This window comes from Dictyobacter alpinus, from assembly GCF_003967575.1.
GTDB lineage: Bacteria > Chloroflexota > Ktedonobacteria > Ktedonobacterales > Ktedonobacteraceae > Dictyobacter > Dictyobacter alpinus.
The window spans coordinates 1,095,757-1,153,427 of the sequence record NZ_BIFT01000001.1 but is presented as its reverse complement, the minus strand read 5'-3'; the positions used below and the strand labels follow the sequence as shown (position 1 = coordinate 1,153,427).

Annotated in this window: 46 protein-coding genes and 4 tRNA genes (1 of these 50 running past the window's edge); 26 read left to right on the top strand and 24 right to left on the bottom strand. The window is 47.4% G+C overall.

Translation table 11 applies throughout. From position 1 onward, the window contains the following. A protein-coding gene (locus EL633_RS04580) for an N-acetylmuramoyl-L-alanine amidase (protein WP_126626059.1) crosses the window boundary here: on the bottom strand, nt 1-502 show its 5' portion. 32 nt of this gene lie to the left of the window's left edge; only the first 502 of its 534 coding nucleotides appear in the window; the start codon lies at nt 500-502; its stop codon lies off the left edge, out of view. Nucleotides 503-795: 293 nt separating this feature from the next. On the opposite strand from EL633_RS04580, the gene EL633_RS04575 reads away from it, so the two are divergent. From EL633_RS04575 to EL633_RS04560, 4 genes are all read left to right on the top strand, one after another. Further along, nucleotides 796-1,161, top strand: a complete 366-nt coding sequence (locus EL633_RS04575; RefSeq protein ID WP_126626058.1) for a roadblock/LC7 domain-containing protein — start codon at nt 796-798, stop codon at nt 1,159-1,161. 61 nt (nt 1,162-1,222) lie between these two features. Further along, nucleotides 1,223-1,717 (top strand): roadblock/LC7 domain-containing protein, encoded by a 495-nt coding sequence (locus tag EL633_RS04570; RefSeq protein ID WP_126626057.1) that lies wholly within the window; start codon nt 1,223-1,225, stop codon nt 1,715-1,717. 15 nt (nt 1,718-1,732) lie between these two features. Beyond that, complete coding sequence (locus EL633_RS04565) at nt 1,733-2,308, top strand: GTP-binding protein (RefSeq protein ID WP_126626056.1); 576 nt, start codon at nt 1,733-1,735, stop codon at nt 2,306-2,308. Between the two features lie 60 nt (nt 2,309-2,368). Then, entirely contained in the window at nt 2,369-3,232 is an 864-nt protein-coding gene (locus EL633_RS04560; RefSeq protein WP_161981944.1) for a DUF429 domain-containing protein, read from the top strand. A gap of 9 nt (nt 3,233-3,241) precedes the next feature. Here the strand turns inward: EL633_RS04560 and EL633_RS04555 are convergent, their stop codons facing one another. The 8 genes from EL633_RS04555 to EL633_RS04520 all read right to left on the bottom strand — a co-directional run bounded on the left by EL633_RS04555 (nt 3,242) and on the right by EL633_RS04520 (nt 11,861). Then, complete coding sequence (locus EL633_RS04555; protein ID WP_161981943.1) at nt 3,242-5,719, bottom strand: AMP-binding protein; 2,478 nt, start codon at nt 5,717-5,719, stop codon at nt 3,242-3,244. 223 nt (nt 5,720-5,942) lie between these two features. Then, complete coding sequence (locus EL633_RS04550) at nt 5,943-6,887, bottom strand: DMT family transporter (protein WP_126626053.1); 945 nt, start codon at nt 6,885-6,887, stop codon at nt 5,943-5,945. Nucleotides 6,888-6,901: 14 nt separating this feature from the next. After that, nucleotides 6,902-7,366, bottom strand: a complete 465-nt coding sequence (locus EL633_RS04545; protein ID WP_126626052.1) for an HAD family hydrolase — start codon at nt 7,364-7,366, stop codon at nt 6,902-6,904. Nucleotides 7,367-7,680: 314 nt separating this feature from the next. Then, on the bottom strand, nt 7,681-8,034 hold the full coding sequence (locus EL633_RS04540) for a GlsB/YeaQ/YmgE family stress response membrane protein (protein WP_126626051.1): 354 nt from the start codon (nt 8,032-8,034) through the stop codon (nt 7,681-7,683). A 175-nt stretch (nt 8,035-8,209) separates the two neighbouring features. Further along, a complete protein-coding gene (locus tag EL633_RS04535) occupies nt 8,210-8,641 on the bottom strand; it encodes a HEAT repeat domain-containing protein (protein WP_126626050.1) in 432 nt (143 codons plus the stop codon). Between the two features lie 40 nt (nt 8,642-8,681). After that, nucleotides 8,682-9,155, bottom strand: a complete 474-nt coding sequence (locus EL633_RS04530) for a ribonuclease FAU-1 family protein (protein WP_126626049.1) — start codon at nt 9,153-9,155, stop codon at nt 8,682-8,684. Nucleotides 9,156-9,298: 143 nt separating this feature from the next. Further along, on the bottom strand, nt 9,299-9,976 hold the full coding sequence (locus EL633_RS04525) for a hypothetical protein (RefSeq protein ID WP_126626048.1): 678 nt from the start codon (nt 9,974-9,976) through the stop codon (nt 9,299-9,301). A 247-nt stretch (nt 9,977-10,223) separates the two neighbouring features. Further along, complete coding sequence (locus tag EL633_RS04520) at nt 10,224-11,861, bottom strand: ABC-F family ATP-binding cassette domain-containing protein (protein ID WP_161981942.1); 1,638 nt, start codon at nt 11,859-11,861, stop codon at nt 10,224-10,226. Nucleotides 11,862-12,615: 754 nt separating this feature from the next. Between EL633_RS04520 and gad the strand changes: the two genes are divergently transcribed. Further along, a complete protein-coding gene (gene gad, locus EL633_RS04515) occupies nt 12,616-14,013 on the top strand; it encodes a glutamate decarboxylase (RefSeq protein WP_126626046.1) in 1,398 nt (465 codons plus the stop codon). A gap of 19 nt (nt 14,014-14,032) precedes the next feature. Further along, nucleotides 14,033-14,758 carry a type 1 glutamine amidotransferase gene (locus tag EL633_RS04510; RefSeq protein ID WP_126626045.1) on the top strand — a complete coding sequence of 242 codons (726 nt, stop codon included), beginning with the start codon at nt 14,033-14,035 and terminating at the stop codon, nt 14,756-14,758. A 165-nt stretch (nt 14,759-14,923) separates the two neighbouring features. Here the strand turns inward: EL633_RS04510 and EL633_RS04505 are convergent, their stop codons facing one another. Continuing rightward, nucleotides 14,924-15,748 carry a sugar phosphate isomerase/epimerase family protein gene (locus tag EL633_RS04505; RefSeq protein ID WP_161981941.1) on the bottom strand — a complete coding sequence of 275 codons (825 nt, stop codon included), beginning with the start codon at nt 15,746-15,748 and terminating at the stop codon, nt 14,924-14,926. Nucleotides 15,749-16,148: 400 nt separating this feature from the next. Here EL633_RS04505 and serS point away from each other — a divergent pair, with 400 nt between their 5' ends. The 4 genes from serS (at nt 16,149) to EL633_RS04485 (ending at nt 20,685) form a co-directional block, all read left to right on the top strand. After that, nucleotides 16,149-17,429, top strand: a complete 1,281-nt coding sequence (gene serS, locus EL633_RS04500; RefSeq protein ID WP_126629338.1) for a serine--tRNA ligase — start codon at nt 16,149-16,151, stop codon at nt 17,427-17,429. Nucleotides 17,430-17,643: 214 nt separating this feature from the next. Beyond that, nucleotides 17,644-17,727 (top strand) — tRNA-Ser (locus tag EL633_RS04495). A 297-nt stretch (nt 17,728-18,024) separates the two neighbouring features. Next, the gene (locus tag EL633_RS04490) at nt 18,025-19,545 is read left to right on the top strand and encodes a DUF4388 domain-containing protein (protein ID WP_161981940.1); all 1,521 of its coding nucleotides are present in this window, start codon (nt 18,025-18,027) and stop codon (nt 19,543-19,545) included. Between the two features lie 54 nt (nt 19,546-19,599). After that, nucleotides 19,600-20,685, top strand: a complete 1,086-nt coding sequence (locus EL633_RS04485; protein ID WP_126626042.1) for a sigma-54 interaction domain-containing protein — start codon at nt 19,600-19,602, stop codon at nt 20,683-20,685. Nucleotides 20,686-20,739: 54 nt separating this feature from the next. Here EL633_RS04485 and EL633_RS04480 read toward each other — a convergent pair whose 3' ends face one another. From EL633_RS04480 to EL633_RS04470, 3 genes are all read right to left on the bottom strand, one after another. Continuing rightward, nucleotides 20,740-21,969, bottom strand: coding sequence for a molybdopterin molybdotransferase MoeA (locus EL633_RS04480; RefSeq protein WP_126626041.1), 1,230 nt, complete (start codon nt 21,967-21,969; stop codon nt 20,740-20,742). Between the two features lie 97 nt (nt 21,970-22,066). Next, nucleotides 22,067-22,140: transfer RNA gene (locus tag EL633_RS04475), tRNA-Glu, on the bottom strand. A gap of 158 nt (nt 22,141-22,298) precedes the next feature. Continuing rightward, the gene (locus EL633_RS04470) at nt 22,299-22,715 is read right to left on the bottom strand and encodes a VOC family protein (RefSeq protein WP_161981939.1); all 417 of its coding nucleotides are present in this window, start codon (nt 22,713-22,715) and stop codon (nt 22,299-22,301) included. Nucleotides 22,716-23,078: 363 nt separating this feature from the next. Here EL633_RS04470 and EL633_RS04465 point away from each other — a divergent pair, with 363 nt between their 5' ends. The 5 genes from EL633_RS04465 to EL633_RS04445 all read left to right on the top strand — a co-directional run bounded on the left by EL633_RS04465 (nt 23,079) and on the right by EL633_RS04445 (nt 28,614). Next, entirely contained in the window at nt 23,079-24,098 is a 1,020-nt protein-coding gene (locus tag EL633_RS04465) for a DUF929 family protein (protein WP_126626039.1), read from the top strand. A 437-nt stretch (nt 24,099-24,535) separates the two neighbouring features. Beyond that, nucleotides 24,536-25,228: a histidine phosphatase family protein gene (locus EL633_RS04460; RefSeq protein WP_161981938.1), complete on the top strand. Its 693-nt coding sequence runs from the start codon at nt 24,536-24,538 to the stop codon at nt 25,226-25,228. 73 nt (nt 25,229-25,301) lie between these two features. Beyond that, nucleotides 25,302-26,138, top strand: a complete 837-nt coding sequence (locus EL633_RS04455; RefSeq protein ID WP_126626037.1) for a hypothetical protein — start codon at nt 25,302-25,304, stop codon at nt 26,136-26,138. A 178-nt stretch (nt 26,139-26,316) separates the two neighbouring features. Then, nucleotides 26,317-27,540 (top strand): glycosyltransferase, encoded by a 1,224-nt coding sequence (locus tag EL633_RS04450; protein WP_161981937.1) that lies wholly within the window; start codon nt 26,317-26,319, stop codon nt 27,538-27,540. Nucleotides 27,541-28,332: 792 nt separating this feature from the next. Next, complete coding sequence (locus EL633_RS04445) at nt 28,333-28,614, top strand: hypothetical protein (protein ID WP_126595032.1); 282 nt, start codon at nt 28,333-28,335, stop codon at nt 28,612-28,614. Nucleotides 28,615-28,746: 132 nt separating this feature from the next. On the opposite strand, the gene EL633_RS04440 is transcribed toward EL633_RS04445, so the two are convergent. After that, a complete protein-coding gene (locus tag EL633_RS04440) occupies nt 28,747-29,181 on the bottom strand; it encodes a hypothetical protein (protein WP_126626035.1) in 435 nt (144 codons plus the stop codon). Between the two features lie 449 nt (nt 29,182-29,630). Between EL633_RS04440 and mnmA the strand changes: the two genes are divergently transcribed. Beyond that, the gene (gene mnmA / locus EL633_RS04435) at nt 29,631-30,809 is read left to right on the top strand and encodes a tRNA 2-thiouridine(34) synthase MnmA (RefSeq protein ID WP_126626034.1); all 1,179 of its coding nucleotides are present in this window, start codon (nt 29,631-29,633) and stop codon (nt 30,807-30,809) included. Next, nucleotides 30,806-32,614, top strand: a complete 1,809-nt coding sequence (gene lepA / locus EL633_RS04430) for a translation elongation factor 4 (protein ID WP_126626033.1) — start codon at nt 30,806-30,808, stop codon at nt 32,612-32,614. Before mnmA ends, lepA begins: the two co-directional genes overlap by 4 nt. Nucleotides 32,615-33,447: 833 nt before the next feature. On the opposite strand, the gene EL633_RS04425 is transcribed toward lepA, so the two are convergent. Next, nucleotides 33,448-34,050, bottom strand: a complete 603-nt coding sequence (locus EL633_RS04425; RefSeq protein ID WP_126626032.1) for a DUF1003 domain-containing protein — start codon at nt 34,048-34,050, stop codon at nt 33,448-33,450. A gap of 191 nt (nt 34,051-34,241) precedes the next feature. Further along, a complete protein-coding gene (locus EL633_RS04420) occupies nt 34,242-34,955 on the bottom strand; it encodes an SRPBCC family protein (protein WP_161981936.1) in 714 nt (237 codons plus the stop codon). Nucleotides 34,956-35,747: 792 nt separating this feature from the next. On the opposite strand from EL633_RS04420, the gene EL633_RS04415 reads away from it, so the two are divergent. Beyond that, nucleotides 35,748-35,948: a hypothetical protein gene (locus EL633_RS04415; protein ID WP_126626030.1), complete on the top strand. Its 201-nt coding sequence runs from the start codon at nt 35,748-35,750 to the stop codon at nt 35,946-35,948. A gap of 262 nt (nt 35,949-36,210) precedes the next feature. Here the strand turns inward: EL633_RS04415 and EL633_RS04410 are convergent, their stop codons facing one another. Continuing rightward, complete coding sequence (locus tag EL633_RS04410) at nt 36,211-37,422, bottom strand: tRNA dihydrouridine synthase (RefSeq protein ID WP_161981935.1); 1,212 nt, start codon at nt 37,420-37,422, stop codon at nt 36,211-36,213. A 575-nt stretch (nt 37,423-37,997) separates the two neighbouring features. Between EL633_RS04410 and EL633_RS04405 the strand changes: the two genes are divergently transcribed. Continuing rightward, nucleotides 37,998-38,876 carry a CHRD domain-containing protein gene (locus tag EL633_RS04405; protein WP_126626028.1) on the top strand — a complete coding sequence of 293 codons (879 nt, stop codon included), beginning with the start codon at nt 37,998-38,000 and terminating at the stop codon, nt 38,874-38,876. Nucleotides 38,877-38,946: 70 nt separating this feature from the next. Here EL633_RS04405 and EL633_RS04400 read toward each other — a convergent pair whose 3' ends face one another. Then, the gene (locus EL633_RS04400; RefSeq protein ID WP_126626027.1) at nt 38,947-39,579 is read right to left on the bottom strand and encodes a glucosaminidase domain-containing protein; all 633 of its coding nucleotides are present in this window, start codon (nt 39,577-39,579) and stop codon (nt 38,947-38,949) included. A 215-nt stretch (nt 39,580-39,794) separates the two neighbouring features. On the opposite strand from EL633_RS04400, the gene EL633_RS04395 reads away from it, so the two are divergent. Then, the gene (locus tag EL633_RS04395; RefSeq protein WP_126626026.1) at nt 39,795-41,006 is read left to right on the top strand and encodes an acyl-CoA dehydrogenase family protein; all 1,212 of its coding nucleotides are present in this window, start codon (nt 39,795-39,797) and stop codon (nt 41,004-41,006) included. Nucleotides 41,007-41,142: 136 nt separating this feature from the next. Here EL633_RS04395 and EL633_RS04390 read toward each other — a convergent pair whose 3' ends face one another. From EL633_RS04390 to EL633_RS04370, 5 genes are all read right to left on the bottom strand, one after another. Next, entirely contained in the window at nt 41,143-41,883 is a 741-nt protein-coding gene (locus EL633_RS04390) for a hypothetical protein (protein WP_126626025.1), read from the bottom strand. Nucleotides 41,884-42,292: 409 nt separating this feature from the next. Then, entirely contained in the window at nt 42,293-43,429 is a 1,137-nt protein-coding gene (locus tag EL633_RS04385; RefSeq protein ID WP_126626024.1) for a glycosyltransferase, read from the bottom strand. A 3-nt stretch (nt 43,430-43,432) separates the two neighbouring features. Beyond that, nucleotides 43,433-45,034 (bottom strand): sugar transferase, encoded by a 1,602-nt coding sequence (locus EL633_RS04380; RefSeq protein WP_161981934.1) that lies wholly within the window; start codon nt 45,032-45,034, stop codon nt 43,433-43,435. Nucleotides 45,035-45,064: 30 nt separating this feature from the next. Continuing rightward, complete coding sequence (locus EL633_RS04375; protein ID WP_161981933.1) at nt 45,065-46,243, bottom strand: glycosyltransferase family 4 protein; 1,179 nt, start codon at nt 46,241-46,243, stop codon at nt 45,065-45,067. A gap of 586 nt (nt 46,244-46,829) precedes the next feature. Next, on the bottom strand, nt 46,830-48,116 hold the full coding sequence (locus tag EL633_RS04370) for a zinc-binding metallopeptidase family protein (protein ID WP_126626021.1): 1,287 nt from the start codon (nt 48,114-48,116) through the stop codon (nt 46,830-46,832). Between the two features lie 252 nt (nt 48,117-48,368). On the opposite strand from EL633_RS04370, the gene EL633_RS04365 reads away from it, so the two are divergent. The 6 genes from EL633_RS04365 (at nt 48,369) to EL633_RS04340 (ending at nt 57,098) form a co-directional block, all read left to right on the top strand. Next, nucleotides 48,369-50,825, top strand: a complete 2,457-nt coding sequence (locus EL633_RS04365) for a Stp1/IreP family PP2C-type Ser/Thr phosphatase (RefSeq protein WP_126626020.1) — start codon at nt 48,369-48,371, stop codon at nt 50,823-50,825. Nucleotides 50,826-51,126: 301 nt separating this feature from the next. After that, complete coding sequence (gene aspS / locus EL633_RS04360; RefSeq protein WP_126626019.1) at nt 51,127-52,917, top strand: aspartate--tRNA ligase; 1,791 nt, start codon at nt 51,127-51,129, stop codon at nt 52,915-52,917. 321 nt (nt 52,918-53,238) lie between these two features. Further along, a complete protein-coding gene (locus tag EL633_RS04355; protein WP_218027418.1) occupies nt 53,239-53,658 on the top strand; it encodes an ArsR/SmtB family transcription factor in 420 nt (139 codons plus the stop codon). A gap of 456 nt (nt 53,659-54,114) precedes the next feature. After that, nucleotides 54,115-54,190, top strand: a tRNA-Arg gene (locus EL633_RS04350). A gap of 131 nt (nt 54,191-54,321) precedes the next feature. Next, nucleotides 54,322-54,394, top strand: a tRNA-Arg gene (locus EL633_RS04345). 202 nt (nt 54,395-54,596) lie between these two features. After that, entirely contained in the window at nt 54,597-57,098 is a 2,502-nt protein-coding gene (locus tag EL633_RS04340; RefSeq protein WP_126626018.1) for an ATP-dependent Clp protease ATP-binding subunit, read from the top strand. A gap of 28 nt (nt 57,099-57,126) precedes the next feature. Here the strand turns inward: EL633_RS04340 and EL633_RS04335 are convergent, their stop codons facing one another. Then, nucleotides 57,127-57,612, bottom strand: coding sequence for a BsuBI/PstI family type II restriction endonuclease (locus EL633_RS04335; RefSeq protein WP_126626017.1), 486 nt, complete (start codon nt 57,610-57,612; stop codon nt 57,127-57,129). Between the last annotated feature and the right edge of the window lie 59 nt (nt 57,613-57,671).

Below are 57,671 nucleotides of genomic sequence, written 5' to 3'. Positions count from 1 at the left end.
CAAAGAGTTCATCCCAGGGATACGGGCCAGGGCAAAAACTGCGGTGTACAGGATCCATTGAAGAGTGTCCTGTGATCCCACCAGAGGCGTCGGCCTTCCGCTTAGGAATCTGGTGACGATCACAAATACGCTGGATAAGTTGGAAACTCACTAGTTTTTGGATGTCTGTGAGTTCATCCGAGTTATCCCGATGTGGTTTGACATGTTCGATTGAGATCGTCACATTATTTGGATTGAGACTGCGCGACCACCAGTGATCATGACCTTCAGTGACACCGCCATTTCCCCAGGCACCATCGTGTTCACGTACCGATTGCACAATGACACCATCGCGACCAATTGTGTAATGGGTGCTGACATCAGCTTGTTGGAAATAATTCCCAACCTCTTCAGCGCTTGTAAAACCAGCGGTACCATGCACGATTATCCAGCGGGGACGATGTCCAACGCGCTTCGGAAAGTAGTTGTTTGAAGGAATCCATAATGCCTGTTGTTCATCCATAAATGCTCCTTGGACTACTAGTGCTTGTTATCATAGCCGCCTGTATGCGGCGTGCACGCTTGTCTGCCATTGTATCTTTATTGTACAGCAAAGATGGTTTGGTATGTCTGGCACGTGAGAAAAAAGAATCGCGGGCAGGACGAGATAAAGCCTTTTCCACAGGGTCAGCATGATTGATGGACATTAGCCAAGATGTCCCAAAGCATTGCGCTCGCATAGGACATCAGTTAGAATAACAAGGGTCCCAGACTCACTACCAGGAACAAGATCGCAACCACAACGTGGAGGGAAGAATGGTTGATCTAAAACAGATGCTGAGCCGCTTCTTAGCAATACCAGGTGTCCGACAAGCAATTCTCGTTGGCCGTGATGGTCTTATGATCGAGGGTATGACGAGAGATGGCAAAGAGGACATGGATGCGGTAGGTGCAGTGACAACGACAAGCTTTAGTACCGCTGAAGCATTGGGACAAGAGATAGGGCGGGGAAGTGCGGTGGGGTTGCTCTTGGAATATGAAAATGGTTTAGTGAGTGTTGATCCCCTGGGAGATTTTGCTTTAATGGTCACACTCTCAGATAATGCCTCGAATATTGGTCGCGTACGCCATCTGGTTAAAGCGAGCCGTAACGAAATTCTTGAGGCTCTAGATATAGCTTAGCGCAACATAAAATGGTGTATTATACCTTATGCCAGACGTGTACACGGAGGGCGGCGCGTCCATGGAACAATTAACAAATCTTATCATTTCTGATCGCGAACTTGCTACAATTTCAGCTGTCTTGTTGAAGTTGATGAATGATACCAATGCCACATCGGCCATGCTGCTCGATAAAAGTGGCCAGGTTGTTGCCGTGCAAGGAACAGGTACACGTCGCAATGCAACAACACTAGGAGCACTGCTCGCAGGTGTTTTTTCATCATCACGAGAGGTTGCTAAACTTCTTGACGAAAAAGACTTTCGCAATATCTTTCAGCAGGGGGTGCAGGAAAACATCTACACCACCATGGTCGAAGAGCAATGGCTTCTGGTAATTATTTTTGACAAGCTAACGCATATCGGCCTGGTTAAAGTTCTTTCGAAAAAAGCTTCTGATGAACTTGGACGCACCCTGGAGCGTGTGCGTAGCGATACAACGCGTACAAAATCTTCGGTGCTCAATCTTCAGTTTCGCTCGTCTGTTGAAGATACCATCGATCTGCTTTTCCGCGATTAGAGGAACCTATCTCTTATGGCTCTCATCAACATTGCTACCCATGAGATCCACTGTAAGATTGTGTATTACGGCATTGGATATTGTGGGAAGACAACGAATTTGCAGCATGTGCATAAGAGCATTAATCCCAATGCCAGGGGTGACATGCTCTCTATTGCCACGGAGACAGAGCGTACTCTGTTCTTCGATTTCCTGCCTCTGGACCTTGGGACCGTGCACGGCTTCCGTACACGTTTCCATCTCTATACTGTACCAGGGCAAGTTTTATATGAACGCACCCGTCTCGCTGTTCTGAATGGCGCAGACGGAATTGTATTTGTCGTCGATTCTCAGGCTGAGAAGTTCGAGGAAAACGTTCAAAGTATAGCTGAGCTAGAAATGAACATGCGCCGCATCGGGAAGAATATGGCGAACTTCCCGCTGGTCATCCAGTGGAACAAGCGTGATATGCCGAATGCCCTGCCGGTAAATGCTCTGGAACATTACCTGAATCGCCGTCGTTTTCCAAGCTTTGAAGCCGTGGCTTCTGATGGGCGTGGAGTGTTTGCCACGTTACGCGCAATCAGTAAGAATGTGATGGCTCAATTGTAATATTTATTTCTTTAGCTCTTTATGCTATTTGCGTGTGGTAGGGAAAGGGGTATAGCGCCGTTGAGCACAGATGTGCAAGCGATTCCTATTTTTGGTCTGGATTTTACCAGTGCCCCCTCCCGCCGCAAGCCGATTACCTGTATGCACTGTCAACTAAAGGCTACTACACTCATTGTAGAAGATTGCCTGCTCTTCTCCCAATTTAGCGCGTTTGAAGACTTCCTCCAGCAGCCTGGACCCTGGTTACTCGCCTGTGATTTTCCTTTCGGTCAACCCCGCCAGTTGATCACAAACTTACACTGGCCCACCGACTGGTCTGGCTATGTCGATGTTGTTAGCAACATGGATAAAGCCACTTTCAATCAGCTTTTGATTTCTTATAGCAAGGAAAGACCAGCTGGAGACAAGCTTCATCAACGTCTGGCTGACAGACTGGCACATGCAATCAGTCCAATGATGATGTATCGTATCCCGGTCGGCAAAATGTTTTATGAAGGTGCCCCAAGACTTTTGCGGTCCGGTGCCAGTATTCTCCCATGTTATCCTCGGTCCGACAGTCGCTTGATCATCGAAGGTTATCCGGCTCTGGTAGCGCGTCGCTGGCTTGGGAAGCGCAGTTATAAAAGTGATGAGCGAGCCCGTCAAACGGCCGAGCTTCAGCAAGCTCGCACCGAGCTGTTACAGAGCCTTCGTTCTCCCGCTTTACAAGACACCTATGGCATCCAGCTTGAGATCAGTAGCCAACTATGCCAGCAGCTCATTGTTGATCCTATGGCCGATCAGCTTGATGCCCTTCTCTGTGCCATCCAGGCTGCATGGTCATATACTCAGCGTCATCAGGATTATGGCATTCCCCGCGGCTTTGACATAGACGGTTGGATCGTTGATCCTTTGACGCTCCAACTTTTCAGCAAAGATAGCTGAAAAGAATGGCTATAGCATTATCATTGCTTGTTGGATTTCCTTTGTTGCTAATTCTACGGGAACTTGTTTGGAGAAGCGTAGCGGCTTGCCAATTTTTACCCAGATAGTTTTTCTGCATTTGGGAAGATTTTCGAGTAGCGCTTCATCCATTGGGGGGAATATGTCGCGATAGGCAGGATCAATTTTAATTGGCACTACTGGAACATGCATGTGGGTGGCGATAAATCCGATGCCGGATTTAAATGGTTGCAGTGTCCCATCCTGAGAAATACCACCTTCTGGCGCGATCAAGATGGAGAAGCCATTATCCAGAAATTCGCCTGTCTGCTCAAGGGAAGCTTTGATATTCTGTTTGGCATCAAAAGGAAATCCACTACCCCAAAATTCGACAAAAAATTGTCTCCAATCGCTCCATAAAGCGCGAGTGGCGGCTATCACCAGCTTCTGACGAATAGCTATTGGTAATGCACGTACCGCGCACACCGCATCCATTACCCCCATATGGTTAAAATAAAAAACGGCTGGTAGGTCTAAACCAGGCAGATTTTCTTTTCCGCTAATTTCCAGAGGAACAAAAAGCGCGTGGAGTGGAAATACCAGTATATTTTGCAGAAAGACTCGTGCTTTTACAATCAGTGGATGGTAATTGAATGCATGAAATGGCAGAGCCTCAGAAACAGTTTCCGCATTTTTAATCAGATCCCTTAATTGTGTGACCGTGGTCTGTTCAGTAATGCCTGTTTCTTTAATCGCCACTCCTAATTCTTGCTCGATTAAAGAGAAAAGTTCCACCCGCTGTAATGAATCTAAGGCCAGATCGGTTGCCAAAAGATCTGTGTCTTTAATCCGTGAAATTGGGATTTTCTTGACCTGTGCTATGAGTGAGCGGAGAGTAACATTTTTGGCTACCTCGACCACTACAATCTTCTCTGCATGTCCTGCAAGGATCGCAGCAACTTTGGCTCGATCAATCTTTAAAATCGGCGTGCGCGGAAAATCATCATGTTCCCAGGCAGTCCATGCCAGTATTTGTTCATGCGAAGAAAGCTGCTGATTCACTTGACGTATAATCTCATTGAGCTTCTGGGGATATTTTGTGAGTACAGCTGCATGCACCCTTTCTCCTTCCTCTTTTTTTATCCCAACCACACAGGCTTCGCGTACAAGTGGATGCGCATTCAATTTATTCTCGATATCTTCCGGATAGACCTTCTCACCTCCAGGCAAAACAATTCTCAATGCCTCTCGGCCAGTGATATACAGATATCCCTCGGCATCGAACCTGCCAATATCTCCTGTCCTGTACCAACTGTTACAGAAGGCTTGCTGCGTCTTTGCCATATCTTGAAAATAGCCACTGGAAATATTGGGACCGCTGGCGATAATTTCATGTGTGATAGGATCGAGCTGTATGTGTATGCCTGGTAACGGCTTTCCCACTGATCCCAAACGCCTGGCTGTGGGAGTATTAATGGTCAAAATCGCCGTGGTTTCTGTGGCTCCATAGCCTTCGTAAATCTCGATGCCAGTATGTTCCCACTTTTGAGCCAGTTTGTTGTTCAGAGGAGCAGAACCACAGCCGAAGAATTGGAGATGTTTTCCTATGCGCTGGCGCATTTGATAAAAGATCCTTCTTCTCATCCAGCGAGGAAGAAACGCAGCAATAGCCTGGAGCTTCGACCAGATATATTTTCGTCCTTTTTTCTCTATCTCGCGTTCTATTCCCGTCATCAGTAGTTGTAGTAATTGAGGGACAATGGCTACCGAGGTAATCCTATGTTTGCGCAGCGCATCGATAATGGTCACCTGATTGATGCGTTCCAGATAGGTCACCGTATCTCCTCTTTGAAACACAGCCAAAAAATCAACCACCTGCTCAAAGGCATGCGAAAGTGGTAATAGCGACAACATTCTGTATTCTGCTTTAAATGGAAATGTCTGGCACAGCGCGTTCACATTAGCTAAAAAATTCTCGTGGCTTAGCAATACTCCCTTTGGAGTGCCCGTAGTACCAGAGGTAAAGGAGATTTCTGCAAGATCAGCGGGACAAATTTCAGGAAACTCGTCAAGTTCAGGTAATGGCTGGACGTGTTCAAGGAGATCTTCAAGATCGTAACTCTGTGTAACTGTATCAGGAAAACTGCCTGCCAGGAGCTTGCTTTTAAAACCCAGTTTACAGCGTGAGGTAGTGACAAAAAGCTGGAGTGTTTCTTCTGTTGTGCGCATATCAATGGGGACAGCTACAATTCCCAGGAGCCAGCAGGCGAAATAGAGGATTGGATATTCAGGCATGTTTACTGACCAGATCGCTACTGTATCGCCTTTTTTGAGCTTATGTGCTTGCAAGAAAGTCGCAGTTTTTAAGGACAGGGAGTAGATATCCGCGAAGCTGAATTTTTTTGTGCGAAAGTCGCGTTTCACTTCATAGGCAATGCGTGCGTTATGTTGGTGAGCATATTCCTTGAGAAATTGGCCTAAATTATTCATCAATCCATCCCCTCTATAACGCATTGCCATGAAGAAATAATAGTGTGGAGAGCTGGTGGTATTTATGTAGCTACTCTTTCCCACATTTATGAGAGAAAGAGTAGTTTACAAAAAGGATAGTTAGCTGCTATCACAATAGTGTCACAGCCGCTATATACTGATTACCGAAGCTGTCACAGCAAAAAATCTAGCCTGACTTGCGCTTTAGATCAGCCGATGGCTATCAGAGTAGCACGCTGATAATGCCACCTAATGTTATCAGGACGCCGATTATTGTGCTTAGAGAGGGAATATCGTGCAGAAATATGACGCTCAAGGCAATGCCCATTGTTACCTCCTGTGTGGCAATCAGGTTGGCATAGGTAGCATGGACTTTACGCAGGGCTGCATTATATAAAGTGTGTCCAAGCCCTAGCGGGAAGATGCCTAGGGCCGCAATCGCTCCAAGCGCAGGGAGTGGGTAAGGATGTTTGAAGGCAAAGAATAGGGTGATGGGCAGTAGCCAGAGAGCAGCCAGACCATAAACATGGCTGGTATAGCGAAATAAAGGATGGCGTGCGCGTTCACTGCGGCCCATGATTGAGTAGATACCGTAGCACAGCCCTGATAGCAGAGCCAGACCATCCCCTAGAATCATGCACTGTCCATTGAGCGTACAACTGGTATAGTGTGGCTCAAAGCCTGCCATAATCGCTACACCAACGACTGCTATTAGTATGCCAAACAGCTTGCGTACAGGTAGCGTTTCTCGCAAGAATAACCAGGAGAAGAGCGTAACAAAGATGGGTGAGGTATACGTTAGCGCCAGGCTATGGGCTGTGGTTGTATAGTTTAGCGACGCGATATAGAAAAAGAAATGCAGTGCTGTCACCAGTCCATAGCCGATAAAGCGTGGAAGCTGCTGGCGATTGATGCGCATACTTTGATGGGTCAGCCATCCCAGGACTGTTACCAGTAGCGCCGCAATCGCCAGTCGCCAGAAAGCAATCTCAACCGCATGAAATGGTTGTGACCAGCGGATAAATACCGGGCTGGTCGCGAAAAATAGTACAGCAACAACTACATAGAGCAGGCCAGTGCGTTGGGTAGAAGCGTTGGTAAGATCCTGTCCAGACGAGCCTGAGGTGTTTTCATGCTCGGTAGTGTTGTCGGTTGAGCGCGCTTTCATAAACGCATTCTATTCTAGCCACGTAAAGTAGCAATCAGACGATTTGGCTTCAGCAGCAGATCAATTGCATTTAATGGTCCATAGGCAATGACATCCGCCCCCTGCATTGTGCGGGTCGCCACACCTTCGGGCGTAATAACAGCGATACCAATCACAGCCAGGCGTAACATGCTCGCATCATTGACACCATTGCCAAACGCAACCACCGTTGCTGGTACTAAATTTTGCACATAGCGCATCTTCTCATCGCCATGATGAATTTCACGCACAGGAAAGCCCAGTGTATGCTCAAGTTCAGCCAGCTTGCCATGGGTTCCTGAAGTGATAAGATGAATCGAGAGGTGTTCTGATAACGTCTTGAGCCGATCGCTAGCTCCAGGTATTGCTGCACCATCGACAGCGAGGGTCCCATTTACATCGAAGACTGCATGCTGCAGTTCAATGACACCACGTTGGGGAATCTCAATCTTCATAGCCAATTGTTTGTCTCTCCCTCAAACAGAAATATTGTTTAAAGCATAACGTACCGGAGATCCTTGTGCAAGTTTCTGACATCACTGTCATTCTGGATCAGCGAAGCAACTACTACGTTGAATAGTGGGGATGCAGGGAAAATAAATCTTTATTCTGGTGGATACCACATAAAGTATACGATAAAAAATAAAGAAACGCCAGAAACAGATTTCTGACGTTTTCTTGTAGAACCAACAGGAGTGATAAGATTTTCATATGATTATTAGTACAACTCAATCTTTCCTGTATCGGTATCATTATGCAAGCGATTATAGCTATTTTAGAAAAAACGACGGCGACGACGTGGGCGGCGAACATAGCTAGCGCGGCGGCGATAGTAGCGGTCATAGCTGGGGCGATAAACACGGCGATAAGCCAGTCCACTCCAGAGAGCTACCGCAATGGCTGCGACGATCAAAGAAGTAAAGAGCGGTGCGCCGCCAACATAGACGTCATTGGAAATATGCAATCCAAGTAGTCCGATAATAACGAGCATGGCGATAAAGCCAATAATAGTTGCTCCAATGATTCCATCACCTGCCCGGCGGCGAGCAATAGCCTCTCCAATGAAAGCGCCAACTATAGCAATAATAAACCAGATAATTAAATCCACAATAGTAAAACTTATGTGCATTTTAGTGACCTCCTTGTTGATTCGTTTAGATTATTCCAATTGTTTTTAGTACGTATTGTCTAGCTTTTTAGCTTCATTTTGTGCTCAGAAAAAGCTCATCAAAACAAATCGAGGCTTGGATTGCGTAAGCTACGCAATCCAACGCACAATTGCAGAGGTTACCTGTCAGTAGATCTCAACTAATGGCATACAGACGTGGGGGTGGAGTCGTTTGCATTTCTTTTGTTTCGCCCATGCCAGCCAGTGCTAGCGAGGCCGAGAGGCGCACAGCTCGGGATTGATGTTGCTGCTGTGACAGCTTTTGGAGCAGAGGAACGGTATACTGATCCTGAAGTTGCGTAATAAGCCAGACAACGGCTTCGCGTTCATCTACATCAGTGCGTTGGAGTGAACGGACAAGCTGGAAGGCAAATAGCTTGCCAAATTCTGCCTGACAGAGGTGCAGGCAATGTTGCATGTCCCTGGTTGACAGGGGGCTATGAAGGGTCAAATCAATTAACTCGCGTATCTTACTGTGAAGATTTTGACGAGACTCAAGCTCTAAAACGTTCCAACCGTATTGTGTATTATGTGTTGATTGGAGCGGCCTGGCGTCCCATTTTTCCATCAAGATATGTCCTTTCCGGGGCATGGTAAGAGCCCTGAAGCTACGAAAACTCCACCAGACTAGAAAAAGCTTCTTGCCGTTTTTCTAGCATCTGGAGCAACATCTGTAATCCGTGTTGCGCACCCTGGCGCTGTTCAGTACTTAGCTGCGAAGTAGCCGTGAATTCATCCTCATCAAGCAGGAGCGGCTTCCCCGTTGCATCGACCCAGAGATCCAGCAGTAGATCTATCTGTTCAATATGACCTGTGCGAAACCGGGCAGGCTCGGTAACATTGCAGTACCAACCTTTACGTTGACCATCTTGATTAATGATATCGAAGATATTAAACCAACGATCCGTATAGTAGTATTCCACAAAACGATCACCACTCTCAAAACGGGTGTAGCCCAGATCTTTTGTTTCCATCGCCCAGTTGGCCAGAACAACTGCCCGCTGTGCTGAACGCTCAAGTACCGTGCCCGTATAGCGAATCTTCTCAATCCCCTGTGGATCCAACTTAATAACGGTAATCATGAAGCCTCTCTACGCTAAAATGGCCCAACAAATGTTGGTACAAACAGTTTATAGTGTAGCCTAAATCTACCTAATATTCAATGGCTGTAAAGGGATAAAGTGGAATGCATTATACCTGAGCGTCCAAATACAATTCTTCGTGCCTAGCGCGCCAGATCTCTAAAATCAGGTGGCGGATTGGAACGTCTGCTCGATGACCACGGATTTCTGGTTTGTTGATTGTAGAAATGGGCTATCTGTACCTCTGAGAATTCTTTGGGATGGTGTTTTTCTTGCCATGCGATTACTTTTGGAATGCTCCACCAGAGTAGCAGGGTCACAAGCCAGAAGGCACCCCCAATTCCAAGCATGATCCCTGCATCAGACCAATCATTCTCAAAATAACTTTTAGGGTGTTGTTGATATTGAAACGTCTCAAAAGCTTTCAGCTGATTCCCATTTTGATCTGTAATGGCCAATCGTAGGATGTGATGATCATTGCCACCATTAGCTGTAGAACTATCTATATCACTGTATACCAATGAAAGCGTGGCATCTTGCAAATCCGTTGTTGAAAAATAAGAGGTAAATTCAGTCAATTCTGCTTGATAAATATTCTGTGAGTACTGGTCCTGGAATGAATATCTGGTACTTCGCGTACTTGTAAAAATGGTGTATGCATGCAGATCCCTGTAATGATAGACAACCATATGAGACTTAAAGCCATAGAAAAGTCCGATAATAATGAAGATGGTACCAGTAATAATGCGGCCTGTATTACTCAAGATGGCAAATGCTATCAGGCGAAGTATGGCATCGCCAGTGCCACGTTTGTAGATCATAAAATAAAGTTACATCCTTGCTAAAGAAAATAAAATCCTAGAAATGATACAAAATACCACTACTAAAGGGCCAGGTTGCATAAAGATTATATTTTGTATCATTTTTGACGGACTATAGAAGCAGAAGTAACTATATTTAGTGTAAATATACTAAATTTCTATTCAAAGGAAAAAACAGGTTCTGAAACGCTGTATTTGTGCTCAGATTGTAGCGTTTCAGAACCTGTTTGAGGGCTATATATTTTGATCAGACACACAATAGCTTTTCACTATAGTAGGAGTAGTTGCCTGGATATATGCGAACTGTACAATTGTCTTCAATGGCGATAATTTTCGTTGCCAGTTTGTCCAGAAAGTAACGGTCGTGCGAGATCATCAGCAGGGTGCCATCGAACTGCTGTAGTGCCGTTTCCAGTACTTCCACGGATGGAATATCCAGATTATTGGTTGGCTCATCCAACAAGAGAAAGTTGGCGTCAGTGAGCATCAGGCGTGCTATCTGTAGCCGACTCTTCTCGCCGCCGCTTAAATTTCCAATCGTGTTGTACATATCCCGATACGAGAAGAGTAAACGATGCAATAGCGCAATCGCATTGCTCTCACTCATATTTTTCAAGCGTGTCACAAATTGGATTGGTGTCTGCTCAAATGGTAGCGTCTCCTGTTCCTGGGAATAGTAGCCGGGAATAATACTCGGACCAATCTTGACCTGCCCCTGTTGGATTGGGCGCAGGTTCAGCAGTGTTTTGAGCAAAGTGGACTTGCCACTCCCATTCGCACCTACAATTCCGATGCGTTCGCCGTGCATAATCGTTAGATCAAATGGTTTGCAGAGCAAGCGCTGCTGGACCGATATTCCCAGTCCTTTAATCTCCAATACCTTTTTACTGCTGCGCTCAGGATCCAATTGTACCTTCATCTTATTGCGCACCAATACCGGTTTCTGGGCCAGATCCTCTTTAATACGCGCGATGCGTTTCTCCATATTATGCATGCGACCAGCAAATTTATCATTCAATTTGGCCCACTCGCGCAACTGTACCAGACTGGCCTCAAGGCGCTTGATCTCATCCTGTTGAGTCAGGTAATATTCATAGCGTTGCTGCAAGCGCAACTGGCGCTCTTTTACATAGGTCGTGTAATTTCCTATATACGTATCGATCGAACCATCCTCTAATTGGAAGATTTTTTTGACTGTATGATCCAGTAGATGACGATCGTGTGAAATGATCACGACCGTGCCTGGATAGTCCTGGATATAGTCCTCAAGCCATCGTTTGGCTTCCATATCCAGATGGTTATCGGGCTCATCCAGTAAAAGCAGGTCAGGCGTTTGCACCAGGATTCTGGCCAGATTAACCAGCTTTTTCTCACCGCCACTTAGCGAGCCAATCTTCTGGTCATAGTAACTGTCGTCCAGACCCAGACCGGTCAGGACGGCCTTCGCTTTGTGCTCAACCATATAGCCGCCGAGCGCTTCAAAGCGTTCTTGTGCCTTGCCATAGGCATCCAGCACCTTTTCAAGCGCATCCGCATCACTGGCGATGGCCGGATCGGCCATTTGTTTTTCAAGTTGTTGTTGATAGTGAAGATGAGCGGTAAATTCGTCTGAGACCTCTTGCACTACCTCAAAGATCGTTTTTGTATATTGGCGTGGATCAACTTCTTGCGAGAGATGTCCTATTGTCAGGCGCCGTTTGCGTGAGATCGTGCCTTCGGTGGGACTATCCAGATCGGCCATTAAGCGTAGTAGGGTCGATTTTCCACAGCCATTTTCGCCTACCAGACCAATTCGTTCACCGGTGAGAACCTCTAAATCCAATTGATCGAAGACCGCATTGCCAGCATAATCCTTGCTGACTTTGGAGAATTGTACTAATAACATCGTGTATCTTCCTTCTGATCCAGCGGAGCAGCACACATAAGGATAGGGTGGGCTGCATACAATGATTGGGTATACATTGGACAGCATCAAGGTAGGGGAGAGAACCTGGCCATTGGCTGCAGAGGGAAGAAGGGACGATGATAGAATCAGCGTAGCTTCACTGATCAGGTAGAAGAGGAGTACAGAAAAGAAGAAACAAACCTACAACTCACGATGAGTGAGCGTACGTCATTCACGACATCAGCACTGCTTTCCACCGCATAAGCAAATGTCCAGGCTTATGCGGCGCGCACATGTGTGATGGCTTGATAGGAGTAGTGGTAAGCCAGAAACTGAGCAATTTTATCTTGCTCGGCGCGGCAAATTGTTTCGTTTCTCATAACATAAAAATATTACCTGATCAACAGAACAAAGTCAAGCTTTTGTTGGAGGAGGACAGGGCTTTTTCATTTTCGTCTTCCTGGCGCCTACGGCGCCGGAGTCTGGTGTGGTGTGTGTTCTGTGGGCGGCCGCGGCCACCCACAGAACACACACCACACCAGAAATACTCTGTATATGATTTGCCTGACAGTTACTCCCAGCTGAAAATGAAAAAGCCCTGGGAGGAGGAGGCATATCCGAAAACTCCGCTTAACTTTTATGCTGCATAACCACGTTGCATTCTCACGCGTCTATATTGTGAGGCTTACTTTTGTGAGTCTCTATACAAACGAGAACATATCTTTTAAATATATTTTATAGCGAGGAAATTGCAATGTTGTCGAAAAAAGTGAATGCGCAGGAGCATGATCGGGACAACGAGACCGATCTGACACCCACGTATGGAACGCGTTTCTTAAATGAGAGCGTGCCACGCTATGAATTGCCAGAGCATGAGATGCTACCCCGTACGGCATATACCCTCATCCACGATGAGTTAATGCTTGATGGTAATTCGCGTCTAAATCTTGCGACGTTCGTGACCACCTGGATGGAGCCAGAGGCGCGTCAGTTGATGATAGATACCTTCGATAAGAATATGATTGATAAGGATGAGTATCCTCAGACCGCCGAAATTGAGAAACGTTGCATCAATATTCTTGCGCGCCTGTGGAACGCTAAAGAAGATGATGACGCGATTGGGGCCTCGACAATCGGGTCAAGTGAGGCTGCGATGCTATGTGGTATGGCGCTCAAATGGCACTGGCGAGCGCGTATGCGAGCGGCCGGGAATGCTACGGATAAACCGAACCTCGTCATGGGTATCAATGTCCAGGTATGCTGGGAGAAGTTCGCCCGTTACTGGGAGGTCGAGCCGCGCTATGTGCCTATGGAGCCAGGTTGCTACCATCTGACAGCAGACGAAGTCGGCAAGTATTGCGACGAGAACACCATTGGCGTGATTACTATTCTCGGTAGCACCTTTGATGGTAGTTATGAACCGATCAAGGCAATAAGTGCGGCACTGGACCAGCTACAGGCCGAGAAGGGACTGGATATCCCTATCCACGTTGATGCCGCGAGCGGTGGTTTTGTGGCTCCATTTATTCAACCCGACCTGGAATGGGATTTTCGTGTCAATCGCGTGGTGTCGATTAACGCGTCCGGTCATAAGTATGGTCTTGTCTATCCCGGGGTTGGTTGGGCCATCTGGCGTAACCAGGAGGTCTTACCGGAAGAGCTGGTTTTTAAGGTGAATTACCTTGGTGGTGAGATGCCAACGTTTACGCTGAATTTCTCACGTCCAGGCAACCAGATCGTGGCGCAATACTATAATTTTCTCCGCCTGGGGAAAGAGGGCTATACGCGTATTCAGCAAGCGTGCCATGATACCGCCTTATATCTCTCTAGCGAGATCGCGAAGATGGGTCCATTCGAATTGATTTCAGATGGGAGCCAGCTCCCCGTGTTTGCCTGGAAGTTGAAAGAGGAGACCAACTTTACCCTGTTCGATCTATCTGATCGGCTTCGCTACACCGGCTGGCAGGTGCCTGCCTACGCCATGCCGAAGAATTGTGAGGACCTCGTTGTCCAGCGCATCGTAGTAAAAGAGGGCTTTAGTCGTGATATGGCGCATATCCTGTTGCGCGATGTACGTAACGCGTTGCACTACTTCGCGTCACAGCCAGGACACGTTAAGAAAGAGCAGGGATCGCATTTTGCGCATCTCTAACAGGTGAAGGAACAACGTTATGCCTGATAAGAAGCACGTGCTTGTGCTGCAACATTTTCGCGAGAACCCACCGGGACGGGTTGGGAATCTTCTGGACGAACATATGATTCCCTATGATTTGATTCATGTCGGGCAGGACGCCTTGCCCGATCCGGCTGCTTATGGGGCTATCATTGTGCTGGGCGGGACCCAGCACCTGTATGATAAGTCCCACTATCCCTACTCTGTTCACGAAGAAATCTACATTCATAGAGCGATTAAGGATCGTGTCCCGTATCTGGGTATGTGCCTGGGTGGGCAGTTACTGGCAAATACGTTTAAAGCACCGGTTCGCAAGTTGCCGAAAGAGCATATCGGTTTTTTGGGCATAGAGTTCACAGAGGCTGGTCAGAAAGATCCACTGTATCACGGCCTGCCAGGTCATCAACAGGCATTTCAATGGCATGAAGATTGTTTCGAGTTGCCACATGGAGCGGTCTCGCTGGCGCATCATGAGGATGGCGCGAATCAGGGATTTCGCTATCTCAATTCAGCGTATGGGTTGCAGTATCATATCGAGCTTACAGAAGAGATGCTGGATCAATGGCTGCATGATCCTGCCTTGAAACAGGAATTCATAGCCGCATATGGCATCGAGCAATATGAGAAAGTAGAGCGAGAGGCGGTTGAGCTCTATCCTACTTATGCGAGCCACGCGCAGATACTGGTTGAGAACTTCTTGCGGCTGAGTATGTTGATTCCATAGTATGGTATCCTCCGGTGGTGCTAAAAAACAGCAATGAGCTGTCCATTACTTGCGAATTTAGAAAGCCATGGGAGGTATGTTTGGTGCGCGACCATGTCCGCGCGCCAAACATACCTCCCATACATATGGCGTTAGTGATAGATGGTTATTGATGAAGAAGAGATATTACCAGAGGTGCTGGCGAATCTGATTCAGGCTATCGTGGAGTTGTTGCATATGGACTTCGTTGTCTATGGTGAGGGCAGGTGATTCGAGGCTGATGTTACCGCTAAAGTTTTTGGCTTGTAGCTGGCTAAAAAAGCGTTCAAAATCGATATGGCCTTCGCCAGGATGCAGATAGCGGCGCTTACCATTCACAAATGGTTGTCCGTTTGAGTCTTTAATGTGGACATGGTTGGTACGCTGGTCCTGCCATAGCCAGGGGGTGGCAAATACAGTGTCGAGCTGCTGGTAGTTGGCAAGGAACTCTGTATCCAGTCCAAAGTGACTACGCGGTTCATGTTCAAGGGCACGCTGTAGATTGGTCAATGGATCAAAATGGCGACCAGGGATACTCTCCAGGGCTAACTCAATACCATGGCGTTCGGCAACGTCATAGCACTGTCGCAGGAGCGACAAATTATTGTCCAGATTATCATCAAGCTCAGGCCAGTTCCATAAATGCAATACCAGGATTTTACAGCCCAGTAGACTAGCCAGACGGCAGTTCTCGGCCAACAACTCCACTCCCCGTTCGCGTTCAGCCAGATCTGGCTGACCCAGAGCTGTACCAATAGCTTTTTCCGTATGCATCGCTGGAAAGCGCAATCCGGTACCTGTCAGTTCCTTCGCGATCTCCTCAATCTGTGCATACCATGAAGGATAGAACATGACCTCAAAGCCATCGACATCTAACAAGGGACCATATTTAATGATAGCGCCATAACCAGTCAGATCGGGATAGCGGCTAAAAACTCCAGTCGAGCAAAGCAATTGTACTGATTGACTCATGCAAATTATCCTCTTCTTAATCAGGACAGAATAGATGTGTTCTTCTGATAAGTGTCTGATTCCCACGAAATCCATGGTACGTCGATTGCTGTCTTCGCACCTCTGGCGCTCCAACATTTTTACCTGCGCACCTCTGGCACTCCAACATTTTTACCTGTGGTGTTAAATCGTGCGCAATGCGCACGATTTAACACCACAGGTAAAAGAAGCATGGGCCCTTCAGGGTCCGAGTGCGGCTGATTGTCTGTTCCACGATGAGAGCAGAATTTAAACACTATTCTAGCCATTGTATGTTTTTCTGAAGCTTGGACGCAAACAAACGAGCCTGTAATACCCGTGAGAGAGGATCAACAGTACCATAAAACAGATAAATCTTATGCCCTATGCTATACTAAAACATATGCTGAGTTTGGATTTTATTTGCCAGCATCCTGACATTGTCCGTGATGCGCTACAAAAGCGTGCTGATGTGCGCGATATAGATGAGATACTGCGTTTAGCCGAGCAGCGTCGCGGTCTAATTGCGCAGCGAGACGGCTTGTATGCGACCTTGAAGCAGCAGAAAGAGGTTGTACGTACCTTGCCGCAAGATCAGCGTTTCAATGTCAATAGTCAGATCAAAACTCTTACTGAGGAGATCAGTAAGCTAGAGCTCCAGAAAGCTGATCTGGACACACGTTTACAGATGCTGCTGTTGATGCTTCCTAATATACCTCATGAGAGTGTTCCGGTTGGCACTGCGAACTCTGTGGATGACACCATGCATCAATGGGGAGAACCCCTTGATCCTCGGCATCTGCACTTTGAGTTACTGCCACATTGGGTATTAGGTGAGCAGCTGAAGATCATCGATGCGGAAATGGGCGCACGTATAGCTGGTAGCCGGTTTGTGCTTTTAAAAGGTGCTGGTGCCCGGATGGAGCGCGCCCTTATCTCGTTGATGCTGGATGTCCACACCCGTGATCACGGCTATACAGAGATCATGCCGCCGCAACTCGTGAAGCGTTCAGTTATGGTGGGCGCTGGTCAGCTCCCCAAGTTTGAAGACCAGACGTATAGTTGTACTGAAGACGCACTCTATCTCAATCCAACGGCTGAAGTGCCATTGGTTGGTATGCATAGCAACACAATCCTGGCGCTTGACCTTTTGCCTTTGCGCTACGTCGCGTGGACGACCGCCTTTCGTCGTGAGACTGGCTCTGCCTCGCGTCATACAAGAGGCTTACTGCGTTTACACCAGTTTAATAAGGTTGAACTTTTTCAATATTCCGAGCCACAAAAATCCTATGCGACACTCATAGACATGGTGCAGCATGCGGAAGCCATCTTACAATTGTTAGAGTTACCATATCGCGTTACCAGCCTCAATACCGCGCATCTCCCATTTTCCGCCGCCAAAACCTACGATCTTGAAGTCTGGATGCCTGGTATAAACGATTATATAGAAGTTTCATCTGTGAGCAACTGCGAAGCCTTTCAAGCGCGGCGAGCCAATATCAAGTATCGCCATGGTCCCAATAACAGGACCAGCTATGTCCATACCCTGAACGGATCTGGTTTGGCTGTGGGGCGGACTATGGCGGCAATTCTGGAGCACTATCAACAAGCTGATGGTTCGGTTGTTATACCAAAAGTATTGCGTCCCTATATCGGCGCATCTCTACTAGTTTCTTCTACGTAGTAATTAGTAAGAGGTACAATATATTTATTACCTGATAACGCGTACAAGCAGGAGGTACCAGAAGGAAGACTCATTCTCTCGCTGCAGGTGGGAAAAAGCTTTAGACGGTACGGGCCAGGCAAGGGAGCAGCAATTTTTAGAGATGTTACGAAATTCGCTAAAAATTGCAAAAAAACCCCTTCACAAGTCGGGACAGTTGTGATATATTATCTGCGGAAGGATGGCAGAGTGGACTATTGCGGCTGTCTTGAAAACAGCTGGGTGATGAGCCCCGGGGGTTCGAATCCCTCTCCTTCCGTGCTAGAGCAGATAGTATATATGTCTGCTCTAGATTTGTCTTTAAGAGCTTTTGCCCCACACGTGCCAGGGATATCGTGTCTGCCCCTGTTGTATCTGGCCGCTATCCATGCTACCAGCCAATCTCAAGGAGCTTTAGGGGAATCTATTCTGTCCACACAGATTGGTATGGAATGTCAAAAGTAGTAGTTGACTCTCATGCGCTGTAGTCTATGTATCCCGAAAGAAATTTCAGCGAATGAAGCAGTTGGAAGCATAGCAAGATGAGAGTCGTTCTCTGGACGGACGGTGAAGTATTGTGTCACTGATAGGTACATTAGAGCAATTCAGTTTAGCCAATGTGTTACAACGCATTGAGCGACATGAGAAGACCGGCCTGCTAACAATTCGACAAGGCGCGCAATGGATTGAGTTCTATATCCGCGATGGTCGCCTATTGTGTGTGGGACCGCTCCGTACAAATGCAACACTTGGTGAGCGTCTTTTACAAGACGGCATTATTTCGCAAGCGACATTTCAGCAAGCTGCGCGTATCGTGACAGATCCTACACTTAGTGAGCCACAGGCTGCGCGCGTTTTGATGGAGCAACGTTATGTCAGCCGGGATGAATTACGATCCTGGACCATCAATAAAACCACTGATGTCTTTAAGGTCCTTCTGATCTGGAATACCGGTGAAATTTATTTTGATGAGCATAGGGATGCGCCGACTGATCGTCTGCTGGTTTCGATGTCTATCTCAGACTTGCTAGAATCCGCCACGGCTGCCAACGCGCGTACCGCATCCCAGCCAGTTACTACTCCAGCGGTCTATACATCTATTGCCTCTACCCCTGTCCTACCTGTACAACCTGTGCCCTCCTCTATGCAGCGTAACCCAAAGGTACAGGACAATTCACAGGTACCTATGACGCCGTTGACACCCTCCACACCATCGCCCGATGTGGCCAGGGTCCCAACTTTGATGAGTGCTTCGCAATTTTTGGATGATTCATCTTTTGCTGTATCATCCTTCGCAACCTCATTTCCATCCACCGAGTCGCTGGCTCCGGTATTTAAAGAAGAGCCACAGCCACCAGCAGTCGCTGATGTGGCGGAATACGCTGATATTTCTTCCGCCTTTGCTGATATTGCGCCATCGCAAACTGATTCCGGTTTTCCATCTTTATTTGGCGGGGGAGATGCAAATGAGCAGGGCGGTGCCCCGGCGTTCCAACCAGTGCCAGTTATGAATCCTGTGCCACCCAGGCGTATCGACACATCATTTATGCAGCCCGACATGGTCTTACTACCACAGGATCTTTCAGAGTATCGCGATGCAAATCCGCAGGTGCAATTGACCCCGGATCAATGGTGTGTGCTGGTGCGGGTAGATGGTCGCACTCCGCTTATAACTATCTGCCAGCAACTTGGTTCTGTGCCAGAGATTGTTTGTCCTATTGTCGGTGAATTGATCGCTGAAGGACTGATTATGGCTTCCTTGCCCAGTGAGAACTCGCCGGCGGAGCCCTCGCCTGTATCACGTGAACTGGCGGCTTCTGGCCTGGGTAATGGGTATGTTGCTCCTGGCTATGCTTCTACTCCGGCCTCACCCTGGTCGGCCTCAATGCCTGTCGTCCCAGGATCTGATGTTGCAGGACCTCGGGGAAGCAACAGTGTAGAGACCGAATCCCAGTGGGGAAATGGGGGCAATGGAGCGACTTTTGTGCCTGGAAGAGGATGGGTGACGACTCCACAGCCTATGCAGCCATTGCAATCAAGTGGTCCACTCTCTTATTCCCCACCCGGAAATTATGCGCCAGCCGGAAATGGATACTAGGCGGTCAGGTATCATATGTGAGCTAAATGATCCAGGTTATGTGGAGGGGTTGTAGTGTTACCAATAGAAAAGAGTCAGCTTGCCCATGCGGTGACGACACTGCCGTCAGATGATCCTATAGGGGGCATGCTGATTGGGCGCAGCCAGGCGCTCCTTAATGTGATCGCTGCGGCTCGTCAGATTGCTTCCCATCCAGGGTCCACCGTCCTGATTCAGGGCGAGAGCGGCACTGGGAAAGACGTGATTGCCCGTGCAATTCACGAATTAGGTCATGCGTCATCTCCTACTGGAGTGTTTGTCCCCATCAACTGTGCCGCGATTCCCGAGCCATTGTTAGAAACAGAACTTTTTGGTGTAGAGGCTGGCGCCTACACGGATGCTAAAGTCTCGCGCGATGGGCTTCTGACGCGTGCCCATCGAGGGACCCTCTTCCTGGATGAGATTGGTTCCATGCCATTGGTTTTGCAGTCAAAGTTACTGCGTTTCCTGGAGGCACGAAACTTCCGACGTGTTGGTGGTACTAAAGAACTGCATGTCGATCTGCGCATCATTTCCGCCACCAATATCGATTTGCAGTCTGCCGTTGCCATGAAAACGTTTCGTAATGACCTGTTTTATCGCCTCAGTGTATTCCCCATCCTGATGCCCCCGCTACGTGAGCGACGCGAGGATATTCCTCTGCTTGTTGCGCACTTCCTACAGCGTGAGGAGAAGCGTCGTGGCCTACCATTTCGTATCAGCGATGAGGCATTGGAGTTGTTGGTACGTCATACCTGGCCTGGAAATGTCCGGGAACTACAAAATGTCTTGGAACGCTGTAGTATTCTCTGTACTGATCAGATAATCCAGCCACTAGATATCCAGCGTGCCATGCCAGCAGCGCCAAATACTGCGCAGCAGGTCACTGAAATCCTACAAAAATTACAGTTTCCCGACAATGGCATTAACTTGCCGGCTCTACTTGGGACAATTGAACAGACCTTTATCCAGGAGGCACTCAAGCGCAGTGGCGGCAATCAAGTTCATGCCGCCCAGCTATTAGGATTATCTCGTGATAAACTGCGCTATCGTCTGGTTGATAAAGCCTCGCAGGTCCTTAGAGAAAGCACGGAGCCGCCGAAGCGTACGCTTATCCCTTGAGTATCGTTTTATATCCTGCCAGACTTAAGGTTGCCTGGCTGCTCAAGTTTTTTTTTATACGCGCGTATCCTCAGGCCAGTCGAGCATGATGGCTTTAAGGACTGTGCCCGGTGGCACTTCGGGACCGCCTTCTGGCACAATTACCAATGCATTAGCCTGTAAGAGCGAAGTCATCATATGTGACCCCTGATTGCCAGTGGTACGAGCTACAAAGCGACCCTCATGCCAGGTGACATATGCGCGCACATAATGTCGTCGCTGTGCTCGATCCTGAATACCGTCCTCTACTGTCACATCTACCTGTGGTTTAAGGACATAGGTATGGCCCTGAAGTTTGCGGATCACCGGCCGCGCAAACAGTTCAAAGGTGACAGCACTGGAGACAGGGTTGCCGGGTAAACCTACCAGAGGTACACCACCAATATGACCAAAGGCCACCGGCTTTCCTGGCCGCATATTGATACGCCAGAAATTGACCTGTCCCTGTTCCGCCATAATATCTTTCACCAGATCAAAGTCTCCTACCGAGACTCCGCCTGAAGTCAGAATGAGATCATAATTGGCCGCCTGGGCGAACTTCTCACGGAGACTTTCCACCGTATCACGGGCTACCCCCAGCCGCTCCGGTCGGGCTCCTGCCCGGCGAACTGCCGCCTCTAACAGATAGCTATTGCTATTACGAATCTTGCCTGGCGCCAGCGGTTGATCAATCTCAATCACCTCATCGCCAGTGCCAAGAATAGCTACGCGTGCCTGACGCACAACGGGTACCGTTGCCCAGCCCAGTGTCGCCAGAATACCAATCTCCCAGGCACCCAATTCAGCTCCACGCTGTAAGATCGTTTGGCCCCGGCGCATATCTTCTCCGGCAGGACGAATATTATTACCGGGCGTAACTTCATGGAGGATTTCAACCCAGGTGCTATCAGGACCATCATTGTGTGTTAGTTCTACCTGAATGATCGTATCGGCACCAGGAGGAACCGGCGCTCCTGTCATAATACGCATCGCAGTACCGGCTTCAACGGCGTGATCCGCGACATAGCCCGCGGCCACACCGCCTGTAACACGTAAGCGAGGAGGCTGTCCGTTATGAGCTTTACTATCTGTACTCTGTAATGCAAAGCCATCCATCGCGGAATTATCAAAAGGTGGAATATCCTCTTGCGCCACCACATCTTCAGCCAGGACAAGTCCTGACACCTCAGCAAGGGGAAGCTTGATGATTGGTAGGGCAGTAATGTCTGCCAGCATGCGTGAGAGTGCTTCTTCAACGCTAATCATAATTGAAACTTTCCTTATAATGCAGAGACATACATAACGCAGAAAAGCCTGGCTCACGTAAAATAATTAGGTGATGCCAGGCTTTTCTAAAATAGAGTACCTCGTACGGGATTCGAACCCGTGATCTCCGCCTTGAAAGGGCGATGTCCTAGGCCGCTAGACGAACGAGGCAGATCTTGTTGTCGCTTTTGCGTCAACGAAGAGAAGTATATCTTACTGCGGAGACTTTGTCAAGCATCAATTTAGCGGCTTTTAGCAGCAGATAAATAGTGCTCAATAAGTGCGATGTTCCCAAGCCAGCATATATTCTGATTCAGGAAGATTGGGATTTATACGTTGCGATAATCATCGAGGATGGTCGTTAGTTCTACATGGTTACCGGATGGATCCAATGTGAAGAAGCGAGGACGATGAGGAATGGGATCGGCCTCAATGATAGGATAGCCAGCCTGCTCTACCTTTTGTCGATAGACATCCAGATTATCAACTTCCAGACAGAAGTGACGGGATTCTTCAGCACCTTGCAAATGGGTATCGGGCACAAAATGGAGCTCCATCTCGCCATCCCCGGCATCGAACCAGACTAATCCTTTAGGAGCCAGGATCGCTGGTACTTCTTTTTCGCGGAACCCCAGCAAACCGCCATAGAATGCCCGAATCTGCTCCTGTGAACCATCCTTGATAGATAAAGACACATGTTGCAAACGCGGTAATCTGATTCCATTACGTTCATGTCTGGAGTGCATAGTATTTTCCTTCCCTGTACAATGAATTTTATTTTTCATCTGTGTCTGGTTGCCATCCTTGCGATGTTCACGATCGCACTCAATCGCAGCAAATAATTGCTCTGGATGGGATTTAAATAGTATTTGATTCTCAAGTATACCATATGGATTGTATTAGCTTGATTTGTTATGATAAAAGATAGAGACGACTGAAAAAAAAGTATGCGGATATTGCCCTGCTCCGCTAGAAGAATGGCGAAGAAATACTCGTGCTTGAAAGGCAGAAGCGATATTATAGCTAACCGTGTACAGCCTTAATTCTCTATGTTACAATACTTTGAAGCTTTCACCCTGATACAACCAATCTATTGAAGAGGTAGACATATGGCAAAAATGAAGCATACTACGTCGGCTGCGCAACGACGAGAGCAGGAGCGTTTGCGGCGCGAGCAGCGGAATCAAAATACAAAAAACCAGGCGCGCGGCGGCCGAAGAGTACAACGGCAGCGTTCATCCCGTAATACGTGGCTTTTAATTGGTGGTATTATCGTAGCATTGGTCTTAATTATAGCTGGCTTTATTTATTTTGGCGAACAACAAAAGGCGTCCGTGGTCAAAACAGCCACCCCTAATATATTCAAGTCGGTTACCACTGTATCACCCGATTTATTATCACGTGTAGGTACTGGAGGCCTGGAATCTACCATTAGCCCTATCCTCAAGCCGGTGAAAGGCGCGCCAGTCCTCAAAGGACCAAATGGCAAGCCACAGGTATTTTACATGGGTGGAGAGTTCTGCCCCTATTGTGCCGCGCAACGTTGGGCGATGACTATCGCCCTGAGTAAATTTGGGTCATTTGAAAAACCGCTCACTCCCATCGTCTCAAGTGAATCGAATGTGCCCACCTATTCATTCTATAAGTCATCCTATAAGAGTCAGTATCTGGACTTTGTACCGGTTGAAGTAAGCGACAACGGCAATCCTCCGCAGACGCTAGAAGCGCTGACAACTGAGCAGCAACAGCTAGTGAAAACGTATGACGCTCCGCCCTATACCAGTGCGCAGAGCGCCGGTAGTTTTCCTTTTATCAGTATCGGCAATCAATACGTTTCGGCTGGATCTTACTTTCCACCTACACTCCTGGTCGGGCATACTTATGATGACATCATCAACCAGATGAAAGATCCTACCTCCGACATCTCCCGTGGTATGCTTGGTTCAGCAAATTACATGATTGCCCAGATCTGTAAAATTACGAACAACCAGCCAGGCGATGTCTGTAACGCGGATCCTATCCCCTCCATTCAAGGTAAGTTACCCCGGGCCTCACTCCCAGTGGGTGGTAGCGCAATTGCTAGTGTAGGATTTTCCCAGGACGCCAACCGGCGTCGCTATGGTGCATAATAGCTATATAAGTATCGCGCATTGCGAATAACAGAAATGGATCACATTATCTGCGTGATCCATTTCTGTTATCCTGATACCATCAGGTATATCTCATAGGCAAAGTGTACATCGGACTTCAAATGTTTCTGTATAGGCAATAGCGCCAGTTGCACCGTGAATATCTTCGCTGATACAATGAGATACAATTACCTGGCCTGACTATATAGTGCATGCTATTCACAAGCATTGTATGGCACCTGAAGTGGATACGCGCAGCGTCAAAAGAAAAGATCGGAGATATGGAGCAGCTACAAGATCTTTTATACCAGTGGCTTGAGAGTATATACAGATGGCTATATCTAGGATGGGTTTGCTTGAGTGTGGGATGGCGCTTTATCTGCTGGCGTATGCGTCTCTGGCTGTCACCACAGTCTATAGAAAGTACACAAACACATATGAAACAAACGTTGCTGATTGTGCGACATGGACAAACCACATGGAATGTCGAACATCGCCTCCCAGGTCAACTGTCTGGTGTTTCACTCAATGAGGTAGGACATCAACAGGCGGCACGTCTGGGAGATGCTTTGCAGGTATTTCCAATTAGCGCGATTATCAGTAGTCCTTTAGAGCGAGCATATCATACCGCAGAATATCTGGCACAGGGAAGAAATATTGAGATCATGCAGGAGCCAGACCTGATGGACACCAATGTCGGCCCCTGGGCCGGTCAGGTGATTGATGAGCTTTCTAAAAACGATCCAAACTGGAAGGCCTATGTCAAAGATCCTACCGTTGCTCCTGAGGGTATCGAAACCTTTCCGCAAGTGCAGCAGAGAGTGGTAAATGCAGTGGAGCGCTGGTTAGCCCGAGATGATATTGGAGCCTATCCAACTTTTGTGGCCCATGCTGACGTCGTAAAATTGTTGGTAGCCCATTATGCTAGATTGCAACCTGCTCAGGCTGGCGTGCTCTCAATTGATAACGCCTCGGTAAGTCTGGTCGAAATCTCCAAAGATAAGCAACAGGATGTGCATCCGCACGTACTTGCCATTGGGTGGAGTCCAAAACCGAGCTGGTTAAAGGCTCCTGAACCTGCAAAGCCTGCTCCGACCGACGCGCAAGAGGCCGGCGAACAAAAAATGTAATGTCGTGTGTGTCGTGCTATGTAGTGCGAAACTTCTAGCGTGAGTTCGACTGTGTCTGGAAGGGAAGCTAAACATGTTTGATCCCCGTGACCCCTATGAGCGTTATTACTGGCATTACGAATCACGGCGACCGCTATCGGTGGCCGAAATTATTGCCTTACAGAGTGTTGACGCTGAGACCGCTGGCCTGGTCTGGTTATTACTTGAACATCGTGTCTCCTTAACTGTAGCAGGTCCGACCGATCCGCAACCTGGCGTTGGTAAAACAACCACGCTCAATGCATTGCTACAATTTTTGCCTGAAGAGACGGCCCTGGCTTATATGTCAGGTATGTATGAAAATTTTTCTTTTACGCGCCTGCCAGATATTAATCCTGATACTACTTATGCGCTGTGTAATGAGGTCAGCGACCATCTACCTATCTATATGTGGGGAAGGATTGCCCGGCGTTATTTGATGTTACCTGGACAGGGCTATCACGTGGCGACCAGTGTGCATGCTGATACCATTGATGATGTAATGCATATGTATCAACATGATCTACGGCTTGCGCCAGAGCATATTAGACGCTTAGGATTAATTATTAATATCGGTCTGGCTGGCAGAAGCTATCCCGCCCGCCGCCGCTGGTTCAGTACCCATTTCATCCAACCACATGTCGATCCCGAACGGCCTGATAGTATTGTGCCAGTTCCTTTATCTCTCTGGAACTCATTTGATGATACTTTCGAACACGCCGATGAATCCCTCCTCAATGATCTGGCTGGCTGGATCGGTATGGATACCCAGGAGTTTCATCAGGCTTTGGCCCGACGTATTGCCTGTATGCAAGAAGTCTCACAGGGATCAGGAGTAGATATGCAAGGGATGTTTGACGCTATAACTGAAATGCACGAAAAAGAATCATAAGTCCCCTTTAAATGCTGAGCGGAATAGTTATTGTGTCAGAATATGTTTACACTTATGAGTAAAAATAAGGAGGGAGCAGCCATGCTTCTAAATCAGCAATATGCTAGCGAAGGGCGCTGGCCACGAATCTGCAATAGTTAGTTGCACCAGACAATCGAAGAATAGGAGTCACTCTCACATGTCGTATGCTATTGCCATGCTTAGCATTCATACGTCGCCGCTGGATAATCCAGGGCGTACCAAAGATGCAGGCGGCATGAATGTTTATATGCGCGAACTTACTCGGGAACTTGCCGCACAAAATGTGCACATTGATATCTTCACCCGCCGAACCCAGGAAACTACTCCCACCATTGTACATCTTCATCCGAATGTACGGGTCATCCATATCAAAGCCGGTCCCGTTGCCGCTATCCATAAAAACGAACTTTACCAATACACCCCCACCTTTGCCAGACATATCGAAGAATTTCGGCGGCGTGAAGATATCCGTTATGATGCGATTCATAGCCACTACTGGCTCTCAGGAGTGGCGGCTATGCGCCTGGCCTGCTTCTGGAGCGTGCCACATATTATTATGTTTCATACCCTGGGCCGGCTCAAACAACTGGCCAATCCCTCAGAATCTGAGCCTCCATTGAGATTGGAGATGGAGCAGCGCCTGATCCATCACGCGGATCGTATTATTGCCGCCACCGCTGATGAGCGTACGCATATGATGCGTTACTGTGGTGCTACCAGTCAGCAGATTGATGTCATTCCCTGTGGTGTTGACCTCAGACTTTTTGAACCCTATAACAAACAACTGGCGCGACGCAGCATCGGTCTTCAGTCCGACCGCCCGGTCCTGTTATTCGCGGGCCGGCTCGATCCATTTAAGGGTCCCGATCAACTCCTGCGGGCCGCAGCTTTAATGCAAGAAGATGCGCAGATTGTGATTGTTGGAGGTACGCTGACCGACGATCAGGATCTACAAAAGCTGCAATCCCTGGCGCGTGAACTGCAGATAGAGTCACGTGTTCACTTTATGGGTGCCCGGGCACGTGAGGAGATGCCACTATTTTATAGTGCCGCCGATGTAACCGTGGTTCCTTCTTATCATGAAACTTTTGGCCTCTCAGCCGTAGAATCCCTGGCCTGTGGTACACCTGTCGTTGCGACCCGCGCTGGCGGCCTCATGACGGTGGTGCGTCATGGTGAAACAGGATTTCTGGTGCCACGTTGTCCAGGTTTCTTTGCCGAGCGTCTGGATATGCTACTGCGTGATGATCAGTTACGAGCGCGTCTGAGCGCTGCCGCACGTCCATCCATTCAGCAGTTTGACTGGCGTTATGTCGCTCAGCAGGTTGAAGCCGTCTATGACGAGTTAATCAGCCTTGGCCAGTGTCTGGTTGCCTTATAAGCCAGCTCGATCAAAATCGTAAAAGTGGTCCAGCCCTCTAATTCAAGCAAAAATGCAATAAGATATTGCCCTATTGTCGTACTTTTTGTAGAAAATAACAACTACATTTATACGCTAATATGCATCAATTGCAATGAGAATGTTTTGTAATGAAGAGAATACAGTTAATTTTCAGCCTTGATGATATACAATGAATCGCTTTGATATATTCAACAATTTAAATGCAATGTCATTGCAAAACAAATTCGTCAGTTCGAGGGTGGACTTTCTCCTATCTCTATGGTATAATCAACTGCAAGAGCAAATGACATTCACGATTTAAACGTTCGCCTGGTGCAAAAAGCACATCTGGGCGTACAGTTGATTATGTCTGAATTACGATTCAGGCGAGGGTGGAATGCTTATGTGTGAAGTCTCAATAGAAGCGCGAGCCAATCATCGCCGCTTGATGATGGTCACGACCGAGGTTGATCCACAGAGCAATGCTGGCCTGAACCCATAAATTCGCACTAGGGAAGAGAGAGTTCCCTGGTGCTTTTTTCATTACAGAGACCTTTGCTAAGCACCTGGGTTTCGTGTACTCATCGATCATTCTTTTTAGTTGACAGTCTGCTGCTTAGTAAAGTCGCGACTGATGCGATGAGAGTGTATATTTGAGTAATGGAAGGAGGACAGTGAAGTTTTTTTCGCTTAAATTGGGGCGACGACAACGTATGTTACGCTCCCCCCGGAGCTAAAAATATAGTGCATGTGGCTACGGAGTGGTTGCTAGAATTGAAGGAGTGTGCGATCATGAATTCAAGTATGATCAATAAGATTGCAAAAGCCAAACGCTATGCAGAAGAGCCCGAGCGCATTCAGTTCACAAGTTTCGAAGCAAAATTCCAGGGTGAAAATGATGTTCATACCACCCGCTATGATGACGGCGAATGGCAGTGCACCTGCCGTTTCTTCCATGACTGGGGTGATTGCTGTCATACAATGGCCATGCAGCGTGTGCTAGGTGTAACAATTCCTGAGGCGCATCGTCACGGAGTGCTCTCTGGTTTAGGCACCGGCCCGCTCTCACACTGATCTGGGATTCACAGTAATTTATGGTTTTCTGGTAGTTGCCCATTACCAAAAAAGATGAGAGGCACTGTTCATAATAGAATGCAGTGCCTCATCTTTTTTTTATTGAACAGATATTTGCTGGTCGTCTGGACCTTAGACAAGCACGAAATAAAGTACAACGATGGCTGTAGTCATGATCGTTGCCAGGATCGCGATAGTGATCAGGTCACGGCGCACATAAGCAAAATGTTCAGCCGTCACCATAGCCGTCCCGGACCGTTGTTTTGCCCGGCGGGCAGCCTGGTTACGTTCGGCCAACCGCGCGGAAGCACTCTTTGGGGCCGAGGTCTCTACAGGCTTACTCACTAGCGACTCAGGCTCCAGCACACGGGTTGAGGCAACTGGATTGGATGCACTGTTTCTGGTTTTTTTTGAGGTTGTAGGGATTGTAGGCTCGCTATTTTTTACGGGTTCAGACTGTTGTGGCTTAGGAACCTCATTCTCGGCGCCTTCTGGACGAACCAGTTCAAACCCTTTTTGTCTCTGATACTGCGCCCCGCCGCGCGCAGCTGCTGATTTCTTTGGCATGGTGGTTTTTTACTCCCTTGCTCGCTTGCCGGGTTAAATAATACAGCATGGCGAGCGACTGTGGTTCTTGTTATAAACGCTTGGCTCATCGTTCAGACGTGCGCTCTTGCCATTTCAAGGTGATATAGCACCTGCAATATCTCACGTAGCACATTGTTGCTATTATACACAGTATGTCTCCTGCTTGACAAGCCTGAGCAGTACATCAGGTAAGGCATCTTGAAAGTGTTCGCACATCTCGATGGAGCGGCATCGTTGAGCTCGTGTGTATTTGACAAGCAATCCTGGCTGTGCTACTCTTACTGTTGGCAAGAAAGGGCAAAACATATTCATTACCCAGATCGCACAACAAAGATTCATAAGACTAGCCCCCACGAGGCTAGTCCTTTTTTCTACATACACCTATTATTACCTTACACACTAGTAACAAATAAGCAGGAATTTATAACATGGCACGAATAGTCGTCGCAATGAGCGGCGGCGTAGATAGCTCGGTCGCCGCTGCGCTCCTCAAAGAACAAGGCCACGAGGTGATCGGTATCATGCTCCGTCTCTGGTCTGAACCTGGTGTTATTGAAGCTGAAGATGATGGCATTGAGCGTGTCGCGCAAAACAAATGCTGCTCAATCGAATCGGTAGACGACGCCAGGCGCGTGGCCCGTATGCTTGATATTCCTTTTTATCTGGTAAATGTTGAAGAAGAATTCAAAGAAAAGATTGTTGATTCCTTCTATGATGATTATGTAGAAGGGCGTACTCCCAATCCTTGTTTGAACTGCAACCGCCATATCCGCTTTACGGTTTTGTTGAACCGCGCGCTGGCCTTGAATGCCGATTATCTGGCGACGGGCCATTATGTGCGTGTCGATGACCATCCCGTAACCGGGAAGCGTCGTTTACGGCGTGCCGTTGATCCAGATAAAGACCAATCCTATGTGCTGCATGTTTTAAATCAGCACCAGCTTTCTCACGCCTGTTTTCCTCTGGGTGGTTATACGAAGTCAGAGGTACGAGCTATGGCTGCGGAACGTGGCATGATGGTGGCAACCAAGGCTGAGAGCCAGGAGATTTGTTTTGTCGCGCAAAATGATTATCGTGGTTTTATCGATCGTTACGCTACCGCCAGACAAGAGCAGAAAGAAGCCGTCGGTGTTGGCGTTGCAGTAGCTCCGAAGCCAAATACTGGTTTGATTTCTATTCCTAAACCAGGACCAATCCTGGATCAACAGGGTAATACCCTTGGCCGACATCGTGGTCTGGCATACTATACAATTGGACAACGCAAAGGACTGGGTATTACATCCCGTGATCCTCTACATGTTCTGAAGCTTGATGCTGCTAATAATGCACTCGTGGTAGGGCCAGCCCGCGCGCTGGAAAAGTCAGAGTTCGTTGTTGGCAAAATGCATTATCTAAACGGTGAGACACCGACCGAGCCATTTGAGGCGTTGGTACGGGTTCGCTATAAGGCTCCTGAGCAGCCAGCACTGGTCACTCCCCTTGAGGGTGATCGTGTGCGTGTCACCTTGTTACAGCCACAGCGGGCCATCACACCAGGACAAGCCGCCGTCTTCTATGGCGGGGAGGATGGTGCGGAGGTGTTGTGTGGGGGGATTATTGCAGAATGACGGACCAGTCACATATCAGGAATTTTTGTATCATTGCCCATATCGATCATGGCAAGTCAACCCTTGCTGATCGTTTGCTAGAGTTTACCGGCACGGTCTCTAAACGTGACATGCAGGCGCAGACCCTCGACCAGATGGACCTGGAACGTGAGAAGGGAATCACGATTAAGTCACAGGCTGTACGCATGCGCTATCAGGCTTTAAATGGTGAAGAGTATGAGTTGAATCTCATTGATACTCCAGGGCACGTGGACTTTACCTATGAAGTTTCACGTAGTCTTGCCGCCTGTGAAGGGGCTCTGCTGGTTATTGATTCGACTCAGGGTGTTGAGGCTCAAACTCTGGCCAATCTGTATCTTGCCCTGGAGGCCGATCTCACCATTATACCGGTTATCAATAAAATCGATCTACCCAGTGCCGAGCCCGAGCGGGTCAAGCAAGAGGTTGAAGATGTGATCGGGCTACCTAAAGAGGAGTGCATTCTGGCTTCTGCCAAAGAAGGTATTGGTACCCAGGAGATCCTCGAGGCGATTGTCAGCCGTGTGCCAGCCCCCATCGGAAAAGAAGAGAGTCCGTTACGGGCATTGGTCTTTGACTCGCATTATGATGCGTACAAAGGCGTTATCGCCTATGTCCGTGTTATCGATGGTAAACTGTTTGAAGGCGAGCGTCTTTCTATGATGGCTGCTGGCAGTTCAGCCGATATTTTGGAAGTGGGCTGTTTTCATCCCAAAATGGTCTCGACCAAAACATTGACTACTGGCGAAGTTGGCTATATTGCCACCGGTTTTAAAAATGTCAAGGACTGTCAGGTGGGTGATACCGTTACCGTACCTGGCGCTCTGGCGACTGTTGAGCCATTACCAGGTTATCAGCCAGCCAAACCAATGGTCTTTGCTGGACTCTATCCCGTAGATAGCAATGATTATCCTGAGTTGCGTGAGGCATTGGATCGTTTGAAGTTGAATGATGCAGCCCTTTATTATGAGCCCGAGACCTCTAACGCACTGGGGTTTGGTTTTCGTTGTGGCTTCCTTGGCCTGCTACACATGGAGATTATCCAGGAGCGATTAGAGCGTGAGTATAATCTGGATATTCTAGCTACTGCTCCCAGCGTAGAATATCATGTGACTAAAGTTGGTGGTGAAATTATCGAGGTGTCTAATCCCTCTGACATGCCAAACTTTGGTGAGATCGAGCAGATTGAAGAACCGCATATGGACATCTCAATCTTCACGCCTTCGCGCTATATTGGAACCATCATGGAACTTGTGACGGCCAAGCGCGGTATCTATAAAGAGCTGAAATATATTGAGGCCGAGCGCGTCTTGATGACCTATGAGATTCCATTGGCTGAGCTGATTATTGACTTCTATGATCAGCTTAAATCGCGTACGCAAGGATATGCATCTTTGGACTACAGCTTTGGCTCTTACCGAGCCTCGGATCTGGTCAAAATGGATATTCTGGTTAACGCGATCCCGGTTGATGCCCTGTCCTTAATTCTCCACCGTGAAAGTGCCTATTATCAGGGTAGAGCTCTCGTTGAGAAATTACGGAGCCTGATTCCTCGCCAGCTTTTTGATGTGCCTATCCAGGCCGCGATCGGCTCGCGTGTTATTGCCCGCGAAACCGTCAAAGCCATGCGTAAAGACGTGCTGGCAAAATGTTATGGTGGTGATATTTCGCGTAAGCGCAAACTCCTGGAGAAGCAGAAAGAAGGTAAGAAGCGCATGAAGATGGTTGGGAGTGTTGAAATTCCTCAGGAAGCCTTCATGGCCGTCCTTTCGCTTGGAAAAGAGTAAGCAGCATCTATCGCAAAAGGGCTGGCACCTGTTGATCTATGTTTTCAGGAAGCCAGCCCTCTTATTCTATCGAGCACGGTTATTTCAGATAGTGTTTGATACGCATGAAATCCATGCTTCGCTGAGCGTTGTTTTTGCGCCTATGGCGTTCTAACGGTTTTCTGTGTGGTGTCAAAAAGTGTTCGGAGAACACTTTTTGACACCACACAGAAAAGAAGCACGGGTCCTTCAGGGCCCGAGTGTGGCTGGCTGCACGCTCCACCATAAGAGTAGGAAACAACGCTTATTCAGACATAAAAAGAGAGCTGGATAATCACGGTTATCCAGCTCATCTGTGTCTCTTTTTGTTTCACAACTCCCGATTTATACGTCAACCGAGTACTACTATTCTACTAAGTACATCACTGAATATAACAGTGATATTCCTCTGTCGACATCCGTCTCTCCCGGACGTTTAAAGTGCGTCATGACTTGTACGGGCTATTGAGCCTTACAAAATACGGGGTGTCAGATGCTCAGAGGTATCGGTTGGCCCGTATCTACGGGCGTTCCTAGTCAATTTGAAATACTACCCCTAGAACATGAATTGGTTTCTTCATGGTTCTTATAAGATCAATGGAAGTCATAAGATCTCCTTTCAGGGTTGCTTATGCAAGGACCAGGCCTTGTGCCAGGGTCTTTTTGTTTCCCTGGTGTATTCCATCCGTTTGGAATAGTTATACGATACCATCTCAAATTTAAAAAGTCAAGGCTCCTGCACGGCACTAATATGGGAGATGCATAGTGAGAGGTGCATATCTCTATACGTATAGAATTTTCCTGCTGAAAACTGCTTAAAAAGGTGCTTGATCCTCTCTGACCACATTTTCATAATTTTGCTGAAAGGTGGAAAGCACTTGAGCTGGATCTGCGCTCTCCTGCATGATATTTGCCTGAGGATCATGGCGATTCTGTACATTGGGTATGTCGCGGCGTAACTCTTCAATGAGCTCAATCACCTTACTGACTTTGCGATCAATCAGGAGTGAAAGTTCCAGATCTAGATGTGTACGCTGATCATCAAGTCTGGCCTGACGATTCTGGGTAATCAAGACAGCGGTTGTTGTCAGGAGCGCAATAAAGCCGATAACTCCCTGTAGATCTGAGAAGGGTGGTGGGTCCAGACGTTGCCAGCCGAAGAGGGCACCAATAATATTATAGAGCACCCAGAGGAGCACGATAATGATAATTGCATACAATGTGTAGGGACGTCCCAGCAGATTGTAGGTGATACGTTCAACGAATTGTTGATGCCTGCTGGTCTCTCGCTCTTCTGAAAGGCGAATAGAGACAAGTGCCTCGATGTCTTTTTCGACAATATCCAGCAGTTTAGTTAGCTCTACATCCTTTTGTTGCGCATCTGATGCGAGCTTTTCGCGTGGGTGTTTAGGCTTCATAAAGTTTTTAGGTGGTCCTTTTCCTTTTATCCAGTGGGTGGGTCTGCGAATATTTGTCAATTATATCATTATGAGTGATACAATTTATACTGTATGCAGTAGGAAAGAAGAGCCGCCGCGTTCCTGGTGGGATCGTGGTGGCTCTTCTTGAGTGCTAGTAAAATGAAGGTCTTTTACCTGGACCGCTTGTACTAGTAGTTGTTACGATCTGTGCTGGTGCGTGGATTTTCATCGGGCGTAATCGTCGATGGCTCGACTGGAATCGCGCCTGTGTCGATATCATTCGCGGCCAGACGATCATTGGTAGTACCAGTGATATCGCGATCCATTTTTGGCATACCAGTGCTGGTACGATCATAATTATTATCGCCCTGCATGGTCTCATTTTGACGGCTTGTGGTCTGACCCTTGCTGGCAGCGCTATCTTCATGGAACAGGTAGTTTGAAGAGTTAGGATCGAGAGCGCCAGCGGGAGCCTCGTTCACCATCTGAGCAAAATGATTAAGATCGTGCTCCAGTGCAGTCTGGAAGCGGCTACCAGCACCTAGCTTCTCACCTGCATCTCCCAGTACACCAGCCGGTGGATTATAGCTGATCGACACATGGACGGTAGTCTGGTCGTCGGATGTTGGTGTGAACGTAACACTCCCGAAATTTTCCAGACCATTCGTTGAACGCCAGCCGATCTGCTGATCTTCTCTCCAATCATCATTGACTGCATCCCACTCATGGCGACCAACGACATCAGCTACCCAATGGCTTGACTGCTCATCGTGGTAAGTCACCTCTTTGATGAAGCTCATGAATTTTGGAAAGTCATTGAAATGGGTAAACAGGGAATATACCTGATGTACCGGAGCATTAACGAGGACTTCTGCCTGGTGGGTTGAATAGTTATTCTGCATTATATGTTCTTCCTTTACTGTTGTCTCCGACACAAGTGCCCAGAGAGTAAAACAAGTATTAAGCATTTAATCATGTGTTACTTATTTTTCGCATCCCTTTTTTATACGGTTCTTATTTCGAGGTAGCTTCAACATGTTCCATTTCATAGAAAACGTAGTCATGATATTTCCAGAGCAGTCGAATAGATTTTTTTCTGGCAGAAAAAGGCCAAATGGAGCTTTTTCTCAAGACAAATAGCCATGATTTTTTGCGCACATTTCGCGATAAATGAAATTATACCAGTGTATTTTCATCTCGATTTTTGGTTGTTCTTCGTTATATTCTGCTGTGTTAGAGGTGATGTGGTTAAGATAAAGATAAGCTGGAGCAATGGAGTAAGCACAGAGGTACCTCTTTGTTGTGTTGTCGAGAAAACCCTGGTATTATGCTGATTGTGAGCACAATAGATACGACAAAAGCGAAAATCCAAATTATAATCTAAATTGATACTGAAATTACACGAACAAATGGTGGGTAGATAGAAAGTATAGCAATTCTGTAATGACAATATCATATATTGCCAGGGCAAGTCAGGACATATCCCCGTATAAGCTGCTGTTTGCGTCTAGTGTAATATAAACGTAGAGCTAGAGGAAGAAACTCAATCGCGTGCTCATCAGTGTAACCAATGAGCACGTGCTTACGTAGTAAAAGATAGTACGGAGAGCGCGTTTATACTTGGTGAGACACTGTTTACATAGATCGTCCCATTGGTAGTCGCTGAATTCTATGCTTCGGAGAGGTAACAAGTAATGTCAATTGGAACCTTGGAAAACAACTTGAGCCGCGCTCTAGAACTTCTGGGTGGCTCTATTGATCCCGAGATAGTCGAAACTTATCCATCGCTGGAGGCACGTATTTTAGCACAAGCACTGGAGAATGTCGAGATTGCTGAGCAACGCTTACGAGCGATCCAGAAACTAGTTGGTGAGCTCGAAGGAGTTCTGGTCTAACCTTACGCAAGGCATTTTTTAGCTGACATAGAAGCCACTGTTGCCGACATATCCCTTCTCCGAAGTTGGTGAAGTCCGTGGGATATGCATCTGTCTCATCTCGATACTGCAATGACTCTTTTCGTGCGTCAAAAGAGTCATGATGTGGCTTACTCAAAATAGGTAGCGAAAAAAAGCCTGGTGGTCAGAAAAAAGAAAAGGACGAGTGTTTACTCAACGGATAAACGCTCGACCTTTTCTTTTTTGGGGTATTATCTATAGGTTACGCGGAGCAACTAAGATCTAATGAGGAATCATGCACCTCAATAGCTGGCATGTTGTCCTCTACTTCGTAGCGAGTAGGCTCCGGCTCGTCGAGAGCACGCTGAATAATCTCCTCAACTTCTGACAGACTATTCATACGTACCAGTTCATTACGGATACGTTTCGCGCCAACAAAATGGCCCAGATACCAGCCCATGTGTTTGCGCAACTCCACATAGTGGTCCTGCCCTTTAATTTTCGCATGGGTACGTGCATGCTCGAGTGCCATTAATAGCCGTTCCTCACGGGTTGGTTCCACATCCGGTAGATTTTCAGGGGTTGGTATGATACCATCTCTCAGTATCTGCCTGAGTAGCTCCTTATTTTTGAAGAGCCAGGGATTGCCAAAGGTTGCCCGTCCGATCAAGACGCCATTAACGCCGGTCGTCCGAATACGTTCGGCAGCCTGATACAGACTGTGGATATCACCATTGCCCAGAATCAATGTATCAGTTTTATGGACCACTTCGGCGGCTTCCGCGATGGCATCCCAGTTGGCTTCGCCTTTATAGTGTTGTACCAGAGTCCGACCATGAAGTGAGATTACGGCAGGCTCAAGCTCTAATAGTTCCTGCATCCAATCCTTAACCACAATTGAATCATAGCCAAGCCGTGTTTTTACCGAGACTGGTATCAGGCGACGCTCGTAACGTATAGGGTCACCCCAGATACGTGCTCGATCTTCATTCATCTGTTGAATCTGGCGAATACGATGGGGATCCATCTCTAAATCTTCCAGCGTCTGGCCATTTGCCCAATCGTGTACACCCTGCTGACAGGCACGCACAATAGCTTTGGCCGTTTCAGGCAGGCGAATCAGTGCCGCGCCCCCGCCTTTATTTGCCACCGCACTGGCTGGACAGCCCATATTGATATCCAGGCCATCAAAACCGAGCTCACAGACCACATGCGCGGCCTTATAAAAGTACTCGGGACGGCACCCAAAAATCTGTGCCACGACAGGTCGTTCAGCGGGCGTATACAGAAAATCGCGGAAGATGCGATCACTGCCTCGCCACAGCCCTTCAACATTGGTAAACTCAGTGAGGATCACGTCAGGACGGCCATGGATGCCATGCATCGTACGACATGGAGCATCAGTGACGCCATCCATTGGTGCCAGGCCAATAATTGGTTGTGTTAAATTATTCCAGAAAGATGTCTGCTTCATTGTTTTTTGTCTACTTCTGCGGCGCATAAATGCCTATTGAACAAGGCGCCATGATCTTCTCTACAATTTTTGCTTATTACCGTGTCCCTCTATGATACATGTTTTTATGGCCCATGGTCAACATCACCATCACCCCCTCTGGGCTATTTTACTTTCAAGTAGAAGTCGTGTGGAGGCTATGAACCTGACGATATTTTGGAGACAGGGTGTGCCAGTGGAGCGGCCGCGGCCGCTCCACCGGCACACCCTGTCTCTCCCAATCTGGCGACGCAGGCGCCAAAATAGTTTTCTCACTCCCTGACAACTATAGCCAGGATTTTATGGCTATCCCCAGTGAGAATCACAATCATGAAAAAAGTGTAAGGATTCAGCGAAATATGCGGTAAAGTAGCTATACAATAGTGTTTTTGTGCTCACCCTCTCTCCTCATTCTTACTCATACCCAAACCAGACTATATATTGTAGCGTTTCTTTTTAATGGGTAGACATCCATATTCAAAACATTAAATTTGCCAGTGTAATGGCATAGAACTATAATAAAGGCGTGGGGATAGAAATGTGGGAAAGGAGTCAAAATGCTTACAAAAAAAATTGCTAAGCGAAATTTTATCCACTTTGCCTTACTGCTGGGAGCAGTGCTATTACTTCTTACAGCCTGTGATTCAGGGAATGGCGGCTCAAACGGATCGGTTGCCCCGGCCCCGACCAGTTCAACTGTCAATTCGGCCAGCGCGATTATTCGGCACAGCCCATCTGGGACGGTAGAACTGATGTGGGATCATACGTCCCATGTTTTGACGGTTCATATGGCGCTGACGGGTTTAACACCCAAAAGTAGCCATCCGGCACATATTAACGCAGGAAGTTGTAAAAGCAACGGCAAATTAGTCTATGACCTCTCTGCCGTCAAATCTACGCAAATTGGTTTTGCGGACGTGATCACCAAAATCAAAGATGTTTCGGAAGGTATTCCCGAGACAGGTTGGTATGTGGATGTAAATAATGGACCAGGTATGAACGGTGCTGATCAGTCGATGGCTATTACCTGTGCCAATGTCTTTAATCCATCTGCCTCTACCAAGGCATCGCAAAATGTTCAGGCTACTCTGGCCAATGCATTTGCACCCAATCAGGCGACTAGTGGTGACGCACAGCTTTCTGTCAAAGACAACAAATTGACCATTGAGCTCAACGTGAAGGGCCTGGCCCCCAATTCAAAGCACATGGTTCATTTGCATAGTGGTAGTTGCGCCAGTCAGGGACCGGTCAAATACGATCTCAAAAACGTAGTGGCTAACGCCTCGGGTGATGGAACCTCCACAACCGTCATTCCGAACATCGGCTCTATTCCACGTAACGGCTGGTATGTCAATATTCATCTTGGATCATCAGATTTGAAGACCCAGACCTCTTATGATCCTTTTGCCTGTGGCGACATTACCTCGTTGCGTTAATCCTGATCGACACATGGTATCTGAAAGGCATCGGCATCGCCAGCAAGCGATGCCGATGCCTTTCTTGCCGTCAGGATATCTGGATATCTCCACTGCGCCAGCGGTCAACCATATATTTAATCGCACTGATATACTGCTGCTCGTTATTATTATCTTCATTGGGTGCATAGACTGGAATGATCTGATCGACGGTATGCAGACCCCAATCACGAATATATTGTTGCGAAATCAGCTTGTACCAATCCTCAAAGCCTTCTTCCCAATTGGCGTATTGACGATACCCATGATAGTTTGCATAGCCTGTAGTGGCCCTAATATTTCCAAGGGAATGGGTTACGGATGCCACCCCCTGTGTGCCCATCCGACTTTCTTGCATAAAAAAGGCCAGTGCATAGGCCGGATCAATACCATATTTCACACCATCGTCATAAAGTACCTGGCCTTTTCCTTTAGCGGGGGAGTCATAGTGTTCCAATACCTGATCAATAAAATTAGCATTGATCGATGGAGCGCCGGCGAGGTTATAGGGACCTGATGTATCAGATTTTGTATGTGACATAGACATAATTATGCTAATAAGGCCAATCGCGATTGCCAGACTGGCAAGTAAAACGATTGAAAGATTCACATGAGAGGCGATAGTAGCTTGTGGTCTTCTTCGGCGATAAGATGTTCGATAGGTCCTTCTTCTTACCTTTGGCATTTAGTATATTCCTTAAAAACCTGATTTATCATGGCTTGTCGTGCATATATTTTATACTACGAGAAGCCGAATACAAAGTTTTAGCTCTGGTATGAATGGATGCAGGCAAGCGCACATCGAGATTGTAAGCTATAATAAAAGTGCTCATAAGATACTCAATGTGGAGTAGTATCATGTGTAGAGATACATCTCTTTTAGCGAGAGGATAAAAAGATATGACTGAAACTTCCCGTAAAACTCCCACACATGGATCTTCTCAGGCGCAGTTGCCTGCGGCCACAGATTTATACCGGCTGGATACACTGCTGTCAGAAGAAGAGCGCATGGTGCGTGATACCGTACAAAAATTTGTTCGTGAGCGCGTTCTGCCTGTGATTGGTGAGCATTTTGAAGCGGGTACGTTTCCGCGTGAATTGGTACCGGAGATGGCTGAACTGGGATTGCTGGGGATGCATCTGGATGGCTATGGATGCGCTGGCCTGAGCGCGGTCTGTTATGGTCTGGCCTGTCAGGAACTTGAGGCTGGCGATAGCGGCATACGCTCTTTTGTTTCTGTTCAGGGATCGCTGGCCATGTTTCCTATTTTTGCCTTTGGGTCTGAAGCACAAAAGCAGCGCTGGTTGCCAGCGATGGCTCAAGGTGAAGTCATTGGTTGCTTTGGTCTCACGGAACCCGATGTCGGTAGTGACGCGGCTAATATGCGGACAACGGCACGCCGGGATGGCACAAGCTATGTTCTCAATGGCACAAAAATGTGGATTACCAACGGAGGTATCGCGGATATCGCGATTGTCTGGGCCAGGACTGAAGATGGTGTACGTGGCTTTATTATTGAGCGCGGTACACCTGGTTTCTCGACCAGTAATATTCATCGCAAGCTCTCGCTAAGAGCCTCTGTAACTTCTGAGCTGCATTTTGATGATTGTCATATACCCGCTGAGAATATGTTACCAGAGGTACGGGGCATGCGCGGTCCGCTCTCCTGTTTGAATGAAGCTCGTTATGGCATCGCCTGGGGAGCTACCGGAGCTGCCCGTGCCTGCTATGAGACCTCTCTTGAGTACGCTAAGACACGTGAACAGTTTCAACGACCAATTGCCCGCTTTCAGCTTGTACAGCAAAAGCTGGTTGGCATGGCGACCGAGCTGGTTAAATCCCAACTGCTAGCACTGCAACTGGGCAGACTTAAGGATCAAGGCCAGCTCCATCCTGTCCAGATCTCAGTTGCCAAGCGTAACAATGTTCGTGAAGCCTTAAAGACGGCCCGTGAAGCACGCTCTATTCTGGGTGCCAATGGCATTACTCTGGAATATCCCATTATCCGCCATATGAATAATCTGGAGTCAGTTTTTACGTACGAAGGAACTGATGACATTCACACCTTGATTATTGGTCAGGCCATTACAGGAGAAAGTGCTTTTTCTTGATCGTGGATAATCTTCCCAGGCTTTAGTTTATCCCGCTAGACAAAAGGCCAGGCAAGATCGCTACGTAATGGCGATCTTGCCTGGCTTCAGACCGTTAGAAAAAATAATGTAACAGCAATGCTGTTCAGAGTCAGTATTATTTACTACAAGCCGGTACAGGCTGTGCGGGACCCATGTTATTGCTATATTCAGTGATTTTCCAACTCCCATCATCCTGATCTTTTTGTAGAGTGATCTGCAGCTTATAAGCAATATCCCTGGCGTTTTTTGTGCGCTTGATGTTGTAGGAGTAACTCTGGTTATTGTCCTGATTTTTCGCGCTATCAGCTATCTCCGAATAATCTTTCACCGGACCATAACAGGCATCCAATACCCCTGCCTGCTTGGCAAATTGATCCTCAGACATCCGAATGGTGATTGCTGGCCCTAGATCTTTATAGGCCTGTGGATAGTCTTTCGTATTGAGCGCGCTCAGAAAATCGGTTGCTGTCACGCTGGGGTTTGCACTGACATTGATGCCAGTAGCTAAAAAGTAGCCAACCGTACAGGCGATAATTGCCAATGCTATCAGGATACCTGTGAACATCAAGATGCGGCTACGAAACTTTTTGGGTTGAGGCTGTTGATGGCTTGGGCGTGGTACGCGTGGCACCTCTGGTGGGGTCTCAACGCGTGACATCCCGGGAGGACGGCGTGGAATCGCCCGGTGTTCACTCGTTTTTTGTGAGATCACCTGCTGAATGGCCTGATGTTTGCTGGTTCCTTCATTCGGATTGCGCATAATCGCACGTTGTTTACTGGTCCCATTAAGTGGGGGAGGTCCTTGAGGTGGTAGGCGTTCGAATGCTCCACTCTCCTGGTCTTCTCGTCCTTGCATGCTTGTCCTCCTCATAAGTCGTGACGTTCTGCTATGGTGTGGTTACATGTTAGCGGCTGCAATGTGCTAAGAAAAGACACATATTGCCCGGGCTACCCATGTTTGTCTGTCTTTATGTTTTTTTGAAATATCTGTGCAAGTTTTTACATGGAAAATAAGTGGAGTAAATCTATCTTTTTTATAGTTTACCCGCTTATCCAATAAGCCTGTTTTACTATAAAGGCTTCAATTTCCACTGTCAACAAGTTGTACTTAGGTGCTAGGAATTGGGTAATTAGAAAGCCTGGTAGAGCTACATTTTTTATAAAAAGCTCTACCAGGCTTTAATATCAGGGGCATACATACTATTGCTGATGATGGTCCTTTGTCTGGGAAAGGGGAGGACATAGCACCTCTAATTTCCCAGATTTTAAAGGACACTATCATTGGTGGGCAACGGTAAAGCTGGTTTTTTGCCCTCATTCATCTTGGCTTCAATGAATTGTAAGATCCGGCGACTGAAGCGAGATGTATCAAAGTCAAGTGCATGGTTATAGATGACATGTGGATCAAAGTGCCGCTCGTCAAATGACGCCAGCGCATCCATCAGGCTCTCCACTGTTTGTTGCTGGAAGAAGATACCTGTTACACCATCAATAACTGATGCCAGGGCTCCACCGGCCCCATAGGCGATAATTGGCCGACCACAGGCCTGCGCCTCTAATGGCGTGATGCCAAAATCCTCTTCACCTGGGAAAAGGAAGGCTCGGCAGTGTTTAAAATAATAGATAACCTCTTCATCGGAAAGGCGACCCATAAAGCGAATGGTTGGTCCTGCTATTTTCTTCAAGCGTTCTTCATCCCTGCCTGTGCCAATAATTATCAATGGCAATTGCAGGCGATTGCAAGCCTCGATTGCCAGGTCCAGCCGTTTATAAGGGACCAGCCTACTGAGGGCAAGAAAATAATCACCTGGTACAATATCAGGCTCAAATGGAAAACGGCTAGCTTCAACTGGTGGTGGAATATAAGCAGCCTCACGCCGATAATATTTGCGAATACGTTCCGCGATCACTGGTGAATTAGCGATAAAGTGATCTACACGCATCGCACTTGTTTGATCCCAGATACGCAGACCAGTCATCATAAACGGCAGTATCCCACGTGCCACCTTTCCCAGTTGTTCACGTTCCACATATTCTTCATAGTTCCAACACCAGCGCATTGGGGTATGACAATAGCAGATATGCATTGTTTCAGGACGTGTAATGACCCCTTTACCAAAAGCGCTGGAACTACTCAACACAAGATCATAGCCGCGCAGATCCAGATTCTCCATCGCAAATGGATAGAGAGGTAAGAATGGTTGATGATGTTTGGTAACAAATGGCAATTTTTGCATAAAAGATGTACGAATATCCATCTTTTGGAATGCAGGATCCACACGCTGTGGATCATAGATTGATGTATAGATGGGAGCATCAGGAAAAATCTCATGAAAGGCCATCACGACACGCTCGGCTCCGCCCATTTGATTCAAATAGTCATGTACTAATGCAACTTTCATTTTTTAATATGCTCCTCGACTGAATAGAACGGCTGGAATGGTGCGCAGTAGAATCTGGATATACAGGCGCAGTGACCAGTTCTCGATGTAGTAGATATCCATCAACACACCTTCATCAAAACTGATATTGCTGCGACCACGTACCTGCCAGAGGCCAGTACAACCAGGTTTGATCGCCAGCCGCCCCTTCTGCCACTCCGCATACTGTGCTACCTCGCGTGGTAGTGGTGGGCGAGGACCTACCAGACTCATTTCGCCTTTAAGTACATTGACAAGCTGAGGAATTTCATCCAGGCTGGTCCGACGCAGGAGCGCACCTACAGGGGTTACGCGTGGATCGGAGCGCATCTTAAAGATCGGCCCCTGAGCCTCATTCAAGCTTAGCAGTTGCTCCTGCTGGCGATCCGCGTCCTGTGCCATTGAACGGAACTTCAAGCACTGAAAGGGCTTACCATTCAAGCCTACCCGTTCCTGGCGATAAATGATTGGTCCTGGTGAAGTGAATTTCACCGCCAGGGCAATACAGAGATAGATTGGCGAACCAATGATCAGGGCCAGCAATGAAAGGACGATATCGATTGTTCTGGTAATGATGCGTTGAGGTGTATTGAGGGACACCTGTTTGATGCCTAGCAGTGGGATACCTTCAATATTCTCCACATCGATACGTGAAAGGTTAAGCTCATAGAGGTCAGGAATCAGTTTAAACGAGGCGCCAAGGCGTTCACAAAGCTTCACGCTATCAATAGCATGCTGATTCATGTCCGATGGTAGCGCGATAATCACTTCATCCACCTGCATTGAGCGGATTACCATACCGATATCATCGATTGTGCCCAGCATCTTAAAGCGTCCAAAGTCACCCGGTGGTTCGGTAAGATCATGCAGAAAGCCCACCACAGAGAAGCCCAGGTTAGGGCTGGCAGCCAGACATTGCATGACCATCTTACCCAGGCGGCCTGAACCTACCACCAGCACACGCGTCTCTCCGAGTCCCATACGATACAGCATACCCATCACACCTGAGACAAGCAAGCGGCCTGTGCATAGCACAGCAATACAGGCAAGCCACATAAGTGGAATCAAGAGACGTGAATTAGGCACCATTAAATTGGTATTATCCTGGTTATGACTTTGAAAGAAAAAGATGTAGGTGATCAAAAAAGCCATACCAATAGTCGTTGATACAACAACCTTCCAGGCTTGTTGAAACCAGTTACCTGTAAGGCGAATATGATAAAGGCGGCGAAATGCAAAAATGAGGATCAGTCCGGCAACAATACCAGTCCATAATGGCAGGAAGTATAAAAAATTCTGATAGACATAGTCAGATGGAGCATAACCGAAGATGCGTTCCCGTAACCAGTCTAGCACTACATTGGTCTTGAAGGTTTTAAAACGCAAATAGAAAGCTAGATAGCAGGCTGTGAAAATCAGGAACGTGTCCAGGACCACCATAAAGACCACCTCAGCAATACGCCAGTGTCGGCGTAAAGATCGGCGTTGAGAGATGACCCTGGTGATTTGTCCAGTTGTTCCGCTCATAATTTCTTGCGTTGCCTCTAGTGTCCGAGCCTGTTGTTTTGGTTCATTGCTATGTATCATTCGAGCCATATGCTTTATACAATCTCAATACTATTGAACAAACGTTATACGTTGTTGTTGCTGTATTTTAGCAGCCTGTTCATATACTGCAATGGTTTTTTGAGCCATTGTCTGGGCTGAGAAGCGTTGGGCCACAGTTGGTGCCAGTGTCTGGCACTTTGCGCGTAATGCCTGGTCTGTTAACGCCTGATAGAGAGCTGTACTAAGTGCCTGAACATCCATGGGATCAACGCACAGAGCTAATCCAGTGCCAGCCTCGGGCAGGCTAGAGACATTGGAAGTGACCACGGGAGTACCACAGGCCAGGGCTTCTGCGACAGGAATTCCAAAGCCTTCATAGAGCGATGGAAACGCAAAGGCAGCAGCACTTTGATACCAGAGTACCTGTTCGCTATCTGTCACAAAGCCAGGAAAAAGAACATCTTGTTCTAAACCAAGCTGACGCACCTTGTCAAAAATTGTATCATAGAGCCACCCTTTTCCGCCTGCCAGTACCAGTTTTTCTCGTATCTGATGTTCCCGTTTCAGATGGGCATAGGCATCGATTAACGTCGTAATATTTTTGCGTGGCTCTAATGTTCCCATATACAAAATAAAACCGTCTGTAACTCCATATTTCTCACGGAATGTGTCTATTTTTCCTTCTATAGAAACGTTCGAAAAACGCTCGTCGATACACGGATAAATAGTTTGAATGTGTTCATAAGGAATATTGACCAGTTCGTGAACATCTTGTTTCGTGCTCTCAGAGACCGTGATCAGCATGGTCGCACGCTTTAAGCTACGAACAGTAAACGTACGGTGGTACAGGCGTTTGGCTGGTGTCAGCACATGGGGAAAGCGCAAAAATGCTAGATCGTGGATCGTAACAATACTGGCACATCGAGCAGGCAGGCGTTCTGGTCGCACATTGACAGGTGAATGCAACACATCAATCTTCTTCTGTCTGATCAGGGTGGGGAGTGTCAGTTGTTCCCAGGTCACCCTGGCAGCCGGCCGAGACTCAGGCCAGGGAGCAGAAATATATGTTATTTGTGGATGCTGCTTCAGGCGATCGATCACATCCTGCCCGTTAACAAATACCGTATAGGTGTGATCTCCTGGCTGTTCCGCAAGTTGGGTAAGCAAATAACGGATATACCGACTTACGCCACCATTGCGATAGCTTTGATCGTAGGATAACAGCTGCGCATTGATACCTATGTGCATTTTTCTTTGTGTTCTCCTCATCAGATTTCTCAAGCCAGCGCCTGCCTGGAAGATCTGTCTGGAAAAGATGGTGCTCAACTGTGAGAATTTACCCGTATGTTATTGCATATAACGTCTTTTCATTTCGGGTGGTCACAAAGCTCCATCCTGCTAAGTTTTGTGATGCATGAAAATATGCTCATAAAAACCGGTAGCAGTCACCTATGAAGTAGCAGTCACCTATAAATATGAAGGATTTTTGATGCTTTGTGAGCACAGACGATGAAAAGCTACGCATTGGCTGGCACTTTGACCGCTACCGGGTGGCATTGATAATAAGCTGTTATCGTCTGTCGGTCATGAGCCACATGCACATATCTCAGTATACTCTTCCCGCCCGTATTGGCCTAGTAAATGGCACTTATGGCTTGCAATTAGAGCACAGGCTTACACCTCCTTAACCTGTGCTTGTCGTCTCAAATCATAGATACTGACATGGTTTCCCCTGTAAGACCTTTGCAGGCCTTATAGGCCCTGACCTGGCATGACAGAATTTCCCACTCCCATCGGAAAGCAAACACCAACTGTTTTGTAGCAACGCGCGGCGTTAATCATCCATGCTGGCAATAAAAAGGATATTCTGTTTCATACTTTGATTAAGCTGTTGATACACATGTTCTGTATCTGCTGTAGATAGTAAAGGTGGGGCAAGACTGATTGTAGGAATGGAGAGCCGGTTGGCTAAGAGAGCATATGGGAATGTACCTGAGGTTGAGGGAAGGAGCAGCGGTGGCTGCTGATACACATCAATCAGTGTCTGTTGTATGCGTTGTACCAGATGCGTATGAACAGAGGTATAGATAGGATGCTGTGCCGTTAGTAACTGACATTGTAGCTCATAGGCAGTCTGACTATGGAGATGCTGTTCAAGTTTTGTGAAGATAGCGTAAGGATCCTGGCCTGGCAGCAGATAAAAATCTAGCTGTGCGCTGGCTTGTGAGGGAAGGCTACCTTCCCATGACTTCTGCTTATCATTTTCCGCAATTGTATTACTTTCAAGCATAGTAATATTGCAGGACGGTGTCAGGAAGTGCGCATAGTGTTGCTGTGAGCCTTCTAATCCTAAAAGGAGCTGTGATAGACCCCAGGATGTAGTTAGATCCTTTGTCGTGTCTGGCAGGCGTGCAAGTGCTTCAAGGATCTCATCTTCGGCAGGCAGTAAGCTATCATAGAAGTTTTCCAGCAAGACCTCTTCGTGGGCACTTTTGACTGAACCTAACAGCCAGAGTAGTTGCCAGGCTGCATCAGGTGCGATAGACCCATAGCTGGCGGGTATCATTTTTTCAGCCACCTTGAGGAAAAGCTTAACCGCTAGATGGCCCTTTATACCTAAAATAAGCTCTGTTTGATCTATGACTTTGCTTATTTCGCGTTTTGTGGTATACAAGATACAGCCATCCGCCTGAAAGAGTTGGGTTTGTTCTGAAAGCAGTTGTGCCAGGGAGGTTGATGTAGTTGGCCCTTGCCCCATGATGAGCCACTTAATATTTACAGGTAGCTGGCCGGAAGAATGTATATAGGCCCGTAATGCAGCCATTTGAGAAAACAAGGGAAAGACCACTTGCTGAGCTGATGCTTGCGGCGTATCCTGCAGACAGAAAAGTAACGTTTGTGGTGCTTGAACCATGTATTCTGCATAGAGAATCTGCTGATCCAGATCTAAATATTGTACAGAAAAGCCATTGCGGTGCAAAAGTGGAAAAAAAAGCTCTTGTATCTTCGTGTCTGGTGACGTATAACATTGATGGGATATATTTTGCCAAGCATTCATGTTGGAAGGGAACTGGTCATCAATAGCCTGAAAAAGAATCTGTTGCATTGATGAAAAAGCCATAATTTCACTTCCTTCTTGAAACGATGCTGCTAGTACCGCCGTTTAGATATCTTGCATGCTGAGGTTTGAGAGAGTATACTCATGTGCAGTGAGCGGTATAAGTAGTAGACGAGTGAGAAGATCGCAGCAAAAAAAATACGTATTACGTTGCGTTTTTCTCTGTATCGGTGTATTATAGCCTAGAGTTCCAGCAACTGCCTAGTGGGCAGTGCGCACAAATCGAGAGCTACTGAAGTACGGGAGAGAAGCGCGTTGTCCAAACAACTCCGGCTCGATGTCGCACAGCTAACAGATGTTGGCCGTAAACGTCCCCATAATGAAGATAATATGGCATATGTCATCCCGAGAGATAGCCAGGTTATGGCCAAAAAGGGTGCGCTCTTTATTGTAGCTGATGGCATGGGGGGACATGCAGCAGGGGAAGTGGCGAGCGAGATTGCTGTAGACACAGTTAGCAATGTCTATTACCAAGATGAGACTGATGATATCCCTCTCTCATTGATGAATGCCATTAAAAGAGCGAATGCTTTGATTCATCAACGAGCGGCCGAAAACATGATGCGTAGTGGTATGGGGACCACCTGTGTAGCCGCAGTGCTGCGTGGGGGAGTGGCCTATGTCGCTAACGTTGGGGACAGTCGTGCATATATGGTACGCCAGGGTCGTGTGAAGCAAGTGTCACAGGACCATTCCTGGGTAGAAGAGCAAGTGCGAGCGGGCCTATTAACAAAAGAACAGGCTCGTTCTCATGCACAGCGTAATGTCATTACTCGTGCTCTGGGTACACAGGCTGAAGTTGAGGTTGACGTCTTTACGGAAATCCTTGAAGACGGCGATACTTTTGTGCTGTGTTCCGACGGACTTTCTGGCCCGGTAGGCGAGGAAGATCTGCGTGCGATTGTCAATCAATATTTGCCACAAGAGAGTGTTTATCATCTGGTAGAGCGTGCCAATGAAAATGGCGGGCCAGATAATATCACTGCTATTGTCGTGCTTGTGCAAGAAGCCGGCGATGATATTCCTGATTCCTTGCAACATCCTGTCTCAGTGGGTGGAGGCAGCCATGTCTCTGAAGAGAATACGTCTGTATTAGGCCGTGTGCCAACATCCTCACTGGGTGCTACCTCGGCGGCGACACGCGTTGAGGGTGGTCGTACTAATAGCCGACCTTTAGCGCCTGCTGGCTCTGATCAGGCTGCCTTTACCACCGCCAGTGGTTTTACCGCGCCACAAGCGGCCGTTACGGTGCCCAAACGTAGGCATAAGCGTAACCGTTTATTATTACCCAGCATTGTTATTTGTATTTTGCTGCTCGTTGCGATTGCTACGATTGGTAGCTATTATTATTTACGGCCTTCGAGTGCTCAGACTGCTCTAAATCAGGCGAGTACCCTCATTAGTCAGGCGAAATCTAACGTTTCTAACAAACCTGATCAGGCTTTAGCTAATCTGACTAAAGCGCAGGCACAACTTAATAGCATCAAAAACTCTACGCTTGATCCACAGCAAAATAGTCAACTGACTACACTCCAAAATGATCTGGCTGCTCAATTTAAGGTCGCCCTGACGAATTTCAATCAGCAGTCATCAGCAATTGCGCTACCATGTGTGAATCTCACGCCTGCAACCCTGCAATCGCCAGCAGGCAATGAGGTCAATACCAGTTCAATGGCTATGCTTGCGGGTGATAAAAATCATACGAACAATTATATTTTGGGCCTGGACGGAAAAGTTTATCAGGTTGATGATCAGCACAATTTGAAAAAAATCGACACAGGTAATGATAAAGTTGCTTTGCTTGCCAGTGATGCACAATATCTCTATACCCTTACCTCTGCAAAAGCCGGTGCTAATTACCGCTTACATGCTTATAAAATCCAGGATGGTAAGCTGGCTGAAAAAGTGAATAATGGTACAGAAGTCAAGCAAGATCAGATAACTGGTCAGACACCATTATTGCTGACAGCCTGGAGTGGTGATATCTACGTTATTTCAGCCTCCAATCAGGCTAATCAGAATCAAGCCACGCTTTTAAATTATCAGGTAGATAAGCTTGGCACTGAGCCGGATAAGTCTGAAATTTCCATTTCAACTGGTTTGGTAAGTGCAGTGGCGTTGCCCGATAAGCAACTTGTTCTGCTTCATAGCGATGGGCAGATCAAAAGCTTGCGCTTTACTCCATCCAAGCCATCTGAAAGTGGTGTGCTGGTACAGCAAACAGTGAATACGCCCTGGTTCCAGAATCCGCAAACCTTTACGGCCGCGACACCAGTGGCTACACCGACTGCTCCGATTATCAAATTTTTGACCATACCGCCTCCAACGGCGCAAACGCCTCAGTCCCTGCTCTCAGCTGGACTGGTCAATAAAGTCCCTCACGTATATGTAGTTGATAATACCAACCATCGTGTATTGGATTTTGAGGTTACGGCCAACGCGCCATCAGGGGCAGCACCAACGGCATCCGCTACGCCAAACGGTGGCGATCTTGGTGGAAAGGTCATACCGGCTCCGCCTGCACCGGTTGCGTTGAGTGCTCGTCTGGCGCAGCAATATGTATCAGCCGATGTGGTTTCTGGCGTGAAGAGTAGCGCTTTTGATCCGCGTCAGAATCATATAAGTTTGTTAGCAGGAACGAAAAATTCAGCGGCTAGCAATCAAGTCGATATCGATGTTTCGTCGCCGAAGGCCTGTCGCCCGACGTCATAAAGGATTGACGGCTCGTGCCACAATAAAAGAAAGCTATCTGTTTCACTGCTGTTAACTTTTTAGTTCAGCAGTGATTTTTAGTCACGATATAAAGTTCGCTCAAGAAGTAAGTGGCGGCCGTTGTGGATGTTTGATATATCCCCTGGGAAACGCGCGCGACAGTCCAGTCAGCCCGGTTGTATGCCATTCTCGTAGAGCAACGGGATGAAATGGACTGTTCGCAGTGTCTTTGCAGAGAAATCTCAGCGCTGTACCGATAACGCCCTTTACTTCTGTGACAAGTTAAAGGAGTAATACTCACGTGGGTTTTGAGGTACAATACCGCACACATACGTGTGGTGAATTAAATACGTCGAATGTCGATCAGGTGGTGAAGTTGGCTGGTTGGGTAAATCGTCGACGCGACCATGGTGGACTGATCTTTCTGGATATACGAGACCGCTATGGGATGACCCAGGTCATTTGTGATCCAGAAAAATCTGCTGAGGCCCATAAAGTAGCGAGCGAGCTGCGCTCAGAATATGTGGTGCAGGTAACTGGTAGGGTTGTCCGTCGCCTGGCTGGAACAGAGAATCCAGCGCTTGGCACCGGTGAGATCGAAATTGTTGCCGAGCAGATTCAAATTTTAAATCCTTCTCGTACTACCCCATTCCCAATCAATGATGCTACCCAAGTGGATGAAAGCTTGCGCCTGAAATATCGCTATCTGGATCTGCGTCGGCCAAAGATGCGCGAAAATGTCATCTTACGCCATCGTGTGGTGAAAGCTATGCGCGACTACCTGGATGAACGTGGTTTTGTTGAGGTTGAGACTCCTATCCTGATGAAGAGCACCCCCGAAGGTGCCCGCGACTACCTGGTACCCAGTCGCTTATATGCTGGCGAATTTTACGCCTTGCCTCAATCTCCTCAGCAGTTAAAGCAGTTGTTGATGGTTGCCGGACTGGATCGTTATTTCCAGATTGCGCGCTGTTTCCGTGATGAGGATCAGCGTGCCGATCGTCAACCTGAATTTACTCAATTGGACCTGGAGATGTCGTTTGTCTCTGAAGAAGATGTCATGGGGTTGATCGAAGATCTTTTGATGCGTTTGATCGAGGCCACGACCGATAAGCGCATCAAGCAGCGTCCTTTCCCTCGCTTGAGTTTCAAGCACGCGATGGATCGTTATGGTTCAGATCATCCTGACCTGCGCTTTGAGCTGCCTCTGGTTGAGATCTCTGATCTGGCCAGCGCCGGTACATTTGGCGTTTTCCGTAGCGCATTAGCCGCTAATGGTATTGTCAAAGGTATCCGTGTTCCAGGTGCCGGTGGCTATAGCCGCAAAGAGGTGGATGAGTTAACTGAGTTCGCTCGTACCCTGGGTGCCAAAGGACTCGTTTCGCTGGCCATTAACGCCAGCGGTGAGATCAAATCACCACTGACAAAATTTATGAGCGCTGAAGAGGTTCAAGCCATCATTGATCGTCTGGAAGGTCACCCGGGCGATCTGTTGCTCTTTGTCGCCGATAGCGCCAAGGTGAGCAATGATGTCCTTTTCCGCCTGCGTAACAAGCTGGCTGAGCGCTTGCAATTGATTGATCCTGACGAGATGGCCTTGTGCTGGGTGGTAGACTTTCCCCTGTTCCATTATGATGATGAGCTGAAACGCTATGATGCCGAGCATAATCCTTTCTCTGGCATGGATGAAGAGCATATTAGTCGCCTGGATAGTGATCCACTGAATATTCGGGCCAAACAGTATGACATCATCTGTAACGGCTTTGAGATTGGTGGTGGTAGCGTACGTATCAATGTGGCGGAATTGCAGCAAAAGGTCTTTTCACTCATGAATATGAATGAAGAGCAGATTAAAGAGCAATTCGGCCATATGTTGGAAGCCTTTGAATATGGCGCTCCACCCCACGGTGGTATCGCTCTGGGTATTGATCGCTTGATCATGCTCCTGGCGGACGCTGATAGTATTCGTGAAGTGATTGCATTTCCCAAAACGCAGAGTGCTGTTGACCTGCTCATGGGGGCCCCTGCACCAGTCGAGGAAAAGCAGCTGCAAGAGTTGCATCTTAACGTGCGTCCTGAAGAAAAACGCTAATGCACAAAATCCAAAAGAACTGTAACTTTTAACACGTCTCACAGCTACAAGGATGGGGATGGCAAGCCTGAACAGGTTTACCATCCCCATTTTTTCTTCTTTTTTCTTCATCATTGTATTAGCATTAATGAATATTTAGTAGTTTTTGCCTTTTTTTTGAAAAGCTAAAGAAACCTCAAAAAAAATATAAACGCAAAAAGCTGCATATTCGCTGCTAACAATTTGGATAGAGTTCTATAATAATTGTAGGTATACACATACCATAAGCCACAAATCTATTATAGGTTTTACATCCGGTTGGGAGGATGGAAGGAGAAGAAAATGACATCCATGAATCAGGGAAACACAAATCGAACAGGTGCTGTGCCAAATGGGCCGGCGAATACTGTTGGCATGCTCAATAGGCAGACTGCCCCCCTTAATAACCCCAGTGTAATTACTCCAAAGTTTGTACCCACACTGACAGAAGAGGACGCTGTTGTTCAGGCCCGTCTCCTCAAGGCATTGGCCGATCCAACGCGCTTGCGTATTCTGAGTCTATTAAGTCGTCACGAAGGCGAAGTATGTGTCTTTGAAATTGTAGAGAGCTTCACACTGGAACAGCCGACAATCTCACATCACCTGCGTATCTTACGGGATGCTGGTCTGGTTGATTGTCGCAAAAAAGGCCTCTGGGCTTACTACTATGTACGTCGTGATGCCCTCAATCGTGCCCGTGATGTGATTGATGGACTTGCATAATAGCGTGCTATGCAATTGTGTGTGTGCAGTCGCCTGACATACTGCAACGTTTCTACATTACTGATCAGCTTCACATTGCTGCATGGTGGCGACTTCATTAGCCGTGAGTGAGCGGTGTACACGATTGTTTTTCAAGGGCGTGCCAGTATGTTGACATACGTAGGTTATAACAGACTCTACTTAAAAATAGTGCTCAAGGCTGGATACAAACGTTTTCTGGTATATTTTTCACCAATGGATGTTGCGGCCGCGTAATGCCTATTGTCACGAATACTTCAATGGGGTTCCACAAAGGTGGGGCCCTGTTTTTGTGAGAGAACAATAAACTTTCTATTTCCGGCTAAAAATGTATTGACAAAGGCTGGTGGTTCTGATATTATTATCTCCGTCAGCGAGAGATATGAGAGAGCTGTTAAGAAGCTCTTAACCACATGTCCATCAAGAATACTGACATGAGTACCCGTAGCTCAGTGGATAGAGCGACAGATTGCGGATCTGTAGGTCGTAGGTTCAAATCCTATCGGGTACACCACACATAGTGCTTTGCTCTATGGACTATGCATAGTGCAAAGTATTTTTATGTGTTCAGGCCGCTATTTTACGCCTTGACGTTTGACAATGATTTGATTATACTTTCTGGCAGACGTTTGAACGATAGCATGAGTACCCGTAGCTCAGTGGATAGAGCGACAGATTGCGGATCTGTAGGTCGTAGGTTCAAATCCTATCGGGTACGCTTTTTAAGAAGAACTGGTAATAGCTTTGCCAGTTCTTTTTTGTGTCTTCAAAAGGAAAATGTATATTTTTCAGCCAATCTACAAGGACTTTTTCCTCTAATTTCCCTCCCTTCTGTTCATGGCTCTGTTAAAAAAACGAGCACTCCCGATATGTATCTCATAAGGTACTGCGAATGATAGTGATGTGAGAAGGAGCAAGAGATGGGGAGATACGACAAATATAGCCTGGACATGCGGCAAGTCATTGCATATGCTCGCGAAGAGGCCCAGCGTTTGCGTCATCGCTTAATCGGGTCTGAGCATCTCCTACTTGGTATTCTGAGATTGCAAGACACGCTGATTGAGGGCTTATTTGCATCTCTCCATATAAGTACAAGCAGTATTACTCAGGCACTTGATTTTGTCATGGGTCGAGGAAATAAAGCTATTTTAAGCGAACCATCCTTAAATGTGGCGGCTCGTGCGACCCTGGCGCGGGCTGAAGAGATTGCCTGTGAAACCACTACTGAACTGGTCGGACTGGAGCATCTCTTTCTGGCTATTTTGGAGGAGCAGAATAGTGTGGCATTGGGTGTGCTGGAAAGCTTTGGTATTCATCTTGATGTGGCGCGTGAGCAATTTGCAGCCCTTATGAATGGAGGTTATGAGCGCCTCGTATTATCCACGCAGTACCATACACGTTTTGAAGCAACTCCTATGCTTAATCAAGTGAGTCGTGATCTTACTCTGGCTGCTCTCGATGATCTCTTAGATCCTTTAATTGGCCGCGAAAATGAAGTTGAGCGTACAATGCAGATTTTATCGCGCCGTACCAAGAATAATCCTGTTTTGATTGGACCAGCGGGTGTAGGTAAGACGGCGATCGCTGAAGGTCTGGCTTTACGAATTATTCAAGGGCGGGTCCCTGAAAATTTGTTACACCATCGGGTTGTGGCGATCGATGTTGGTTTGCTGGCGATTGGTACCAAATTTCGTGGAGATTTAGAAGAGCGCCTCAAACATATCCTGCGTGAGATCGTTACGACGCCAGGCATTATCGTTGTAATTGATGAGTTGCATACCCTGGCCCAGGCGGGTGTGGCTGAGGGTTCGTTGGATGTGGCCAATCTTTTTAAACCTATGCTGGCGCGGGGAGAATTTCAGTGTATAGGTGCGACCACGCTGGATGAGTATCGCAAGAGTATTGAGGCTGATGCCGCGTTAGAGCGACGTTTTCAACCTGTTATGGTTTCAGAGACCACCACCGAAGAAACTATGAAGATCTTGCAAGGATTACGTTCACGCTACGAGAAATTTCATGGTTTGACAATGAGTGATGAAGCCTTACAGGCGGCGGTCAAAATGTCCAACCGCTATATTCAAAATCGCTATCAACCCGATAAAGCTTTAGATGTCCTGGACGAGGCAGCCGCACGCGTTTGTGTGCGGCGTTCATTTTTTCCAGATGAAATCTTGCAAATGCGTGATGCACTAACCACGGTACATCATGAGAAAGATTATGCGATTGTGCGCCGTGACTTCTCTCATGCTGCCCATTTATTACAGCAAGAGCGGCAGTTGCGCCAATCTTTGTGGCAGGTGGAGCAGGATTGGCATACCTTCCATAGAGAACATGGTCCTGTGCTGACACCCGAGGATATCGCTACGGTTGTGGCGATGTGGACCGGTATCCCGGTGGTTCAGATTGAAGGAGAAGAGCGACTGCGGCTACTCAATTTAGAAGAGGATCTGCATAAGCATGTAATTGGGCAGAATGAAGCGGTGCAGGCGGTGGCCCGGGCGATCAGACGTTCACGAGCCAATGTGCGCGATAGCCGGCGTCCGATAGGCTCATTTGTCTTTGTTGGACCCACAGGAGTGGGTAAAACGGAACTGGCTCGTGCCCTGGCAACCACGCTGTTTGGTAATGAAGATGCTATATTGAAATTGGATATGTCAGAATTTATGGAGAGCCACCACGCCTCACGCCTTATCAGTGCGCCTCCCGGATATGTTGGTTATGATCATGCCGGTCAATTAACCGAAGCCATCCGTCGTCGGCCCTATAGCGTCGTATTGTTTGATGAGATAGAGAAAGCCCATCCCAAAGTCTTTGACCTGCTATTACAAGTTCTGGAAGATGGATGTTTGACCGATGCCCACGGCCTCAAAGTGGATTTTAAGCATACTATCATTATTCTCACCTCAAACATTGGCACCACGCATGCACAGCCCGGAAACATGACCTTTACGACCCGGCGTGGTGAACAAGACTTACGTCTGGCCAATTACCAGCGCATGCAAGAACACATCTTAAAAGGACTCAAAGAAGTTTTTCGTCCAGAGTTGTTAAATCGTATCGACGAAACCATCATTTTTCATCCACTAGAAATCTCGCATTTACGAGAGATCGTAGACTTAATGATCAACCGGACGCAACAGCGAGTCGCCGCAAAATCGATCGAACTCCAGGTATCCACAGCGGCACGAGCCTTGCTCGTTGAGCGAGGCTATGATGCAGAGTGTGGAGCCCGACCACTGCGGCGTACGGTACAACGTCTCCTTGAGGATGCCCTGGCAGAGGCGCTCTTGCGCGGCAAATGTGTACCAGGAGATATTGTAGTCGCTGATGTGGTTGATAATGAACTCACTATTACAGTGCAATCAGCTGCCGATGTTACCATTTCAGCCGGTATGAATAAAACAGGGCACGCCGCTGCATGACGGTCTTACATATAATCAATGCAATCAACTACCAGTGAAAAATTGTGTGTTCTGGCATATGGGCCAACCAGATATAACTTCCCCAGGCAATCTGATCCAGGGATTGCTTATAGTCTAAAAGATCGTAACATGCACTGATATAGATGCGTCGCAGAGGGCTGTCTTCCATGGCATGTTCGAGGATTTGTTTACGGCGATTGGAGATAACTCCATGCAGGGTGCAGACATCAATACAATAGAGAACTTGTTTCCTGGCTTGATAGAGAAGAATATCAGGAAGATCATTTATAGATAGTGGCTGGATACCCAGGGCGGTCAGTTGTTGGCATTCATGAATGGCGATGGTGTTAGCTGGATCTTGCAGGTGTAGGATATAAGCATTGGGTGCATAGCGCGGACTAAAAAGTTCTACTGTATCGATGAGCAACGAGTTGTGGCGTTCTGGTCCTGGGGGCGCGAACGAGAATGCTGAGCCATCCAACTGCTTGAGTGTTGTATTATGTATGCGTTGCATAAAATCTCCCACCTAAAAAGTATCAAGTACCCTATTAAGACAGCGCGCACATATTAAAA

Coding starts and splice junctions, on each gene's coding strand:
- EL633_RS04440 (WP_126626035.1), bottom strand. CDS start 29,181: ATGCCAAAGAAATCAGCAGCTGCGCGCGGCGGGGCGCAGTATCAGAGA.
- EL633_RS04455 (WP_126626037.1), top strand. CDS start 25,302: ATGTTTGATCCCCGTGACCCCTATGAGCGTTATTACTGGCATTACGAA.
- EL633_RS04460 (WP_161981938.1), top strand. CDS start 24,536: ATGAAACAAACGTTGCTGATTGTGCGACATGGACAAACCACATGGAAT.
- EL633_RS04405 (WP_126626028.1), top strand. CDS start 37,998: ATGCTTACAAAAAAAATTGCTAAGCGAAATTTTATCCACTTTGCCTTA.
- EL633_RS04380 (WP_161981934.1), bottom strand. CDS start 45,034: ATGATACATAGCAATGAACCAAAACAACAGGCTCGGACACTAGAGGCA.
- EL633_RS04465 (WP_126626039.1), top strand. CDS start 23,079: ATGGCAAAAATGAAGCATACTACGTCGGCTGCGCAACGACGAGAGCAG.
- EL633_RS04575 (WP_126626058.1), top strand. CDS start 796: ATGGTTGATCTAAAACAGATGCTGAGCCGCTTCTTAGCAATACCAGGT.
- EL633_RS04540 (WP_126626051.1), bottom strand. CDS start 8,034: ATGCACATAAGTTTTACTATTGTGGATTTAATTATCTGGTTTATTATT.
- EL633_RS04420 (WP_161981936.1), bottom strand. CDS start 34,955: ATGCAGAATAACTATTCAACCCACCAGGCAGAAGTCCTCGTTAATGCT.
- EL633_RS04340 (WP_126626018.1), top strand. CDS start 54,597: ATGGGGAGATACGACAAATATAGCCTGGACATGCGGCAAGTCATTGCA.
- EL633_RS04555 (WP_161981943.1), bottom strand. CDS start 5,719: ATGAATAATTTAGGCCAATTTCTCAAGGAATATGCTCACCAACATAAC.
- EL633_RS04410 (WP_161981935.1), bottom strand. CDS start 37,422: ATGAAGCAGACATCTTTCTGGAATAATTTAACACAACCAATTATTGGC.
- mnmA (WP_126626034.1), top strand. CDS start 29,631: ATGGCACGAATAGTCGTCGCAATGAGCGGCGGCGTAGATAGCTCGGTC.
- EL633_RS04525 (WP_126626048.1), bottom strand. CDS start 9,976: ATGATCTACAAACGTGGCACTGGCGATGCCATACTTCGCCTGATAGCA.
- EL633_RS04390 (WP_126626025.1), bottom strand. CDS start 41,883: ATGCAAGGACGAGAAGACCAGGAGAGTGGAGCATTCGAACGCCTACCA.
- EL633_RS04550 (WP_126626053.1), bottom strand. CDS start 6,887: ATGAAAGCGCGCTCAACCGACAACACTACCGAGCATGAAAACACCTCA.
- EL633_RS04445 (WP_126595032.1), top strand. CDS start 28,333: ATGAATTCAAGTATGATCAATAAGATTGCAAAAGCCAAACGCTATGCA.
- EL633_RS04570 (WP_126626057.1), top strand. CDS start 1,223: ATGGAACAATTAACAAATCTTATCATTTCTGATCGCGAACTTGCTACA.
- EL633_RS04530 (WP_126626049.1), bottom strand. CDS start 9,155: ATGATTACCGTTATTAAGTTGGATCCACAGGGGATTGAGAAGATTCGC.
- EL633_RS04395 (WP_126626026.1), top strand. CDS start 39,795: ATGACTGAAACTTCCCGTAAAACTCCCACACATGGATCTTCTCAGGCG.
- serS (WP_126629338.1), top strand. CDS start 16,149: ATGCTGAGTTTGGATTTTATTTGCCAGCATCCTGACATTGTCCGTGAT.
- EL633_RS04450 (WP_161981937.1), top strand. CDS start 26,317: ATGTCGTATGCTATTGCCATGCTTAGCATTCATACGTCGCCGCTGGAT.
- lepA (WP_126626033.1), top strand. CDS start 30,806: ATGACGGACCAGTCACATATCAGGAATTTTTGTATCATTGCCCATATC.
- EL633_RS04565 (WP_126626056.1), top strand. CDS start 1,733: ATGGCTCTCATCAACATTGCTACCCATGAGATCCACTGTAAGATTGTG.
- EL633_RS04335 (WP_126626017.1), bottom strand. CDS start 57,612: ATGCAACGCATACATAATACAACACTCAAGCAGTTGGATGGCTCAGCA.
- gad (WP_126626046.1), top strand. CDS start 12,616: ATGTTGTCGAAAAAAGTGAATGCGCAGGAGCATGATCGGGACAACGAG.
- EL633_RS04505 (WP_161981941.1), bottom strand. CDS start 15,748: ATGAGTCAATCAGTACAATTGCTTTGCTCGACTGGAGTTTTTAGCCGC.
- EL633_RS04510 (WP_126626045.1), top strand. CDS start 14,033: ATGCCTGATAAGAAGCACGTGCTTGTGCTGCAACATTTTCGCGAGAAC.
- EL633_RS04370 (WP_126626021.1), bottom strand. CDS start 48,116: ATGGCTTTTTCATCAATGCAACAGATTCTTTTTCAGGCTATTGATGAC.
- EL633_RS04425 (WP_126626032.1), bottom strand. CDS start 34,050: ATGAAGCCTAAACACCCACGCGAAAAGCTCGCATCAGATGCGCAACAA.
- EL633_RS04470 (WP_161981939.1), bottom strand. CDS start 22,715: ATGCACTCCAGACATGAACGTAATGGAATCAGATTACCGCGTTTGCAA.
- EL633_RS04415 (WP_126626030.1), top strand. CDS start 35,748: ATGTCAATTGGAACCTTGGAAAACAACTTGAGCCGCGCTCTAGAACTT.
- EL633_RS04355 (WP_218027418.1), top strand. CDS start 53,239: ATGACATCCATGAATCAGGGAAACACAAATCGAACAGGTGCTGTGCCA.
- EL633_RS04385 (WP_126626024.1), bottom strand. CDS start 43,429: ATGAAAGTTGCATTAGTACATGACTATTTGAATCAAATGGGCGGAGCC.
- EL633_RS04480 (WP_126626041.1), bottom strand. CDS start 21,969: ATGATTAGCGTTGAAGAAGCACTCTCACGCATGCTGGCAGACATTACT.
- EL633_RS04520 (WP_161981942.1), bottom strand. CDS start 11,861: ATGTTATTAGTACAATTCTCCAAAGTCAGCAAGGATTATGCTGGCAAT.
- EL633_RS04400 (WP_126626027.1), bottom strand. CDS start 39,579: ATGCCAAAGGTAAGAAGAAGGACCTATCGAACATCTTATCGCCGAAGA.
- EL633_RS04535 (WP_126626050.1), bottom strand. CDS start 8,641: ATGGAAAAATGGGACGCCAGGCCGCTCCAATCAACACATAATACACAA.
- EL633_RS04375 (WP_161981933.1), bottom strand. CDS start 46,243: ATGCACATAGGTATCAATGCGCAGCTGTTATCCTACGATCAAAGCTAT.